45 protein-coding genes, 5 tRNA genes, 1 pseudogene and 1 riboswitch (1 of these 52 running past the window's edge) are annotated in these 57,671 nt (G+C 56.9%); of the genes and pseudogenes, 20 read left to right on the forward strand and 31 right to left on the reverse strand.

Going from position 1 to position 57,671, the window contains the following annotated elements:
* From EQV93_RS12835 to EQV93_RS12850, 4 genes and pseudogenes are all read left to right on the forward strand, one after another.
* On the forward strand, positions 1–1,740 hold a 1,740-nt coding region (locus EQV93_RS12835), incomplete at its 5' end, for an RHS repeat domain-containing protein (protein ID WP_240891697.1).
* A 2-nt stretch (positions 1,741–1,742) separates the two neighbouring features.
* Complete coding sequence (locus tag EQV93_RS12840) at positions 1,743–2,156, forward strand: hypothetical protein (RefSeq protein ID WP_240891698.1); 414 nt, start codon at positions 1,743–1,745, stop codon at positions 2,154–2,156.
* 271 nt (positions 2,157–2,427) lie between these two features.
* Positions 2,428–2,583: pseudogene (locus EQV93_RS22515) on the forward strand (IS5/IS1182 family transposase); the annotation flags it as partial.
* A gap of 727 nt (positions 2,584–3,310) precedes the next feature.
* Positions 3,311–4,282: a hypothetical protein gene (locus EQV93_RS12850; protein ID WP_240891699.1), complete on the forward strand. Its 972-nt coding sequence runs from the start codon at positions 3,311–3,313 to the stop codon at positions 4,280–4,282.
* 249 nt (positions 4,283–4,531) lie between these two features.
* Here EQV93_RS12850 and EQV93_RS12855 read toward each other — a convergent pair whose 3' ends face one another.
* Positions 4,532–5,875, reverse strand: coding sequence for an MFS transporter (locus EQV93_RS12855; protein WP_122783368.1), 1,344 nt, complete (start codon positions 5,873–5,875; stop codon positions 4,532–4,534).
* A 21-nt stretch (positions 5,876–5,896) separates the two neighbouring features.
* On the reverse strand, positions 5,897–7,138 hold the full coding sequence (locus EQV93_RS12860; protein ID WP_240891792.1) for a glutamine synthetase family protein: 1,242 nt from the start codon (positions 7,136–7,138) through the stop codon (positions 5,897–5,899).
* A 328-nt stretch (positions 7,139–7,466) separates the two neighbouring features.
* On the opposite strand from EQV93_RS12860, the gene EQV93_RS12865 reads away from it, so the two are divergent.
* Together EQV93_RS12865 and EQV93_RS12870 are read left to right on the forward strand one after the other, a co-directional pair.
* The gene (locus EQV93_RS12865; protein WP_146426211.1) at positions 7,467–8,765 is read left to right on the forward strand and encodes a histidine-type phosphatase; all 1,299 of its coding nucleotides are present in this window, start codon (positions 7,467–7,469) and stop codon (positions 8,763–8,765) included.
* Between the two features lie 130 nt (positions 8,766–8,895).
* The gene (locus EQV93_RS12870) at positions 8,896–9,147 is read left to right on the forward strand and encodes a hypothetical protein (protein WP_122783371.1); all 252 of its coding nucleotides are present in this window, start codon (positions 8,896–8,898) and stop codon (positions 9,145–9,147) included.
* 110 nt (positions 9,148–9,257) lie between these two features.
* Here the strand turns inward: EQV93_RS12870 and EQV93_RS12875 are convergent, their stop codons facing one another.
* The 3 genes from EQV93_RS12875 to EQV93_RS12885 all read right to left on the reverse strand — a co-directional run bounded on the left by EQV93_RS12875 (position 9,258) and on the right by EQV93_RS12885 (position 12,197).
* Complete coding sequence (locus EQV93_RS12875) at positions 9,258–9,806, reverse strand: histidine phosphatase family protein (protein ID WP_146426213.1); 549 nt, start codon at positions 9,804–9,806, stop codon at positions 9,258–9,260.
* A 65-nt stretch (positions 9,807–9,871) separates the two neighbouring features.
* Positions 9,872–11,143 carry an MFS transporter gene (locus EQV93_RS12880; protein ID WP_122783373.1) on the reverse strand — a complete coding sequence of 424 codons (1,272 nt, stop codon included), beginning with the start codon at positions 11,141–11,143 and terminating at the stop codon, positions 9,872–9,874.
* Between the two features lie 97 nt (positions 11,144–11,240).
* Positions 11,241–12,197: a LysR family transcriptional regulator gene (locus EQV93_RS12885; RefSeq protein ID WP_122783374.1), complete on the reverse strand. Its 957-nt coding sequence runs from the start codon at positions 12,195–12,197 to the stop codon at positions 11,241–11,243.
* 104 nt (positions 12,198–12,301) lie between these two features.
* On the opposite strand from EQV93_RS12885, the gene EQV93_RS12890 reads away from it, so the two are divergent.
* The 8 genes from EQV93_RS12890 to EQV93_RS12925 all read left to right on the forward strand — a co-directional run bounded on the left by EQV93_RS12890 (position 12,302) and on the right by EQV93_RS12925 (position 21,885).
* A complete protein-coding gene (locus tag EQV93_RS12890) occupies positions 12,302–13,042 on the forward strand; it encodes an SDR family oxidoreductase (protein WP_122783375.1) in 741 nt (246 codons plus the stop codon).
* 55 nt (positions 13,043–13,097) lie between these two features.
* Complete coding sequence (locus EQV93_RS12895) at positions 13,098–13,946, forward strand: ureidoglycolate lyase (RefSeq protein ID WP_122783376.1); 849 nt, start codon at positions 13,098–13,100, stop codon at positions 13,944–13,946.
* A gap of 45 nt (positions 13,947–13,991) precedes the next feature.
* Entirely contained in the window at positions 13,992–14,975 is a 984-nt protein-coding gene (gene denD, locus EQV93_RS12900; protein WP_240891700.1) for a D-erythronate dehydrogenase, read from the forward strand.
* Between the two features lie 187 nt (positions 14,976–15,162).
* Complete coding sequence (locus EQV93_RS12905) at positions 15,163–16,536, forward strand: MFS transporter (RefSeq protein ID WP_122783378.1); 1,374 nt, start codon at positions 15,163–15,165, stop codon at positions 16,534–16,536.
* The gene (locus EQV93_RS12910; protein ID WP_122783379.1) at positions 16,533–17,417 is read left to right on the forward strand and encodes an NAD(P)-dependent oxidoreductase; all 885 of its coding nucleotides are present in this window, start codon (positions 16,533–16,535) and stop codon (positions 17,415–17,417) included. The genes EQV93_RS12905 and EQV93_RS12910 overlap by 4 nt, the downstream gene beginning before the upstream one ends.
* Positions 17,418–17,433: 16 nt before the next feature.
* Complete coding sequence (locus tag EQV93_RS12915) at positions 17,434–19,218, forward strand: IlvD/Edd family dehydratase (protein WP_122783380.1); 1,785 nt, start codon at positions 17,434–17,436, stop codon at positions 19,216–19,218.
* A 95-nt stretch (positions 19,219–19,313) separates the two neighbouring features.
* Positions 19,314–20,495: a fumarylacetoacetate hydrolase family protein gene (locus tag EQV93_RS12920; RefSeq protein ID WP_146385111.1), complete on the forward strand. Its 1,182-nt coding sequence runs from the start codon at positions 19,314–19,316 to the stop codon at positions 20,493–20,495.
* Between the two features lie 148 nt (positions 20,496–20,643).
* Positions 20,644–21,885 carry a zinc-dependent alcohol dehydrogenase gene (locus EQV93_RS12925; RefSeq protein ID WP_240891701.1) on the forward strand — a complete coding sequence of 414 codons (1,242 nt, stop codon included), beginning with the start codon at positions 20,644–20,646 and terminating at the stop codon, positions 21,883–21,885.
* Positions 21,886–22,023: 138 nt separating this feature from the next.
* Here EQV93_RS12925 and EQV93_RS12930 read toward each other — a convergent pair whose 3' ends face one another.
* From EQV93_RS12930 to EQV93_RS12970, 9 genes are all read right to left on the reverse strand, one after another.
* Positions 22,024–22,188 carry a hypothetical protein gene (locus EQV93_RS12930; RefSeq protein ID WP_158637857.1) on the reverse strand — a complete coding sequence of 55 codons (165 nt, stop codon included), beginning with the start codon at positions 22,186–22,188 and terminating at the stop codon, positions 22,024–22,026.
* Between the two features lie 317 nt (positions 22,189–22,505).
* Positions 22,506–24,155, reverse strand: coding sequence for a dipeptide ABC transporter ATP-binding protein (locus EQV93_RS12935; RefSeq protein WP_240891702.1), 1,650 nt, complete (start codon positions 24,153–24,155; stop codon positions 22,506–22,508).
* On the reverse strand, positions 24,152–25,045 hold the full coding sequence (locus tag EQV93_RS12940) for an ABC transporter permease (RefSeq protein ID WP_122783383.1): 894 nt from the start codon (positions 25,043–25,045) through the stop codon (positions 24,152–24,154). Before EQV93_RS12940 ends, EQV93_RS12935 begins: the two co-directional genes overlap by 4 nt.
* A gap of 24 nt (positions 25,046–25,069) precedes the next feature.
* Positions 25,070–26,311: an acyl-CoA dehydrogenase family protein gene (locus EQV93_RS12945; RefSeq protein WP_240891703.1), complete on the reverse strand. Its 1,242-nt coding sequence runs from the start codon at positions 26,309–26,311 to the stop codon at positions 25,070–25,072.
* Between the two features lie 24 nt (positions 26,312–26,335).
* Complete coding sequence (locus EQV93_RS12950; RefSeq protein ID WP_122783385.1) at positions 26,336–27,268, reverse strand: ABC transporter permease; 933 nt, start codon at positions 27,266–27,268, stop codon at positions 26,336–26,338.
* Positions 27,265–28,962 (reverse strand): ABC transporter substrate-binding protein, encoded by a 1,698-nt coding sequence (locus EQV93_RS12955; RefSeq protein WP_122783386.1) that lies wholly within the window; start codon positions 28,960–28,962, stop codon positions 27,265–27,267. Before EQV93_RS12955 ends, EQV93_RS12950 begins: the two co-directional genes overlap by 4 nt.
* Before the next feature lie 27 nt (positions 28,963–28,989).
* Complete coding sequence (locus tag EQV93_RS12960; RefSeq protein ID WP_240891704.1) at positions 28,990–31,128, reverse strand: TonB-dependent receptor family protein; 2,139 nt, start codon at positions 31,126–31,128, stop codon at positions 28,990–28,992.
* Between the two features lie 287 nt (positions 31,129–31,415).
* Entirely contained in the window at positions 31,416–32,144 is a 729-nt protein-coding gene (locus tag EQV93_RS12965; RefSeq protein ID WP_442968886.1) for a carboxymuconolactone decarboxylase family protein, read from the reverse strand.
* A 281-nt stretch (positions 32,145–32,425) separates the two neighbouring features.
* A tRNA-Arg gene (locus tag EQV93_RS12970) sits at positions 32,426–32,502 on the reverse strand.
* Between the two features lie 315 nt (positions 32,503–32,817).
* Between EQV93_RS12970 and EQV93_RS12975 the strand changes: the two genes are divergently transcribed.
* Both EQV93_RS12975 and EQV93_RS12980 read left to right on the forward strand, forming a co-directional pair.
* Positions 32,818–33,057 carry a hypothetical protein gene (locus tag EQV93_RS12975; protein WP_122783387.1) on the forward strand — a complete coding sequence of 80 codons (240 nt, stop codon included), beginning with the start codon at positions 32,818–32,820 and terminating at the stop codon, positions 33,055–33,057.
* A 17-nt stretch (positions 33,058–33,074) separates the two neighbouring features.
* A complete protein-coding gene (locus EQV93_RS12980; protein WP_240891705.1) occupies positions 33,075–33,251 on the forward strand; it encodes a PA3371 family protein in 177 nt (58 codons plus the stop codon).
* On the opposite strand, the gene phnN is transcribed toward EQV93_RS12980, so the two are convergent.
* Complete coding sequence (gene phnN, locus EQV93_RS12985; protein ID WP_240891706.1) at positions 33,243–33,818, reverse strand: phosphonate metabolism protein/1,5-bisphosphokinase (PRPP-forming) PhnN; 576 nt, start codon at positions 33,816–33,818, stop codon at positions 33,243–33,245. The two genes, EQV93_RS12980 and phnN, sit on opposite strands and share 9 nt — an antisense overlap.
* 368 nt (positions 33,819–34,186) lie before the next feature.
* Here phnN and EQV93_RS12990 point away from each other — a divergent pair, with 368 nt between their 5' ends.
* Positions 34,187–34,513, forward strand: a complete 327-nt coding sequence (locus EQV93_RS12990; RefSeq protein WP_122783389.1) for an Arc family DNA-binding protein — start codon at positions 34,187–34,189, stop codon at positions 34,511–34,513.
* Between the two features lie 68 nt (positions 34,514–34,581).
* Here the strand turns inward: EQV93_RS12990 and mgtE are convergent, their stop codons facing one another.
* The 9 genes from mgtE to ltaE form a co-directional block, all read right to left on the reverse strand.
* Complete coding sequence (gene mgtE / locus EQV93_RS12995; protein WP_146385162.1) at positions 34,582–36,024, reverse strand: magnesium transporter; 1,443 nt, start codon at positions 36,022–36,024, stop codon at positions 34,582–34,584.
* A 566-nt stretch (positions 36,025–36,590) separates the two neighbouring features.
* Positions 36,591–36,667 (reverse strand) — tRNA-Arg (locus tag EQV93_RS13000).
* A 70-nt stretch (positions 36,668–36,737) separates the two neighbouring features.
* A tRNA-Arg gene (locus tag EQV93_RS13005) sits at positions 36,738–36,814 on the reverse strand.
* Positions 36,815–36,884: 70 nt separating this feature from the next.
* Positions 36,885–36,961: transfer RNA gene (locus EQV93_RS13010), tRNA-Arg, on the reverse strand.
* 108 nt (positions 36,962–37,069) lie between these two features.
* Positions 37,070–37,160 (reverse strand) — tRNA-Ser (locus EQV93_RS13015).
* A gap of 61 nt (positions 37,161–37,221) precedes the next feature.
* Positions 37,222–37,410 carry a carbon storage regulator CsrA gene (csrA, locus tag EQV93_RS13020; protein ID WP_003175645.1) on the reverse strand — a complete coding sequence of 63 codons (189 nt, stop codon included), beginning with the start codon at positions 37,408–37,410 and terminating at the stop codon, positions 37,222–37,224.
* A 174-nt stretch (positions 37,411–37,584) separates the two neighbouring features.
* A complete protein-coding gene (locus tag EQV93_RS13025; protein WP_146426227.1) occupies positions 37,585–38,820 on the reverse strand; it encodes an aspartate kinase in 1,236 nt (411 codons plus the stop codon).
* Positions 38,821–38,903: 83 nt separating this feature from the next.
* Positions 38,904–41,522, reverse strand: coding sequence for an alanine--tRNA ligase (alaS, locus tag EQV93_RS13030; protein ID WP_240891707.1), 2,619 nt, complete (start codon positions 41,520–41,522; stop codon positions 38,904–38,906).
* 146 nt (positions 41,523–41,668) lie between these two features.
* A complete protein-coding gene (gene ltaE / locus EQV93_RS13035; RefSeq protein ID WP_146385168.1) occupies positions 41,669–42,673 on the reverse strand; it encodes a low-specificity L-threonine aldolase in 1,005 nt (334 codons plus the stop codon).
* Between the two features lie 217 nt (positions 42,674–42,890).
* A riboswitch (FMN riboswitch) is annotated at positions 42,891–43,061 on the forward strand.
* Positions 43,062–43,190: 129 nt separating this feature from the next.
* Between ltaE and EQV93_RS13040 the strand changes: the two genes are divergently transcribed.
* Both EQV93_RS13040 and EQV93_RS13045 read left to right on the forward strand, forming a co-directional pair.
* A complete protein-coding gene (locus EQV93_RS13040) occupies positions 43,191–43,685 on the forward strand; it encodes a 6,7-dimethyl-8-ribityllumazine synthase (RefSeq protein ID WP_122783394.1) in 495 nt (164 codons plus the stop codon).
* Positions 43,686–43,833: 148 nt separating this feature from the next.
* Positions 43,834–45,333, forward strand: coding sequence for a M91 family zinc metallopeptidase (locus tag EQV93_RS13045; protein ID WP_240891708.1), 1,500 nt, complete (start codon positions 43,834–43,836; stop codon positions 45,331–45,333).
* Here the strand turns inward: EQV93_RS13045 and astE are convergent.
* The 7 genes from astE to EQV93_RS13080 form a co-directional block, all read right to left on the reverse strand.
* A complete protein-coding gene (gene astE / locus EQV93_RS13050) occupies positions 45,318–46,334 on the reverse strand; it encodes a succinylglutamate desuccinylase (protein WP_122783396.1) in 1,017 nt (338 codons plus the stop codon). The two genes, EQV93_RS13045 and astE, sit on opposite strands and share 16 nt — an antisense overlap.
* Before the next feature lie 13 nt (positions 46,335–46,347).
* The gene (locus EQV93_RS13055) at positions 46,348–46,635 is read right to left on the reverse strand and encodes a topoisomerase II (RefSeq protein WP_122783397.1); all 288 of its coding nucleotides are present in this window, start codon (positions 46,633–46,635) and stop codon (positions 46,348–46,350) included.
* A 63-nt stretch (positions 46,636–46,698) separates the two neighbouring features.
* Complete coding sequence (astB, locus tag EQV93_RS13060) at positions 46,699–48,045, reverse strand: N-succinylarginine dihydrolase (RefSeq protein WP_122783398.1); 1,347 nt, start codon at positions 48,043–48,045, stop codon at positions 46,699–46,701.
* A gap of 149 nt (positions 48,046–48,194) precedes the next feature.
* The gene (astD, locus tag EQV93_RS13065; RefSeq protein WP_199750965.1) at positions 48,195–49,664 is read right to left on the reverse strand and encodes a succinylglutamate-semialdehyde dehydrogenase; all 1,470 of its coding nucleotides are present in this window, start codon (positions 49,662–49,664) and stop codon (positions 48,195–48,197) included.
* On the reverse strand, positions 49,661–50,698 hold the full coding sequence (astA, locus tag EQV93_RS13070; protein WP_122783400.1) for an arginine N-succinyltransferase: 1,038 nt from the start codon (positions 50,696–50,698) through the stop codon (positions 49,661–49,663). Before astA ends, astD begins: the two co-directional genes overlap by 4 nt.
* A gap of 55 nt (positions 50,699–50,753) precedes the next feature.
* Complete coding sequence (gene aruF, locus EQV93_RS13075; protein WP_146385174.1) at positions 50,754–51,773, reverse strand: arginine/ornithine succinyltransferase subunit alpha; 1,020 nt, start codon at positions 51,771–51,773, stop codon at positions 50,754–50,756.
* A gap of 123 nt (positions 51,774–51,896) precedes the next feature.
* Entirely contained in the window at positions 51,897–53,117 is a 1,221-nt protein-coding gene (locus EQV93_RS13080; protein WP_240891709.1) for an aspartate aminotransferase family protein, read from the reverse strand.
* A 468-nt stretch (positions 53,118–53,585) separates the two neighbouring features.
* Here EQV93_RS13080 and EQV93_RS13085 point away from each other — a divergent pair, with 468 nt between their 5' ends.
* Positions 53,586–57,671 carry the 5' portion of a protein phosphatase 1 regulatory subunit 42 gene (locus tag EQV93_RS13085; protein WP_240891710.1) on the forward strand. 15 nt of this gene lie beyond the right edge of the window, so only the first 4,086 of its 4,101 coding nucleotides appear in the window; the start codon lies at positions 53,586–53,588; its stop codon lies beyond the right edge, outside the window.

Below are 57,671 nucleotides of genomic sequence, written 5' to 3' on the forward strand. Positions count from 1 at the left end.
GAAGTCGACGACGGCAAGTGGCCACTCGCCTACGAATACGACCTGCAAGACCGTCTCATTACCGAGCATCAGGGCTGGGCCACCCTGCGCTACCGCTACGACGCCCTCGGCCAACTCAGCCACTGCAAGCTGCCCGACGGCAACGGCCTTGACTACCTCTACCACCCCGGTGGCGCGTTAAAAGCCATCAACCTCAACGGCCAGCGCCTCACCGGCCACCGCTTTGAACACGGGCGCGAGATCATGCGCCAACAAGGCTCGGTGCTCAGCGAATACCACTACGACGAACAACAGCGCCTCAAGGAACACCGCGTCTACCCCCTCGACCGCAACGGAGAAGTCAGCGGCCACTACCACTACCGGCGCAGCTACCAATACGACGCCAACAGCAACCTGAGGCTGCTCACCGACAGCCGCAAAGGCCAAAAAAGCTACGCCTATGATCCGCTTGACCGCCTCACCGAAGTGCTCGGCAACGCCAACAACGTCGAACACTTCGCCCACGACCCGGCGGGCAACCTACTCGCCCAAAGCTACAACGGCCAAGGCCGCAGCTACGGCAAAATCAAAGGCAACCGCCTGCTGATGCAAGGCGACTGCCACTTCGACTACGACGCCTACGGCAACCTCCTGCGCGAACGACGCGGCGCCGGCCAACGTCTTGTGCGCCACTACCGCTACGACAGCCAACACCGCCTGATCGGCATCACCCTGCCCGACGGCAGCGACGTCGCCTACCGCTACGATGCCTTCGGCCGACGTATCGCCAAAGACATGGACGGCAAAACCACCCAATTTATCTGGCAAGGCGACCGCCTGATCGCCGAAAACATCTACCAAAAAGGTGTTAAGGGCTGGCCGCTTTACCGCAGCTACGTGTACGAACCCGACACCTTCAAACCGATGGCGCTGCTAAAAGGCCACGGCACCACCAACGAGGTCTACTACTACCAGCTCGACCACCTAGGCACCCCACAAGAACTCACCGACGTAAGTGGGAAAATCGTCTGGTCGGCGTATTACCGGGCCTACGGCAACATCGTCAAATTCGACATCAACGAAATCAGCAACCCGCTGCGTTTTCAGGGCCAGTATTACGACGAAGAAAGCGGACTACACTACAACCGCCATCGCTACTACAATCCCAACACCGGCCGCTACCTGACCCCCGACCCGATCAAACTGGCGGGCGGACTCAACAGCTACCAGTACGTGCCCAACCCCACGGGGTGGGTGGATCCGTTGGGGTTGATGAGTGTTGAGGGGGAGTGTCCGGGTGGACGAAGTGCCGAAATAGAGGCTCTTTCTGAGGCTAATGCCAAACGTCAGGTTCAGCGCTATGAGCAAAAATATGACATGCATACAATTGGCAAACATAGTCCCGAAATATCTGACACTATTCTTAAACAAAGAGCGATTGACGGCACAAATCCTATTACGGGTATTACACCAAGCAAAAATATAGGAAACCCTAGCTCTCAGTTTAAAGACTGGAAAACTCAAATGCATGCAATCAATGAAGCAACTACAAGAATAGTCCGCGGACTACCGAGGGAAACAGGTATAGACAAGAAGGGCAATCCCGTAGTAAGACTTCAGCTTAAAAATTCAGGCAGGGGCTACAAACCAAACAAAACAGACCCTAAAAACCCGAAAATCAATGAACAAATGAGCGGTGTTGAAATAAAATTTGATCCAAATAATCCAGATCGTCCTTTCACTGCTTTCCCGGTAGATTAAATATGCTTACTCATCCAAACACAAATCGCCCCTACAATCCTACTTTAGATTATTTCTTAGGAGGAATTGAAATATATGACCAAGAGGAAACTCTCGGAGAACAGCTGTGGAAGCTGAACCCCAACAACGAACAAAGAAACACAATAATAAAGGAGCATATCATTCCACACCTGCAGAATCTTTCTTATAGACACAAATTCATCCTCACAGAAAAACTAGAACAAGCTTTAAAAGATACCAATCACGACTTCGAAAATTACTTTGAAAACAATCCGAATGAGAATTATCAAATAGCTTGGGAGGCACACGAGATAAATACGCCGCGCACATTCTTCGAAGATATATTCCACATCATCCAAGATAGGTGGAAACATGAACTATACAAAGCCGCAAAAGAAGATCAGTCAACATGGTAACCAACCATCATTCCACGGCGCTGCAGCACTGCGTATAGATAACGACAAATGGTAATTTTCCTAAAACCCAGTAATCTTTCGCTAGGAATATCTGTCAAGGGGTTATCTAGCAATGCTGATAACGAATTGAGATATGAAAAGGTAACTTCTAACGGCTCAGGTGGGCATTAAAAAAAAGGCGCTCTGATAGCTGACCTCCTACAAACAGGACTTGGCTCTGACTATATAGCAACCAGCCAAATATAGACTACAAACCGAACCCGTGCGCTTGAAGAGCTTGGTTACATCGATCGAGCCATATTATCCAAACGGCGAAGGGGGCCGTCCGGCGTACCCGTCGATGGCCATGTTGCGCGTTCGTTTGAAGCAAAATTGGTTCTGCTACAGCAATCTGGCGCTGGAAGTATCACTCTATGAAACGACAATATACACGGGCGTCGAAAAGCGTTCTGAGCATCAGGATCGCAAGATGTCGGGTCGATTGCGGCGAGTCCGAGCCTCTATAAAACGCCTATAAGAGTTTGATCGGTCGTATGGGAAGTAAGATCGAATACGCGAAAGCGCAGGTGCGGGCCAAGCTTGAGCACCCGCTTCCCATGATCAAGCGCTAGTTTGGTTATACGAATGTACCTTTGAACAGTTGGCGGGTATGGGGGGGGGGGAAGTGCGTCTGTAATGCGGGTCAAGTGTCCTGAAACAGCGCGATCATAGGACAAAACCGTAACCAAGGACACCAAGGTCTGATTTTCTACCGACTTATTATTTTTTAGCCTCAAGTAGTGAGGGCATAAAAAAATCGCGGGGGTACTTCAGACCTCCCTAGGGACGAGCTCTAAAATTCGCCAACACATGGCAAACTTGACATGTTGCGCAGCGAGCTGATCACACATGAACATCAAGAGCTTAGCGCACCTGCCTTATATGAAATACCTAATCGCAAAATAATGAACTTAACATTCAGACATACTTAATAAGTAAGCAATGCAAATTTGCGGCTAGCTAGACATACCAGATATGGTTAAGTATTAAGCCTTCTAAAAACAGGAAAACCAATCATGCTATGTAAAATATTGCTAGCCTGCTGCATTCTTACATCTTCTATAACTGCACACTCTGCCACCACTCTCACATCTTCAATACCTGCACGCCCTGCCATGACTCATTTAAAAGAAACAATAAACGCAGACGGCAGTGTAAGCTTAGTACTTCTTCCAGGCCCAGGACCCAAAAAAAACAGGCCAGAAAAACTCAGTGAAAATCGTGAAATACGCAAGGCCGTTGTCGATTTTTTTGGCTATCAGGAAGGCGGGTATATAAAAGACAGTACTGCAGGAACACTTATATCCGAACAAGTACTTACTTCTCTTAATTCTCAAGCCACCCCAAACGAGTACGCCATCCCCAAGAACCTGAAAATGATATCAGGTATAAATGAAGGCACCCGAGGAGAGTCTCGTGCGGCGCTTTTATTTGATGATTCCAATAAATTATTGGCTGTCGCATTGGTGAGTCGAGATTGCCACAGAAATTTAGACAGGGAGGTTTTTTGCAATGACGACAAGGGCCACATCCTAAACATATTTCTTCCAAAGGGGGCACATGAAAACATTGCAGACCCCTTAATTCCGTGGAGCAAAAAGATACCCACAGAGCAGACCATTTTTATGGCTTATGTAGATCCTGACAGGACAGACTGGGTCCAAAAAATAGCAAAAACCCTTTATATAACAACACAACCAAACATCCGATCATGGACACCCAATGTCTTGCCCGCTGAGCTGCCTAAAGAATTTATCCCCCTCCTACTGACTCAATCACAACTCGTTGGCGCAGGCGTTAACGGAAAATACACTGTGGGAGAGGCCAAAGGATGGCCCTTTTCTAAAGATTTTATTTACTCACTAGGCGCACCCACGCAAGACTTTGAAGTCCACTTACGAACCTATACTCCGATCGATGAAATCCAGGCTTTCTACACTTATCTGGCAACAACTTCTTCGATTACCAGAAATGAACAAGATATCACTATACTTGGAACAATTAATAACAAAAAATACGCCATCGAACTGAGATCCCAACACTACCCTCACGCCATCAACTACATCAACTTTAAAGCATGGAAATAATTACCGTACCTAAAACTGCATGGCAGGGAGTACTACCAGCCATGCCAACTTTTTCAATTCAAAATAGGGTAGATGCGCCCCTACCGCTACAACAGCCTACACCGCCTGATGGGCGTATTCCCGCGCGTACGGCAACATCGTCAAATTCACGGATGGACTCAACCGTTAACACCCAGTCCCCGACTGCCACTTGGGCGCCTCTCGCCCAACAGAACAAAGCGCCTTAAAGGCGCTTCGACCACAGGACACTCACTCCTTACGCTCAGTCTCTTGGGTAACGTCTTGCGGGTGAACTTCAGGCTGCGGCTCCGGTTCATCGTGCGGTTCCACGTTATCCACCATTTGATCCTGTACCACTTGTTCATCAACCCGTGGGTCAAGCGCAGCCACCAGAGGGGAGCTGGACATGCTGTCCGGCATGGCAACGTGTTGCAGCGGTGCGTCGTCGACCTGGTGCAGGTTGGTCACGGCATTCGGACGGATGCGCCACACCAGCAGTAGACCCGCCACGCTGAAGAAGGCGTAGAGCATTTGGCTGCCCATGACTTTCATCAGTACACCCGCCAGCAGCGGCCCGATGCTGGCACCGATGCCGTAGGTCACCAGCAGCATCGCGGTCAAAGACACGCGCCGCTCAGGTTCGATGTGGTCATTGGCAAACGCGACGGCCAGCGGGTAGATGCAGAACTGCAACAGCGCGCTGACAAAACCTGCGGCAAACAACACCTCAACGGGCACCGACGGTAAAAGCGCCAGCGGCAATGACGCCAGGGCCAGCAAGAACGCCAGGATGCGGATCAGCAGCGGCCGGTCGTAGCGATCAGACAACCATCCCAGCGGCCATTGCACCAACAGACCGGCGAAGATGCAGCAACCCATGTACAGGCCGACCAGTTCGGTGGACAGCCCTTGTTGAGATGCGTACAGCGGCGCCAAGCCGTAGAACGAACCGACCAGACAGCCCGCACCCAGTACGGCGATCAATGATTGCGGTACGCGCTGGATAAAGAACTTGGGGTCCATCGGTGCCGGGTGCAAGGGCGCCGGGTGAATGCGTCGGGTCATGGCCACGGGCACCAGGCACAGGGCAAAACACATGGCGACCAGCATCAGCAATTCAAGACCGAGCTGGGGGTGGATGACCAGTATCAGTTGACCCAGTACCAGCCCCAGGTAGGAGGCGATCATGTACAGGCTAAAGACCACGCCACGCTGTTTGGCCTCGGCCTGCTCGTTCAGCCAGCTTTCGATCACCATGTATTGGCACATCATGCCCAGGCCAACGATGACCCGTAGCAGCAGCCACATGGGCAGCCAGTCGGTCAGGCCGTGGCACAGCACCGCAGCGCCGACAATGCCGGCACAGGTGGCGTATGCGCGGATATGCCCCACTCGGGCAATCAACCGGTGACCGATTTTGCCGCCCAGTACCAGACCAAAATAGTTGGCGGCCATCAAGGCGCCGACCCACAAGCCGTCGACATTATCGGCAGCCAAACGCAGCGCCAGGTAGGTGCTTAACAGGCCTGAGCCAATCAACATCATCAGCGAAGCAAAATACAACGCGCGAAAAGATTTCCAGATTTGATGCATGGCGTTCCCTGCGACTCCTGCTTAAGCCTGAGCCGCCAATACACGGCGCTCCCAGGGAGTGATTTCATCGTAGAAGCTGGTGAGCTCCAGAGTCTTGGACGCGATGTAGCCTTCGATGAACTCAGTGCCGAACAGTTCAATCGCCAGACCACTGCGCTTGAGCCGCTCTAGAGCGGCATGCAAGGTACAGGGCAATAACAAGGCATCCGGCACCTCGAATTGGCCCTGGATGGCAGGTGTCGGCGCAAGCTTATGTTCGATGCCATGCAAACCGGCAGCCAGACTGGCGGCAATGGCCAGATAAGGGTTCGCATCTGCCCCCGGCAAGCGGTTTTCGACGCGCCGTGCCACGGGTGCACTGGCCGGAATGCGCAACCCGGCGGAGCGGTTATCCAGCGACCAGCAGGCATTGTTCGGCGATGCATACGGGTGACACAAACGCTGATACGAGTTGACGTTCGGCGCAAACAGCGCCGTGAAGTCGGCCATGCACGCTTGCTGCCCGCCGATAAAGTGGCGAAACATCGCGGTGGGTTGCCCCGCCTCATCGCTGAACACATTATGCCCGCTGCCCTGCTCCACCACGCTTTGGTGAATATGCATCGAGCTGCCTGCCGTGTGCGCCAGCGGCTTGGCCATGCACACCACGTTCAGGCCGTGCTTGAGGGCGACTTCCTTGAGCAGGTGCTTGAATAAAAAAGTCTGATCGGCCAGCAGCAGCGGATCTCCGTGCAGCAGGTTGATCTCAAACTGACTGACGCCCATCTCATGCATAACGGTGTCACGTGGCAACCCCAGCGCTGCCATGCTCGCATACACCTCGCTGAAGAAGGGCCGCAGGCCGTTGTTGGAACTGACGCTGAACGCAGAGCTGCCGTCTTCGCGGCGGCCATCCAGGCCAACGGGCGGACGAAAGGGTTGAGTCGGGTCGGGATTGGGCGCAAAGACAAAAAACTCCAGTTCTGTCGCCACCACCGGCGCCAGCCCAAACGCTGCGTAACGGGCAATCACCGCCTTGAGCTGAGAACGGGTCGACAGGGATGAAGGGCCACCCGAGAGTTCATTCGCATCGCAAATGGCCAATGCTCGTGGCTGCGCACTCCAGGGCAAACGATGAATGTGCGCTGGGTCTGGCACCAGCGCCAGATCACCGTCTTCGCCGCCATAAAAACGGGCTTCAGGGTAGCCGCCCATGATGCATTGCAGCAGCACGCCTCGGGCCATTTGCAGACGCCGCCCTTCAAGGAACCCTGCCCCGGTCATGACTTTGCCACGCGGGACGCCGTTAAGGTCGGGAGTCACACATTCAACTTCGTCAATGCCAGCCAATGGCTGCATGAGTGGAGCCTGACAACGGGTGGTCATGACGCTTTCCTTGTTGAACACGCCACGAGGGGCAATGGGCACAAAATACGCAGCAGTGACTGGGGATTTCAAGCAATGGCCGCTGGATTCCGGGAATTGGCCTCTGCGCCGTCGTTGACTCACCGAAAAACACAGATCAGTAGCGGCAAAGGTTTTGCGTTACGTGATCCGTTTGCCGTCTAGACTCACCGCGCAATGCTGTCCAGGATGACCAAAAGGAAAACCGATGAAAACGTTTCTCCCTCTCTGCACAGGCCTGTTGCTGGCCAGTACGCTCAGCCCGGCAGCCGTTGCTCAGACCCCGACCAGTGATGGTTATGTACTGGATAAAGTCGTTCAGATCAGCCGTCATGGCGTTCGCCCGCCTACAGCCTCCAATGAAAAACTGCTGACCAAGGTCACAGAGCGCCACTGGCCCGTGTGGCTGGTGCCTTTTGGCAACCTGACAGGCCACGGCTATACCGGCGCCGTCGAAATGGGCCGCTACCGCGCCGAGGTGTTGCGCAGTGCAGGTCTGATCCCCAAAGGCTGCCCAGACGCCAAGCAATTGCTGACCCATGCAAGCCCCATGCAGCGCACCAAAGCCACCGCACAAGCCTTGCTCGACGGGATGTTTCCCGGCTGCGGCTTTCAACCCACCTACGTCAGCGGCAGTCAGGACCCGTTGTTCCAGGCCAATGAAATGCCCTTTGCGGCCCTCGACCCCGAGAAAGCCCGCGCGCAAATCCTGCAAGCATTGGGCGGCAGCGTTGAAGCCGCTCAAGCACGCTTCAAACCCTACGAAGAACAGCTCAAGGAAGTCGCCTGCCTGCCCGGAGCCGACTGCCCCTACGGTAAAGAAAAGTGGACGCTGGAGCAAAATGCCAAAGGCCGCTTTGCTATCAAGGGCCTGAGCGCCGGCGCCAATATGGGTGAAGTGTTCCGTCTGGAATACAGCCAGGGCCTGCCGCTGGATAAAGTCGCATTCGGCCATGCGCGCACCGCAGCTGAAGTTTCCAGCCTGATGGTGCTGACTAAGGCCAAATACGATTTTCTCAATGACATCCCCTACATCGCCAGTCGCGGCGCCTCCGAGCTGATGAACCAGATTTCTCTGGAACTCAAGCAAGGCACCTCACTGGCTGGCAAAGCCGACGAAAGCACTCCGCCTGATGTCCCGCTGATGCTACTGGTGGCCCACGACACCAACATTTCCTACCTGCGCACCATGCTGGGCTTTGGCTGGAAGCTCGGTGACTACATTGAAAACAACATCCCGCCCGTGGGCACGTTGCAGTTTGAACGCTACAAGGAAGTCAAAACCGGCGAGTACTTTCTGCGTATAGCCTTTGAAGCGCAGTCAATGGATCAAATTCGCAGCCTGACCCAATTGACCGGCACCGTAAAACCCCTCAAGGCCGATTTCGAAAGCGCCAAAGACTGCCGAACAACCAGTGTCGGCCTGCTTTGCCCCCTCAAAGAAGCCATGAGTAAAGTCGATCAAAATATCGACCCGACGGCGCTGACGCCTTACACCTTTGAATAGGAAAAACCTTCGCGGTACTGGCCGACGGGGTGCCCTATAGGCGTTTAGCCATAAACCCTGGGTAGAAACCCCCGGTGCACGTGAGCTACATTGGGGGCAGCCTCAAATAACAACATGCACAGGGGGAACCGTGAATACACATCAAAAAATGCGAACCTTCGACCGGATTCGCGATGCCGTACTGCCGGAATATCGAGAGCGGGTTGCTGAATACTTGGTGCTTTACGAGGACGTTCTAAACGACCCGGCCGCCAGCCAGGAAGACGTGCGCTCTACTGCTCTTCAGCTACGCGGCTATCTGCGCGGCTTGAACACAACGCGGGTATTGGGCATGGCCGATCTCGAAGACTTGGACAGCCGCATTATTGAAACCTGGCTTTAGGCGTGTCGAGTCACCCTCACCCCAACCCTCTCCCAGAGGGAGAGGGGGCTGAATTGTGGTGTTGCGCAGATCTGCACTTGCTTTTAGTCCCCTCTCCCTCTGGGAGAGGGTCAGGGTGAGGGCGATACCCGCATCCGCCACTTTCCGTTGTGGCGCAAATCAATCATCGATAACGGTTCGATATCAATCGCGTGAAACGCCGACGGCGGGCATTGCAATACGTTCATCAGTGCCGCACGCATAACCAACGGATGTGTCACTGCAACGATATGGCCCCTCCCCGTCAGCGCTGCCATCCACTCCCCCGTGCGCTGACACAGTTGCTCTACAGACTCACCGCCGTGCGGTGTCGCCTGCCAGTCCGCCATCCACACACCCAGCGCCTCGGGCTCAATGTCATCGAGCAAACACCCCTTCCAGCGGCCAAAATCACAATCGCGCAAGCCGTGATCTAGCTGTGCATCCGCTGAAAAGAGCGCCGCTGTCTCTCTCGTCCGCGCTTCCGGCCCACACAGGTAACGTGTCGTGCGGGATGAAAATAAATTGCGCGAATGAGCCAGTGCCTGCCCGTCCATTTCCACGGATTCGTCTGCGGCGAAACGCGCTTTTTTCTGCGCAATCGTGCGGGCATGGGCGATCAACGTTAAGCGTAAAGCCATTAAGTAATTCCAGATCCTGAGACACGCACTGGTGAACTGACTGGCTATGTTACAAGGAAAAGCGCCTAGACCACCGCCGGCACGGCCTCCAGACGCATCACCGGGGCTGCAGGTTCTTTCAGCAGTGCAAAGTACGCAAATGCCGAGCACGCAGCGACCACAGCACTGATCACAAAGGCTGAGGAGAACGAGCCACTCTGCTGCACGCTGAAGCCGGTCAGAATCGGGGCAATAGAACCTGCCAGATAACCGCCAAAGTTCTGGATCGAGCCGAAGGATGCCACCCGCTCCGACGGTACGATGGTGTTGACGATCATCCAGGCCGTGGCACTGGAGATATTGATAAAGAACATGGTCAGGCACAGCAACACGACACACACCACGACGTTGGTGGTAAAGGCCACGATCAAGGTAAACAGCGCCCCACCGAGCAAGCCCAGAATGACCATCAGTTTGCGGCTGGCCAGCACTCGCATGCCACGCGCCACCAGACGGTCACAGCATTTACCCGCAACGATGGTGCCCAAGGCGCCAAACAGATACGCCAGCGATACCACCCACGCAGTGCGATACAGATCAAGGCCGTGCTCGCGTTCGAAGTAGCCGGGCAGCCAAGTGAGGTTGAGCCAGATCATGTAGATCACGCCCATAAACCCGAGAAACGCCCCCCAGGTATTGCGGTCTTTGAACAGTGAAGTCCAGGGCACTTTAGGCCCCTTGGCGTGCTGAACAGGTACCGGTTCAGCACGGCCGGTTTCAGCCATGTATTGCGCTTTGCTTTTGTAGAACTTGAACCAGCACACCGCCAGCAACAAGCCCAATACACCGGTCAGGATAAACATCCCGCGCCAGCCCAGATGCACCATAAATACAGTCAACAAAGGGGGCGCCAGACACGGTCCGATACAGGTCGATGACCACACCCAGCCGGTGGCGGTGCCCCGCTCCTGCGTGTCGAACCACTCGGACAAGGCCTTGGCCGCCGAGGGGAAAACCGGCGCCTCACCAATCCCCAGCAACACCCGCAACCCCACCAGATGGCCGTAGCTGCTGAACAGCCCGAAGGCTGCTTGCGCCACTGACCACACCACCAGTGAACCGCCCAGCGCCAGTTTGCTCCCCAGTTTGTCGATCAAGGCGCCAAGGGGGAGTTGCGAGAACGCATAGGCAATGGAAAAAGCCGACAGCATCACCCCCATTTGCATCGGGCTGATGGCCAAGTCGGTTTGGATCGTGGTGTTGGCGATGGACAGGGCACTGCGGTCCAGGTAGTTGACCACACCAATCAGGAACAGAAAGAAGATGGTCAGCGTCTTGTAGTTTTTTATTGTTTTCATGCGCGCCTCTAATGAGCGGTTTTTATCCATCCCTTTATAGTTGCCCGCACGCACACTGCCCAATCACAAGATGCCATCGATTGATAACTCGACGTTATCAAGGCGTCTGTTGAGCACCGCGCATGGCATCAGGTCCGGTTAACAACGCCTCGATAAAGGCTTTTGCCGACCACTGCGGCGGTTCATTGCGCCGGGTGATCACTCCGTAGTCCGCCAGCACTAGCGGAAACGGTAACGCCAGGCGCACCAGCCGCCCCGCCTGAATTTCCGGTTCGACCATGGACTCGGCCAGCATCGCCACCACCGGCGTGGTTTGCAGCAATTGCATGGTGGTTTGCAGGGAAACCGTTTCAACGGTGTTTTCCGGGGTCTGCATGCCCGCCTCGACAAAGGCCTTTTCGACCCGTGCGCGCATCGGTGTGCCGGTCGGGTAAATCACCCACGGCCAACTGCCCAACTCACTCAACGGTACTTCGCTGGCCCCAGCCAACGGGTGCTGGCTGCCTGTAACCAGACACAGCGGCTCCGGCGCCAGGGCTTGAAAATCGAACAATTCACGATGACGGTCGAGGGTGAAACGGGCGACCACCAGATCCAGTTCTTTATGCTCAAGCAGGGTCAGCATGTTGGCGCTGGTGCCTTCCAGCACTTGCACCGTCAACAGAGGCCAGTCCTGCTTGACCCGCACAATCGCCGCGGGCACCGCCACCGCCGTGGCTGCGTAGATGGTGCCGACTTTGAGCAAGCCATGCCCGCCCTGACGCAGATGGTTGATCTGGCCGACAAACTGCTGGGTATCGTTCAGGGCGATCTGGGCGAAACGGGCCACGTGGTTGCCCAAATCCGTGAGAGTCATGCTGCGCGGCAAACGGGCGAACACCTCAAAGCCCAATTGATGCTCTATCTCGCGCAGCATCTTGCTCACGGCGGGTTGGCTGATGCTCATTTCCTGTGCAGTGGCGTGCATATTTTGCGTACGCGCCAGCGTGTTGATCAGCACCAAATGGCGAAACCGCAGCCAGTTGCACAGTTGATTAAACGCGACATCGGCCATTCGATAACCTCCGGTTATTAAGGCTTGAGAATATCTCATTGGCGATTATCGCCACGCAACATTAGGGTGGGTTTATTGAGCCCAATAACAATAAGGGACTGCCCATGAACCTCGCCCACAAACGCGTTTTGATCACTGCCGCGGCCCAAGGCATTGGTCGAGCGTCGGTACTGGCTCTGCGCGATGCCGGCGCCCAAGTGATCGCCACTGACCTGCATATTGAAGCGCTACAGGACATCCCCGGCATTCAAGCCCTGGCACTGGACGTGACACGGGCAGCCGACATCAACGCCCTGAGCCGCCAAGTGGGCGCCATCGACGTGCTGTTCAATTGCGCAGGCTACGTGCACAGCGGCGCGTTGCTGGACTGCGACGAGCAAGCCTGGCAGTTCTCCTTCGACCTCAATGTCACCGCCATGTACCGGATGATCCGTGCGTTTCTGCCGGGCATGCTCGCGGCCGGCGGTGGCAGCATCATCAACATGGCTTCGGTGGCTTCCAGCATCAAAGGCGTGCCCAACCGATTTGCCTACACCGCCAGCAAAGCCGCCGTCATCGGCCTGACCAAATCCGTGGCCGCCGACTATGTGGGTCAGGGTATTCGCTGCAACGCGATTTGCCCCGGCACCGTTGACTCCCCCTCGCTGCGCCAGCGCATCGCCGAACAGGCCCGTGAACAAGGGCGCAGCGAAGCCGAGGTGTATCAGGCGTTTGTCGACCGTCAGCCGATGGGCCGCATCGGCATGCCTGAAGAAATCGCCGGGCTGGTGCTGTACCTGGCCAGCGACGCCAGTGCCTACACCACCGGTACTGCCCAGATCATTGATGGCGGAATGAGTAATTGACTCGCTTGCAGCCTCACCCAGCGGCTTCGCAATCATTCACCCCTAAGGAGCTTTTATGAAACTGTTGCGCTACGGCGAAAAAGGCCAGGAAAAACCCGGACTGCTCGACGCCCAAGGCCATATCCGTGATTTGTCCGGGCATATCCATGATGTCGCAGGCCTTGCACTCGACCCCGCCCGTCTCGCCACGCTGAGCAACATCGACCCCTCAAGCCTGCCCTTGGTCAGCGGCTCGCCGCGTCTGGGCGCGTGTGTCGGCCAGGTCGGCAAATTTATCTGCATCGGCCTCAATTACGCCGACCACGCCGCCGAGTCAGGCATGGCCGTGCCAACTGAGCCGGTGCTGTTCAACAAATGGACCAGCGCCATCTGCGGCCCCAATGACGACGTTGAAATCCCTCGCCATTCGACCAAGACCGACTGGGAAGTCGAACTGGGCGTGGTGATCGGCAAGGGCGGTCGCTATATCGATGAAAGCAACGCCATGGAGCACGTGGCCGGTTATTGCGTGATCAACGATGTGTCCGAGCGCGAATGGCAACTGGAGCGCGGCGGCACCTGGGACAAGGGCAAAGGGTTCGACACCTTCGGCCCCCTCGGCCCGTGGCTGGTCACCCGCGACGAAATCCCCGACCCGCACCAACTCAACCTATGGCTTGAAGTCGATGGGCAGCGCTACCAGAACGGCAATACCCGCACCATGGTCTTCCAGATCCCGGCCTTGATTGCTTACCTGAGCCGCTGTATGTCGCTGCAACCGGGCGACGTCATTTCCACAGGCACACCGCCGGGCGTGGGTCTGGGCATCAAGCCGGAACCGGTATTTTTGCGAGCGGGTCAAGTCATGCGTTTGGGCATTGAAGGCCTTGGCGAACAGTGCCAACGCACCGTGCAAGCCGACTAAGCTCACTCGACTCAACAAATAACGATAAGAAACAGGAGTACCCTCATGCGCATTTTGATCACTGGCGGCACTGGCTTTATCGGCAAGCAACTGGCCCAGCGCCTGCTGGACTTGAACACCCTGACCTTCGAAGGCCAGGCGCCCCGCCCGATTGAGCGCATCGTGTTGTTTGACGCCTTCGCGGGCGAAGACGTGCCCAACGACCCGCGTATTGAGTTGGTGACTGGTGACGTCGCCGACCCTGACGTCATTGCCCGCGTGACCGATGGCGTGGATGTGGTCTGGCATTTGGCTGCCGTGGTCAGCTCGGCTGCGGAGGCCGATTTTGATCTGGGCATGCAGGTTAATTTGCACGGTTTGATGCTGCTGCTCGAAACCCTGCGCAAACAAGGTAATGCGCCGCGCTTTGTCTACGCCAGCGGCTTTGCCGTGTTTGGCGGCGCACTGCCAGATGTTGTCAATGACGAGACCGCCCTCACCCCGCAATCGTCCTACGGCATGCAAAAAGCCGTGGGCGAATTGCTGGTCGCTGACTATGCGCGCAAAGGCTTTGTCGATGGTCGCGTGCTGCGTCTGCCGACCGTGGCGGTGCGCCCTGGCAAACCGAACAAGGCCGCCTCAACCTTCTTCAGCTCGATCATCCGCGAACCGCTGGTGGGCCTGCCGGCTGTGTGCCCGGTGCGTCCGGACACGCAGGTGTACCTCACTTCGCCGCGCCGCATCATTGAATCGATGCTGCTGGGCATGACCCTGTCACCGCAGACACTGGGCAGCCAAAGAGTCATCCCGCTGCCGGGCGTGACCACCACCGTGGCTGACATGGTCTCGGCGCTGCAGCGAGTGGCGGGTGATGACGTGGTCAACCTGATTCGCTGGGAACCGGACGCGACCATCCAGCGCATCGTTGAAAGCTGGCCGAGCACCGTTGAAGCCCCCCGCGCCCGCGCACTGGGCTTCACCGCCGACCCCGACTTCGACGCCATTGTGCGCGCCCACATTGAGGATACCGCCCCACGCCGTAGCAGCTGAGGAGCGCAGCGAGGCTGCGTCCGGCTGCGAAGCGGCCGTAAATTCTGGAAACCAGGTTTTACTGACACTCTGCAGGTCAATGGTTTAGCGACTGCTTCGCAGCCGGACGCAGCCTCGCTGAGCTCGTCAGCTGCTACGAGCAGTATTTGAAGTCCTTAATAACAATAAAAAACTGAGGTCGTGCGACATGACTATCCCGCTTACGGATGTCTCGAACATCGAACAACAAACCATCAAGCGTGTGACAAAACGCATGATCCCCTTTCTGGTCCTGCTGTTCGTCGTCGCTTTTCTGGACCGTAATAACGTCGGTTTTGCGGCCCTGCGCATGAACGCCGACATCGGTATCAGCCAGACCATTTATGGCCTCGGCGCGGGGATTTTCTTCCTCGGCTATTTCATGTTTGAAGTGCCAAGCAACATTCTGCTGCACCGCTACGGCGCGCGTGTGTGGATCGCCCGCATCATGGTGACGTGGGGCATCATCGCCGGGGCCATGGGCTTTTTGCAGACTCCGGTGCACTTCATCTCCCTGCGCGTTCTGCTGGGCATTGCCGAAGCCGGGTTCTTCCCGGGGGTCATCTACCTGCTGTCGCTGTGGTTCCCGAGCCGTTACCGCGCCCGCATGATCGCGACCTTTTACCTCGGTGTGCCCATCGCTCAAATCGTCGGCGCGCCGTTGTCGGTGGGCCTGATGGAGCTGGGCGACGCATGGGGTTTTGTTGGCTGGCGCCTGATGTACATCGTCGAAGCCGTGCCTGCGGTCATCCTCGGCGTGGTCTGTTTCTTCTACCTGACCGATCGCCCCGCCGACGCCCATTGGCTAACCGATGAACAACGCAACTGGCTGATCAACACCCTCGAACAGGAAGAGCGCAGCAAACCGCTGGTGGTGGGTGTGCAGCCGACCAAAGGGCAAATGATTCGCAAGGCCTTGGCCAACCGCCAAGTGTGGTTGCTGGCGCTGGTGTACTTCGGCATCACTTCCGGCTCCAACGCAATGAACTTCTTTATGCCCACCGTGCTGGCCTCGTTCCGGGAGTCGTTCGGGCTGGAAATCGGCCTGATGCAAAACGGCCTGATCACCGCCGTGCCTTATGCGGTCGCCGCCGTGGCAATGATCTGGTGGAGCCGTCGCTCAGATCGCCTGCAAGAACGCCACTGGCATGCCGGCGGCGCTGCCATGCTGGCGGCTATCGCCATCGCGCTGGCCCTGCTGATCAACCAACCGTGGATTATCGTGCTGGGCTTTATCTTCCTGGCGATGGGCGTTTACAGCGCCATCAACGTGTTCTGGGCAGTGCCCGGCCAAGTGCTGACCGGTGTCGGCGCAGCTGCGGGGATTGGCCTGATCAACTCAATCGGCAACCTCAGCGGGTTTGTCGGCCCCTACCTGACGGGCTTTCTGTTCAACGTGACCGGCAGTTACACGCCGGGCTTTCTGGTGATTGCAGCACTGGTCGGGCTGGGCGGCCTGGGCATGGTCTTGATGCCGCGCAACAAAGTCTCGTCCCTTGATGCAGAGCTGCCACCGACAGTCGTGATTGGAGGTAAAGCATGAACTTGCCCACTGTCGCCTTTATAGGCACTGGGATCATGGGCCAGCCAATGGCCCGCAACCTGTTGCACGCCGGTTTCCCGGTGCGGGCATGGAACCGTTCTGCGGCCAAAGCTCAGGAACTCTCAGCGCACGGCGCCGACATCGCGAGCAGCCCGGCGCAGGCCGCAAGCGGTGCTCAGGTGCTGATTTGCATGCTCAGTGACGGCCCCACCTGCGACGCCGTGCTGTTTGGCGAAGACGGTGCGGCGCTGGCGCTGACGCCGGGATCGCTGGTCATCGTGATGAGTTCAATCCCGGTCGACACCGCGGTGGAGCAGGCACGGTTGTGCGCAGAGCACGGTCTGCGCTACCTCGACGCCCCGGTGTCGGGGGGCGAACGCGGGGCGCGGGAAGCCAGCCTGGCAATCATGGTCGGCGGTGAAGCCGCGGCCTTTGAGCAAGGCCGCGAGGTACTGAGCGCGATGGGCCGCCCGGTGCATGTCGGCCCGGCGGGCACCGGCGAGCTGGCCAAGCTGGTCAATCAACTGATCGTCGCCAGCACCATCGCCACCGTCGCTGAAGGTCTGTTACTGGCCGAACGCGGCGGTGCCGATCCGGCCAAAGTCCACGAAGCACTGCTGGGCGGCTTTGTTGATTCGCCCATCTGGCGCCAGCACGGCCAACGCATGCTCAACAACGACTTCACCCCCGGTGGCCCGGCCAAGTGGCAACTCAAAGACACCCGCACCGCCCTCGCCCACGCCCAACAACTCGGCCTGTCGCTGCCGGTCGGCAGTCTGGTCGACAGCCTGTTTGCCGCGATGGTTGAGGCCGGTGACGGCGAACTCGATCACGCGGGGCTGATTCGTCAGTTGCGCCGCAACAACCCATTACCCGAATAATTTGCTGGAGCCTGCCATGACCGATTCAACCCCACGCCGCCTGCGCAGCCAGCTGTGGTTTGACGACCCGAGCCACGCTGACCTTACCGCGCTCTACGTGGAACGCTACATGAATCAGGGCCTGACCCGGGCCGAACTGCAATCCGGGCGGCCGATTATCGGCATCGCCCAGACCGGCAGCGACCTCACGCCCTGTAACCGCCATCACATCGAACTGGCCAAACGGGTCAAGGACGGCATTCGCGATGCGGGCGGTATTCCGATGGAGTTTCCAGTGCACCCGATTGCCGAGCAATCACGCCGCCCCACCGCGGCACTGGATCGCAACCTGGCCTATCTGGGCCTGGTTGAAGTGCTGCACGGCTACCCCCTCGACGGCGTGGTACTGACCACCGGTTGCGACAAGACCACCCCGGCCTGTTTGATGGCGGCGGCCACCACCGACCTGCCCTCCATCGTGCTGTCGGGCGGGCCGATGCTCGACGGCTGGCACAAAGGTCAGCGCATCGGCTCCGGCACGGTGCTGTGGCATGCACGCAACCTGCTCAGCGCAGGCGAGATTGATTACGAAGGGTTTATGACCCTGACGACCGCGTCATCGCCGTCAGTGGGCCACTGCAACACCATGGGTACCGCGCTGTCGATGAACGCGCTGGCCGAAGCCCTGGGCATGTCGTTGCCCGGTTGCGCCAGCATTCCCGCGCCGTACCGCGAGCGTGGGCAAATGGCTTATGCAACGGGTATGCGGATTGTCGATCTGGTGCGCGAAGACGTGCGCCCGTCACAGATCATGACCCACGCGGCGTTTGAAAATGCCATCGCCGTTGCCTCGGCACTCGGCGCTTCAACCAACTGCCCGCCGCACCTGATTGCCATCGCTCGGCACAGCGGCATCGACCTGTCGCTTGAAGACTGGCAGCGTGTCGGCGAGGACGTGCCTTTGCTGGTCAACTGCATGCCGGCCGGTGAATACCTGGGCGAAAGTTTCCACCGCGCAGGCGGCGTACCGGCCGTGATGCATGAGCTGGACAAAGTCGGCCTGCTGCACCGCGATTGCCGCACCGTCAGTGGTCGCAGCATCGGCGAGGTGGTCGCCGACTGCGTGACCGGCGACCGCGACGTGATTCGACCGTTCGAAGACCCGCTGATGCACCGCGCCGGGTTTATCGTGCTCAGCGGCAACTTCTTCGACAGCGCCATCATGAAAATGTCGGTGGTGGGCGAAGCCTTCCGCAGCACTTACCTCAGCGACCCGCTGCAACCCAACAGCTTCGAAGCCCGGGCGATTGTGTTTGAAGGGCCGGAAGACTATCAGGCGCGCATCAATGACCCTTCACTGGACATCGACGAGCGTTGCATCCTGGTGATTCGCGGCTGCGGCACTGTGGGTTTCCCCGGCAGTGGCGAGGTGGTCAACATGACCCCGCCCTCGGCCATGATCAAAGCCGGCATCGATTCGCTGCCGTGCATGGGCGACGGCCGCCAAAGCGGCACCTCGGCCAGCCCGTCCATTCTCAATATGTCCCCGGAATCGGCCGTCGGTGGCGGCCTGTCGCTGCTGCGCACAGGTGACCGCCTGCGTGTGGACCTCAACGCGCGCAGCGTGAACTTGCTGGTGGATGACAGCGTACTCAATGAGCGCCGTCAGGAACCGCTGCCCCCGCTGGCCCCGTCACAAACCCCGTGGCAGGAGTTGTATCGCCAACTGGTCGGCCAACTGTCCACCGGCGGCTGCCTGGAACCGGCGACCCTGTACTGGCGCGTAATCCCGGAAAACGGCCCGCCCCGCCACTCTCACTAAGCCATTGAGGAGCCGCTGGCCGGGGCCGCTTCGCCGCCCATCGCAGCCTCGTCCCTCGTCAGCGGCTACACGTGAATCGATATAAGGATGGCTCTATGCAAACGCTGAATCTGAATGCTGAAAACTCTCTGCCCAACGACTGGCAGCGCGCCACACTGATCGGGCGCGTCTGGTTGCCGGGCGAGCAGGGTGGCCCGGCCGTGGTGGTGATTCGAGACGGCGACGTGATCGACTGCACCGCTCACTTCCCGACCCTGAGCCTGTTGCTCGACAGCGACAACCCGCTGCAAGCCGTGCGCGAAATCAGGGGTACGTCCCTGGGTTCGATCCACACGCTGCTGGCCAACAGTGGCGAACAGCGCGATATGAATAAACCTTACCTGCTGGCCCCTGCTGACCTGCACGTGATCAAGGCCGCAGGTGTAACGTTTGCCGCCAGCATGATCGAACGGGTCATTGAAGAAAAAGCCGGGGGCGATGCCCTGCGCGCTCAAGAAATTCGTGCGCTGGTGCAGGAGGTGATTGGCGACAACTTGCGTGATCTTCGTCCCGGCTCGTCTGAGGCCTTGCGCCTCAAGCAGGTACTGATCGAACAGAACATGTGGTCGCAATACCTCGAAGTCGGCATTGGCCCAGATGCGGAAATCTTCACCAAGGCACCGGTCCTCGCTGCCGTTGGCAGTGGCAACGCCATTGGCGTGCACCCCGGTTCGAGCTGGAACAATCCCGAGCCGGAAGTGGTGTTGGCGGTGGACAGCCAGGGCCGAATCCACGGTGCCACCCTGGGTAATGACGTCAACTTGCGCGACTTTGAAGGGCGCAGTGCTTTGCTGCTGAGCAAAGCCAAAGACAACAACGCATCCTGCGCGCTGGGGCCGTTTATTCGTTTGTTTGACGAACACTTCAGCCTCGACCATGTGCGTGAATGCGAAGTGACCTTGCGGGTCGAGGGCGTGGACGGCTATGTGCTGAACGGCAAAAGCTCGATGAATCAGATCAGCCGCGATCCGGCGGATCTGGCGCGGCAGACCCTCAATGAAAATCACCAGTACCCAGACGGCTTTGTGCTGTTTCTCGGCACCCTGTTCGCCCCCACCGACGACCGTGATCAGCCGGGACAAGGGTTCACCCACAAGGCCGATGATGTGGTGAGCATTTCATCGCCCACATTGGGCGCCTTGCATAACCGGGTCACAGGCAGTGATCAGGCGCCGCAATGGGCATTTGGGGTAGGCGCGTTGATGAAGAATCTGGCAATGCGCGGGCTGCTGGCTTAGGGCCTTGCAGGATGTCAGGCGCAAGGCCCTCTGTGGGCCGTGCGCCTGACACGACCACTGGTCACGCGAGCGTTCAAAAAGGTTGAACTTCATTACTCAAACCTCTCTCTGCTGTTAACACAGGCCAACCAGTCAGAGGAGTACACGCATGAGAGCACTCACTTATCACGGCGCCCATAACGTCAAAGTCGATACTGTGCCGGACCCGGTCATTGAAGAAAATGACGACCTCATTCTGAGGGTGACTGCCACGGCCATTTGTGGCTCTGACTTGCACCTGTATCGCGGCAAAATTCCCAAGACCGAACAGGGTGACATTTTCGGCCACGAATTCATGGGCATCGTAGAGGAAACCGGCTCGGCCGTGACGGCGGTACAACCCGGTGACCGCGTGGTGATCCCGTTCGTGATTGCGTGCGGCAGCTGCTTTTTCTGCAACCTGGATCTGTTTGCTGCCTGTGAAACCACCAACACTGGCCGTGGCGCAATCATCAACAAAAAAGCCATCCCCTCGGGGGCGGCCTTGTTTGGTTTCAGCCATCTGTATGGCGGAATACCGGGCGGACAAGCCGAATATGTGCGCGTGCCCAAAGCCAACACCGGGCCTTTCAAAGTACCGGGAACCCTGGCTGACGAGAAAGTGTTGTTTCTGTCAGACATTCTGCCCACGGCTTATCAGGCCGTGACCAATGCCGGTATTGGTCAAGGTTCCAGCGTGGCCATTTATGGCGCAGGCCCCGTGGGCTTGATGAGCGCAGCCTGCGCCCGGATGCTGGGTGCCGATCAAATCTTCATGGTGGATCACCATCAGTACCGCCTGGACTTCGCGCAAAAAACCTATGGCGTCATCCCCATCAACTTCGATGACGACAATGATCCGGCCGACACCATCATTCGCCAGACCAAAGGCATGCGCGGTGTTGACGGTGTGGTCGATGCGGTGGGATTCGAGGCCAAGGGCAGCACCACTGAAACGGTACTGGCCACCCTCAAGCTCGAAGGCAGCAGCGGCAAAGCGTTGCGACAGTGCATTGCCGCGGTTCGTCGTGGCGGCGTGGTGAGCGTGCCTGGGGTCTATTCCGGATTCATTCACGGCTTCATGTTTGGCGATGCTTTCGACAAGGGGCTGACGTTCAAAATGGGCCAGACCCATGTGCAGCGTTTTCTACCAGAGCTTTTGGGCCATATCGAGACCGGTCGTCTTGCCCCCGAAGTGATCATTAGCCACCGCATGAACCTGGAACAGGCCGCCGAAGGCTATAAGATGTTCGATAAAAAAGAAGATAAATGCCGCAAGGTTATTCTGACGCCGGGTAATAACAAGACGGGTATGACAGAGCCTTTGGTTGAACCCGAAGGCGCTTTTAATCCACGGCCTTTGGCAGAATAAATAACCTATCGGCGAACTGCGGGGTCATGCCGTTCGCCGGTTGTACCGTTATCCCAGCCTGCTTATTTCTTTTACACACGTACTTATATAACCGACATAAATAACCCCGGCCGGAGCCGGGGTTATTTTTTTCACGATTTACTTCTTGCCCGTATGACTTTTGTCATCGGCCTTTTTCCCTGAATCGTGCGCTTTGTCTTTATCGTGGGCACCTTGGGTGGTTTTTTTATCGTCCGAATGCGTGCCTTTTTTATCCGTGGCTTTATCGGAAGAATGGTCTGATTTATTTCCGCCAGTCGTCATTGTGTATACCTTCCTGTGGTTAACATTTACGAACTCCAGGGCTCGTAATATTCCGATACTTCGCCCTTCAGAAAGTTTTAATTATTGTTGTATATCGGACGAGTGGGTAAAACATTATTAATGTCGACCGCTGACCAGTCCCCTCTCCCCTGCAACTGCTGGATAAGTTCACGATATAAACAGGGAGAGGGTTAGGGTGAGGGAAAGGTTTTATTCGATTTTAACTGTGTACCTATCCATTCGACCTGCCGAAGGGTCGGCAGATCAAGTTCAAAAACCAAATCAAAAACCAGATCAAAACCGGGGCGAAGGCCAGATCATATCGCCAACTTAAGAAAGTCAAAGGCCACCCGGCGGCCACTCTCCAAATGCGGTATCGCTTCCAGCAAGGCCACCGTATACGGATGCTGCGGGTGATCAAACACCTCGCGTACCGGGCCACTTTCCACCGCCACGCCGTCTTTCATCACCAGCACGTCGTCGCTGACGTGGTTGATCACGCCCAGGTCGTGGGAGATAAACAAGCACGCCAGGCCCAGTCGCCGCTTGAGGTCGTCCAGCAGTTCAAGAATCTGCGCTTGTACCGAAACGTCCAGCGCGGAAACGGGTTCATCACACACCAGAATCTTCGGTCCCGCCGCCAATGCACGGGCTATCGCAATGCGCTGGCGCTGACCGCCCGAGAGTTCGATGGGGCGGCGCTCCAGCAAGTCGGCATCGAGGTGCACCAGCTTAAGCAGTTCTTCTGCACGTCGTGGCCATTCGCCGCGCTGATGACCGGCTACCTGCAGGGCTTCAAACAGCACCTTGCGTACGTTGTAACGCGGGTCAAAGGAGCTGAGCGGGTCCTGAAACACCACTTGGATGCTGCGCCGCACTTGACGTTTTTGCGCCGGTGACAAGGTTAGCCACGGCTGGCCATTGATCTGAATGTCGCCACTGTCGGGGGTTTCCAAGCCGAGGATCATGCGCGTCAAGGTGGTTTTACCGGAGCCGGATTCGCCCACGATGCCCAGAGTCTTGCCACGGCGCAGTTGCAAGGACACTTGATTGACCACGGTGCGCAGTTGCCCGTCAGGGCCTTTGAAGGCTTTGCTCAGCGCGTTCACGTGCAACAGCGGCGCGTCTTGCTGGGTCGGCACAAGGGCCAACGGTGGCCGCGCAGCGCTTGGCGTTCGACGAAAGTGCACCGCCCTGCCCGCGCGCAACAGGTATTGGGTATAGGGATGTTGCGGGTCGAGCAGCACTTGGTCGACGCTGCCTTGTTCGACGATCACACCGTTGTGCATGACGGCCACCCGATTGGCCAGACGCGAGACCACGGCCAAATCATGGCTGACGATCAGCATCGCGGTACTGTCGCCCCGCAGTGATTCAAGCAAGGCCAGAACCTGCGCTTGCACCGTGGTGTCGAGCGCAGTGGTCGGTTCGTCGGCGATCAGCAAGCGCGGGTTGCAGGCAATCGCCGAGGCGATCAAGGCCCTTTGGCGCAAACCGCCCGAGAGTTGATGCGGGTATTGACGGGCGCGCAACTCGGGCTCCGGCACGCCCACGGCGCGCAGCAGTTCAATCACCTTCGCCTCGCGCTGCGCCCGATTCAGTTCGGTATGCAAGAGCAAAGGCTCGGCAATTTCCTTACCGACCGGGCGCAAGGGGTCGAGCGAACCCAGTGCGTCCTGCATCACAAAGCCTATCTGCGCGCCACGCACCTGACGCCAGCTGCGTTCATCGAAGTGACGCAGATCGCGCCCGGCAAACGCCAGTCGCCGAGCCTGGATGATGGCGTTCGCACCGGTCAGCCCCGCCAGGGTGCGCGAGGTCACGCTTTTGCCCGAGCCGGACTCGCCCACCAGTGCCAGGCACTCACCCGCCTGTAGCTCAAAACTGATGCCTTTGAGGGTCGGTGCGGTCTGTGCACCAAAGCGAACGTGCAGGTCTTGCACCTCGATCAGGGGGACGTTGCTCATGGGCGTTTTCCTTCGCTGCGGCGCAACAGCTCACGGCCGATCGCGCTGATTGAAACCACGGTCAAGGTGATGGCTAACGCGGGCCATGCCACTAGCCACCCGGCGTTCGCCAAATAGTTGCGGCCCATCGCGAGCATGCCGCCCCACTCCGGCGCTGGCGGCGGCGCGCCAAAGCCCAGAAAACTCAGCGCGGCACCGTTGACGATGTTGCCGCCGATGCCGATGGTGGCCAATATCAGCACCGGCTTGATCGCATTGGGCAGGATGTGCCGAACAATCACTGCCGCTCGGCTCAAGCCCAAGGTAGTGGCCGCTTCAACATACCCGGCACTGCGTACCCCCAAGGTTTGCGCACGCACCAGACGGGCGTAACGCGGCACGCTGGCGATGCCCACGGCCAGAATCAGGTTGAGCTGGCCTTGGCCGAAGAAGGTGATGATCACCAGTGCCAGCAACAGGTCAGGAAAGGCCAGCAACACATCAACCGTGCGCATGACGGCGCCGTCCAGCCAGCGCGGCCCCAACCCCGCCGCCAACCCGAACACGGTGCCCACCAGCAAACCGATGGCCGTGGCGCTCACGCCCAGCACCAGTGACGGGCGAACCGCGTACACCAGCCGGGTAAGGATGTCTCGACCATTTTCGTCAGTGCCCAGCCAATACACGCTGTCAGGGGCACGAAAGGCCTCTCGGGCGCTGGCCTGCAATGGATCGCCGCTCACCAGCCAAGCGGGCTGGAGCGCGGCAATCAGCAAAAACAGTACGAACAATCCGGCCAACGCCAGCCCCGGACGCACCGTCCAGCGCCGCGAGCGTACCCCATGGGCCGCGAACACGGGCGCGACGTCGATCAGGCCTAAGCGTGCGGTGTGATTGACGGGCGGGTTCATGGCTACAACTCCTGAGGGGTGGGATCAAACCGCGCTGGCTTCATCACGGGTGGCAGTGTTTGCGCCGTCCTGCTCATGCAGTGCACGCCACGCAGCGCCGGGGCTGATGCCGTTGAGGTAGTAATTGCCCAGCGCCCGCTCGCGGTAGATCGCCGGGTTGTGCGAGGCCAGTGTGCGGGCGTTGCGCCAATGACGATCAAGGCGCCGCGCCTGACTGGTGGCAGAAGCACCGCCCACTTCGAACAGCAGCGTGGTGGCTTCCAGCACCTGTTCAAGCACCACCTGCTGGGCCTGGAAGGTACGGATGTCGGCTTCGACGTAATCCGCCTCCTCTGCACGGCCCTCAAGTTCGTGCTGGTGGACTGCCTCAAGGACTTCGGCAGTCGCCAACACCAGTGTTTCGCTGGCGTAGGCCAGGCTCGACAGGCGACCGATCACCCGTTGCACCAGCGGATCATCCTTGGGGCTGGATTGACCCGGCACGCCGAAGGCGCGGGTGCGTCCTTGCACAAACGCAGTGGCGTCACGCAGGGCCGCACGGGCGATACCGGCCAGCGTGGCGAGGTGGAACAGTTGGTAGAACGATGAAAGATACGACTCGGCCCGCAGTTCACCGGGTTTGAAACGCCGTAAGATGTGCGCGTGCGGTACGTCTACCTGATCAAAACGGGTGGTGCCGCTGCCGCTCAGACGCTGACCAAAGCCGTCCCAGTCGTCTTCGCGGGTGACGCCGGGGGCGTCCACTGCCACGACCACGCTGACAAAGTCCTCGTCGTGCATGGCCACCGCGGCCACCCAATCGGCATAAATCGTGCCGGTGCAGTAATACTTTTCACCGTTCAAACGCCAGCCATTGCCCTGCGCGTGAAGACTGACCGAGTTGGTGCTGCTGTCGCTGCGCTCCGCCATCGCCGCGCCCCACAACTGCCCCGCCACCACTTTGGCAAACCAATAATCCTGCGAGGCCGCATCGCCGCTGGACAAGCGACCTTCGACAAAGCCGAAATGCGCCCGCACGATCTGCGGCAGGTTCGAGTCGGCTTCAGCCAGATCAATCAACAGGCCAAACAGCACCGGCAGGCTGACACCGGCACCGCCGTGCGCCTGGGGCACACGCAGGGCGCTGAAGCCGCTGGTGCGTAATACGTTGACCGCCTCGAAGGCCAGTTGGCGATGCTGTTCACGCTCGACGGCGCCCGCGCCAATCTGCTCGAACAGCGGCTGGAAACGCGCCTTGAGCGCGCGGTAGGAAGTGAGATCAGTCATGGCAGTTCCTTGCTTGGATTGGCATTACACGGCGGTGGCTCGCGGGTCCACCCAATGGTTGATCAGGTCGACGAACAGGTTCACGACCGCGTAAATGGTTGCCGCCAGCAAGGTTATCCCCAGCAGCAGCGGCACATCCTTGGACACGGCCGAGTCAAGCATCAGACGGCCAATGCCCTGGCGGGAAAACAGCAATTCGATCACCACGGCACCGCCCAGCAAGCTGGCGAATACGAAGCCGGACAACGTGACCAACGGCACCAGCGCATGGCGCAACGCATGCTTGAGGCGCACGCCGGTTTCGGACATGCCACGCGCACGCGCCATTGCGATAAAGGGTTGTTCGAGGATGTCTTCAAGGGCCTGGCGCAGTACTTGGCTCAACACGGCCGCCACCGGCAAGGCCAGCGCCACGCTGGGCAGGATCAACGCCTGCCAGCCGTTGGAGCCGGACGGCGGCAACAGGTGCCAGCCGAAGGCAAATACCAATAGCAGGCCCAGCCCGATCACAAAGGACGGTGCCGAGGCCACCACCAGTTCGGTGCCCGACACCAGCGAGCGAATCCACGGCGCCCGATGGGCACTCAGCACCGCGACCAGCACGGCCAGCAGCACAGCCAAGGCTGCGGCGCTGAGCGAGAGTTGCACAGTGGCGCCCAATTGCCCGGCAATCACGTTGCCGACCGGCGTGCCCAGACGGTAGGAGTCGCCCAAATCACCCTGAACCAGACGCCCCAGATAATGGCCGTATTGCACGATCAGTGATTGATCCAGGCCATATTCAGCGCGCACCTTGGCAATCAGTTCAGCCGTGGGCATGGCACCGGGGCCGCCCAGGATGGCCAGCGCCGGGTCGCCGGCACTCAGGTTCATGGCCAAAAACGTGAGGGTGGCAGCGCCCCATAACACCCCTATGCCGGACAACACCCGACGCATGACCAAACGCAACAGATTCATGGGGCCTCCTGATCGAGCCAGACGGTGGTAAACACCGGGGTGTTGTGCGAAGTATCGAAGATCAATCCCTTGACCGCTTTGCGGTAGGCCACCAGCACATAACTCTCGAACACCGGCACCGCTGGGACGTTCTCCACCAGTTGCTGCTGGGCAATCCGATACAGCCCGCTCAGCGCTACCGGATCGCTGGTCTGGCGCGCCGCCGTCAAGGCCGCGTCCAGCGTGGCATCCCGAAAACCACCGACGTTTTGCCCAATAAATGTGGGGGTGCTGACAGCATTGCTGTGATAGAGGATGTAAAGCCCGTCCGGGGTGTTGGTGTGCCAATAACCACCGCCCAAGAGCTGGAAATTACCGGCGTATCGCCGTTCAGTCAGCTGCGCCAGTGGCAGCATGTCGATGGTCAGTTCGAAGCCGACTTTTTTCAGGTCGGCCTGTATGGCTACCGCCACGCTGCTGGGGTAAGCACCGGACTCGTAAGTCGCCAACCGCGCCGCCAGACGCTGGCCGTCCTTGACCCGATAACCTTCGCCATCACGCTGCTGCCAACCGGCGCTGTCGAGCAGACGATTGGCTTCGCTCACGTCGTAGGCCAGTACGTCTTTGAAGTCCGGGGTGTAGTAACGGGTGTTGGCGGCCAGAAAATCGCCCTTGGGCTGGTATTCACCAAACCCGGTGATCCAGGCCAGCCCATCACGATCAATCGCCTTGGCCACCGCCCGGCGCACCACCACGTCTTGAAACGGAAATTTCTCTACGTTGTACGTCAGGCTGCGAAACGGATTGCCCTTGCGAATGCGGGTGAGCATCTGCAACTGCGGGTTGTTGCGAATGGCCTGCGCATTTTGGGTGGGGGCATCGACGGTAAAGTCCGACTGCCCCGATTCCAGGGCGCTGAAGCGGATCATCGGCTCGGGAACAATGCTCACCTCCAGACGATCAAGGTAGGCCTCACCTTGATGCCGGGTGACCGCAGGCGCCCAGTGATAGCCCTTGCGCTTGACGAAGGTGAGGCCTTGATCGCGGGTGTAACTTTCGAGCACAAACGGCCCCGTACCGATGGCATGCTCGGCAATGGATTTAGGCGCTTGAGTAATCTGGCGCGGCGACAACATGCTCAGGTAAGACTGCGCCAGCACGTCGAGAAAAGGTGAATAGGGTTCGCGCAGATGGGCTTCAAAGGTGTAGTCATCGACGATTCGCCCGTCTACATAAGGCGCGATATAGGCAGCCGCCAACGGCGACTTGGTCGCCGGGTCGCGCATGTGTTCAAGGTTGACTTGCACCGCACGAGCGTCGAATTTCTCGCCGTCGCTGAAGGTCACGTCGTCGCGCAAGTGGAAGGTGTAGGTCTTGCCGTCGGGCGAGATGTCCCAGGACTTGGCCAGCCAGGGCGAAATATTCCCGTGCTCGTCCTGGTACACCAGACAGTCGAACAGAATGCGCCCCAGCCACTGCGTGTTGCCGTGTGAAATGGAGTGAACGTCCAGGGTGGTGGTGTCAGACGAGGTCGACAGCCGCAGCGTTCCGCCCGGCTTGCCGGGGCTGACTTCGCGATAATCATCAGGCGCGTCGCTGATGCTGGCGGCGTTCGCAACCCCTGCACGCGGCGCTTCGTTGGCCGGTTTGCAAGCACCCAGCGCCAGCACACTGGCGAGTGCCGTTAGCTGTGCGAGCCGTGTAATCAGGATCATCTAGGTTCTCCACCCGCGCCGCATGGCTTAGAAGTTGTAAGTGATGCCGGTGAAGGCACCAAAGCCATCGCCCGGATACAGCGCCGCAACGTCCTTGCCCTGCGCGTTGTAGACCGGCGATACGGCGGTGACGTAATCCTTGTCGGTGAGGTTTTTCAGGTCCAGGTACACCTGCCAGGTTTTACCCGGATCGTCATAGCCCATGCGCGCGCCCCACAAGGTGTAGGACGGTGCGTAGAAGGTGTTGGCGTAATCGACGGCCGTACTCGACACCGAGCGCACGTTGACCCCGGCATAGAAGCCGCTGGCAAACTGGTACTGCAACTCGCCTTGATACACGTGCTTGGGCAAGCCGGGCAGTTCGTTCTTGTTGAACAGCGGGTCGTTTTCGTAATGGAAGTCATTGAGGGTGTAAGCCTGACGCCACGTCAGGGTGTCGCCATTGCTGCCCTCCCACAGTCGCGTGCTCAAACCCGCTTCAATGCCTTGGTGAATGGTCGGCGTGGCATTGGAGGTGGAGACCACCGCCGCCGAGGTGGTTGTGGCCGGTAGCACTTCAACGCTCAGCAGCTCGTTTTTAATCCACGATTTATAGAACGCCAGACTGCCGTCGAAAATCCCCGACTTGCCTTTGATGCCGAACTCCACGGTGTTGGCCGCTTGCGGCACCAGCGGCTTGGCGTAGTTGCTGGTGATCCCGGAACCGGAGATGGACCACGAGCTGGGTGGGTCGATGGAGCGACTGACGTTACCGAACAGTTGCACGTCCGGGGCTATGTAGTAACGCAGGCCGATGCGCGGCGCGAGCTTCCATTCGTCATAGTCGTAATGGTTAGGCAAGCCGCTGGTGTTGGCGCGGTCGCTGTAGGTCACGTTGACATCGCGCTTGATCTGGATCGCCGACACACCGGTGGCCAGGTACAGGTTATCGGTCAGGCCCAAGTCATTGCCGAGGCTGAACACGTGGTCGAAAGAACCGTCGTACTTGACCTGCTTTTGCAGGATATCGAGGTCTTTACTGCCCTGATACGTGCGCACTCCGGCACGAACGTGCTCGGTACTGCTCCAGCCTGCCGTGCTGGTGCTGGACAGGCCGAACACTTCGTCATTGCGGGTGTATTTGAGCGAGTAGTTGATGTCACGCCAGTCCCAATAGTTGGGGTTGACCGTGCTTTTGCGGCTGAGAACCTGCGGGTAATTGTGGTAGACCAGCCCGGCTTCCAGCGTGGCGTCATCGTCAAAGGTGTAGGTGGTTTTGCTGCCCACCCAGGTTGAGCCGGGCTTGGTCGAGTCGCCACGGGTGTCGCGGGTGGCGATGTTGGTCTGGCGCGAGTTCTTTTTCAACTGCTCCAGTGTCAGCAAACCGGCGTTTTCGTGATATTCCTCGCGGTAGCGAATGATCAGGCGGGTCTCCAGCTTGGGGTTGAAGCGGTAGCCGAAGTTACCGACCACACCTTGGGCCTTGGCCAAGGTGAAATCCTGATAACCGTCGCGACGTGAGTTATCGACACTGACAAAATAATCGCCGTCCCCCACTACCCCGCCGGTGCTCAGCGTCTGCTTCTGCCAGCCAAAACTGCCGCCTTCAAGCTTGACCCGATTGCCCGGCGCGGTCAGCCCGGACTGGGTGACAAAGTTGATCGCCCCACCCAACGACAAGGCGCCGTACTCAAAAGCATTGGCGCCGCGCAGAACTTCGGTGTAGTTCAGGCCTTGGGTATCGAGCAGCTCATAAGGTGTGCCGCCCGCACCAGTCAGCGCGAGCCCGTCGAAGAGAAATTTGGTGCCTTCACGAAAATAACCGGGCGAAGTATTGGCCCCGGAACCGCGGATCGAAATCTTGATCGCGTCGTTACCGCCAGCCGCCTGTGCATAGACACCCGGCTGATAGGCCAGCGTATCTTCAAGGGTGGCCGAGCGACCTTTTTCGACCTCAGCCTGAGTCACCAGACTGGTGCCACCGGCGACTTCGTCGAGCTTGGCCTGAGCGGCCTGCACTTCACTCTGTTTAGCGGCCTGTACGGTGACCGTACTTAAGCGCTTTTCGGCATTGGGGTTTGCATCATCGGCCGAGACAAAGGGGGCCAAGGTTAATAAAGCGCTGCTGACAGCGAATAAGGATGAATGTCGGAATACAGTCGAAGTTACCAATTGCGCACGCTTCAAAGTCTTGCTCCCCACCTGAATTAAGAGATAGGCGAGTTTCTATGGGCATAGTCAATCTCACGATGACAGAGCCATTGCAGCGAGCGTGCCAACTGGCCAAGTGCCTGTTTTCAGGAGGGTTAAGGGCAAGTTACAAGACGTGGTTGTGTTGCAATGGCCGTCGAATGTTCAGCCAGTGTTGGCTGAGCAACAGTGCTGAAATGCAAAAAGGCCTCGCCTGATGATTTCAGTACGAGGCCATTGAGGCAGTGCGCAGACTGCCGTGAATGCTCATCAACCGTCGACGATTATGGCCGGGTTGTTTTCTCCGACGCCAAGGCTTGAGTCATTGCTTCATTCGCGCGATCCGCTACAGCCTTATCCACACGCTCAGAGAGCACATGGGTGACCTGGCGCAATTGTTCAGCCGTCAAACCGACCCGCAGACTGGCCAGCATATGGGCAAGCAGTTGAGGCTCGGCACCGGGTGTCGCGGCCAAGGCACCTACGGTAGCCAGCTCACGGCTTTGCCAGTCAAGGTTGTCGCGCTCAAAAATGTCGCCGAACAAATGGGTTTGCAGGTATTGATTGATGACCGGCGCGAACTCGAACAGCGGCCCCTTCACCACACCCCCCGAAATGCGGGTTTGATTGGCAATCCCTGCCTCAAGCAAGGCATCACCGGTGGGGATCTCCCGTACCGGGTCACGCCCCTGTGCGTCCTCGATACCGCGCTGTTTGCGCGCCTCCAGCACCTTCATCAGCTCGCCGAGTGCGTTGAGGCTGCGCGGAAACCCAGCATAGGCATACAACTGCACCAGAATTTCCTTGGTTTCACTGACGGTCAGCCCCGCGTCCAACCCTTGGTTCAAGGCCTGATTAAGCCGCGGAAGGTCACTGGACGCCATAAACGCGGCGATCACAGGAATGGCCAACTGTTTGTTCGACAGCGTGCCGCTGGCAGACGTTGTACTCATTGAAGTGGAAGATGCCGCCATCAGTGTCAAGGCCACCAGTGGTGCGATAAAAGGTCTCATCAACGCGACTCCTGTCAAAAAACATCCAGCGACTGCGGGGGGTGCAATCGCGTACCGGCTGAAATATCGACGCGTGTGCGTAACCTATCGCCCTGTCAGGCTCATAGGCACCCAGCGGATAGCCGAACGCTGCAACGTCGCAAAGAACGTTAGACGATAAAGTGAGTTGAGAGTAGGCGGGAAAAAGGCAAGGCCTTGTGAGAAAGGCTCATCAATACTGCGAGGTTCAAGCAACCTCGTTTACGGCTAAAAGAGGATTAAAACCGGCAAGCGAGAAAATATGGTGTCCCAGGCGGGGTTCGAACCTGCAACCTTCCCCTTAGGAGGGGGATGCTCTATCCAATTGAGCTACTGAGACAAATAACGGCGTGCATGGTAACGGGCATCCCTTAATTTGTCATGTCGTCCTTGGGCTTTTTAACTGTCAGGCGCTGCGCGACAGGGTCCCCTGCCTGAACACTCTGCAGCCAATATCGATACGAACAATAAATCACGCACCACTCACATCGTGCAATTTGCACTACAGCCAAATGCCATCATTGCAATTTGCAATCCAAGACCCCCTAAAAATTACCGTAACACGCTGTATTTAAAGGGTTTTATCGAACATTCAAGTTGGCACGAAGACTGCTCTATTAACAGTATTCCGTCCATGCCCTCAGAGGTGGCAGCCATGAATAGCACCCTGATTCTATTAAACGCCGTCGCTCTAGTCGTGCTGGTGGTTTTTCACTTTCAACCCGTGGCGACCCAGACCGAGCAGACAGCCGATGTGGCTGGCACTTACGAAAAACCTCTGAAGGTCCTGCCCCAACGCGCCGTTATGTCAGGCAATACCCAGATATCGCCGCAACTGGCCGCCGAACAGGCTGCTGCCATTCAGAACAGCCAAGACGAGCGCTGGGCATTTTAAAAAGAGCGTAAATACTCATGTCAAAAATTGCTTTTGGATTGTTGATGATGGCGTTGTTCAGCCTGGCCCTTGATGTGGTCTCTCAGGGAGCGTTTGGCAATGCGCCTTTAATCGCGGCAGTGGTATTTTTTGCAAGCTGGCTGGTGGCACGAATCATCGGGCGCAGGATCAAGTTCGACCCGCAGTTACGCTGAGCCTGTTTTTATGCCCTCATCGATGATGGCCAGGAGTTGTTGCACCGCACTCGACAAGGCTGCCGAGTTGTCCAGCAGGTGAATACGCTCACCGTGCATCGCCTGCGTAGTCTCAAGAAATGATCGATTTCGCTCAAGCCGGGCGAAGATTTCTTCTCTCGTCTCACGACCACGCGCCAATAAGCGCTGCTGCAAGACCGGGGTTTCAACTCGCAACATAATGGGCATCAAGTCAGGGTAACGTTCCCGCGCATGCTTTAAGTGCCCCCGAGACCCGTTGACCAGTACATGGCGACCCGCTCTCAACCACTCATCAATCTGCACGGGAATGCCATATTCCAGCCCATTGGCTTGCCAATGCAGGGCAAAGGCACCCTGAGCCTTGAGCACCTGAAACTCTTCGGCAGAGACACCACGCGCCTCCTCCCCCAAAGCTTCCGGGGAGCGGGTGATGACACGTTGAATGACTTCACATCCGCGGCGCGCCAGATAAGGCCGAACCGCGTCAATCAGGCTATCCTTGCCGGAGCCCGAGGGGCCCATCAAATAAATAAGTTTGCCTGACATGCTTTGGATCTCCGGGGGCTTGACCGCCCGTATAACTGCGCCCAACCTCATTGATGTCTACAGGTAAGGGGCCGACTACTGACTTTCAAGCACATGATGTCGTGCAAATCTATCCGAACGGATATTTTTTAAAGAAAAATGTAGCGGTATGCCTCAATTCAGCGCACATTTTGATCATGGCTACTGGCATAAAGCCTGTATCCGGTTCAATATTTGTCACAGAATTGACGCCAGGGAAGTGGCGGATTTGAGGCATGATGCGCGCCTCTTAACAATTCAGGTTGAACATTTGGTCAAAAGGATGGTCATAAGTGCCATCCCGCGGCCAATTCCGAGAACCGCTCCCCTGAACTAACCGGTTAACTATAATGCGCCCATTGAAACAGGCAATTTACTCAAGCCGTACGGCTGACAAGTTCGTCGTACGCCTGCCAGACGGAATGCGCGAGCGTATTGCTGAAGTGGCTCGCGAACATCACCGCAGCATGAACTCAGAAATCATTGCTCGACTGGAGCAAAGTCTTATTCAGGAAGGATCCCTGGGTGATGATCTGAGCATGCGCCTGGACAGCCCAGAGCTTTCCCTGCATGAACGCGAATTGCTGCAACGCTTTCGCCAGCTTTCGCACCGTCAACAAAATGCACTGGTAGCTCTGATCGCTCACGATGCTGAAGCAGCCGCCAAAGCATCCTGATCTACCTGCCATAAAAAAAGCCAGCTCAGCTGGCTTTTTTTATGGACGTCATTTACGCCTGGGGCGGATCAAAGCAGGAAGATCGTTGCCAACCCAAGGAAGATAAAGAACCCGCCACTGTCTGTCATGGCGGTAATCATGACACTGGCGCCCATGGCCGGGTCACGCCCCAATTTGGCCAGCGTCATGGGGATCAGTACACCCATAAGCGCAGCCAGCAACAGGTTAAGGGTCATTGCTGCCGTCATCACGATCCCAAGCGACCAACTGCCATACAGCATATAGGCCACTACGCCAATCACACCGCCCCACACCAGACCGTTAATCAGGCCCACGGCCAGCTCCTTGCGCATCAAACGCGAAGTGCTGCCGGTGTTGACCTGATCAAGCGCCATGGCCCGTACGATCATGGTGATGGTCTGGTTGCCGGAGTTGCCGCCAATACCCGCCACAATGGGCATCAGCGCGGCCAGCGCCACCAGCTTTTCAATGGAACCTTCAAACAGCCCGATAACGCGCGAGGCGATGAACGCCGTCACCAGATTGACCGCCAACCAGGCCCAACGGTTACGCAGCGACTTCCAGACTGACGCGAAAATGTCTTCTTCTTCGCGCAAACCCGCCATATTGAGGACTTCGCTTTCGCTTTCCTCACGAATCAAATCGACCATTTCATCGATGGTCAGACGGCCGATCAGCTTGCCGTTCTTGTCGACCACCGGGGCAGAGATCAAGTCATAACGCTCGAAGGCTTGCGCAGCATCGTAGGCGTCTTCATCTGGCTGGAAACTGACCGGGTCGCTGGCCATGACATCGACCACTTGCTTTTCGGGATCATTAACCAGCAAACGCTTGATCGGCAGCACGCCTTTGAGCACGCCGTCATAATCGACCACAAACAGCTTATCGGTATGGCCCGGCAACTCTTTGAGCCGGCGCAGGTAGCGCAATACCACTTCAAGGCTGACATCCTCGCGGATTGTCACCATCTCGAAGTCCATTAAGGCGCCGACCTGGTTCTCGTTATACGACAGCGCGGAGCGAACACGCTCACGCTGCTGGGCATCGAGGGTCTCCATCAGCTCATGGACAACGTCTCGCGGCAGCTCGGGGGCCAGGTCAGCGAGTTCGTCAGCGTCCATCTCCTTGGCTGCTGCCAGGAGCTCGTGATCGTCCATGTCGGCGATCAGGGTTTCACGTACGGAGTCAGAAACTTCAAGCAGGATGTCGCCATCACGGTCAGCCTTGACCAGCTGCCAGACCGTTAAACGGTCGTCCAGGGGCAAAGCTTCCAGGATGTAGGCAACGTCCGCGGAGTGCAGGTCTTCGAGCTTGCGCTGAAGTTCAACAAGATTTTGCCGATGAACCAGGTTTTCAACCCGGTCATGGTGATGGCCTTCCTGACGATGAGTCAGATCTTCGACCACACGCTGGCGGTTGAGCAGTTCAATTACTTGAGCAAGACGACTTTGCAGGCTGTCTTGGGTTTTCTTTACTTCAACTTCGGTCATAGGCGAGCTCCACTCCCAGCAGCAGGGCACGCCGGAAGGATCAATCAGTCAATTCATGATTGGAAAAACAGGATGCTAAGTAACTACTGGGTAAGTCCATGGAGGTATTCCACAAGCCCCGGCGGGGCTGACGGGCGCAATCATACACGGCTTAAAAATTAAAGACGCTAAAAATCTCGGCGTTAACAGATGCTTGCGAGGCGTTTTTAGTATTTACCTTGAAAGCTCACATTGCGACGAACAGCAAACCCGGCAGAGCACATACCCAGGGTCTCGCCGGTGGCCTGAGATACGGGCAACCCATCGCGAACGCTCAATTTGTAACGGTTCTGAGGGCGAATGCCCCTACATGGTCGCCGATAAAGAGGAAGGTTGGGTGAAGCCGGCTTAAGCCCGACGAAGGTTAACCGCATTTTGCGAACGCTCGGTACTCAGTCGCAGCTCTCACGCCTGTGTATCTATCCGACATCGCCTTGGCAGGTTAATTCAAGAGCAGTTGCTGCTCACGAAATTTCTTAAATCGCAGACAGCAAAAAGCCCGCACAATGTGCAGGCTTTTTGGTGTTTGGTGCACTCGACAGGATTCGAACCTGTGACCGCTCGGTTCGTAGCCGAGTACTCTATCCAGCTGAGCTACGAGTGCAAGTTGTGTTTGTTAGACCAGACCACCCTGGTTGAAGCAAAGTTAACCGCCGAAGCAACTAACTCTTAATTGGTGCACTCGACAGGATTCGAACCTGTGACCGCTCGGTTCGTAGCCGAGTACTCTATCCAGCTGAGCTACGAGTGCAAGTTGTGTTTGTTAGACCAGACCACCCTGGTTGAAGCAAAGTTAACTACCGAAGCAACTAACTCTTAAATGGTGCACTCGACAGGATTCGAACCTGTGACCGCTCGGTTCGTAGCCGAGTACTCTATCCAGCTGAGCTACGAGTGCATTTGAAGCTGCGTATTATAGACCGTTAAATCTCTCTGCCAAGCTTTTTTTTCAATAATTTCAACAACTTACTGAAACCGGCTAGATTTGAACGTGCTACATAAATAATGGCGGAGAAGGGGGGATTCGAACCCCCGACACCCTTTTGAGATGTACTCCCTTAGCAGGGGAGCGCCTTCGGCCACTCGGCCACCTCTCCGCAACACGGGGCGTATAATAACCAGCCTTTTCCCCGTATGCAACTAAAAACTTAAATAAAATTAAAGACTTGGTTCTTCGTCCTTTTCCTTCTTGATCCTCAGGTAGATTTCCTCACGGTGTACAGCCACTTCCTTGGGGGCATTCACACCTATACGCACTTGGTTTCCTTTAACCCCAAGCACGGTCACCGTAATCTCACCATCGCCTATGATCAGGCTTTCCGCGCATCGGCGAGTCAAAATCAGCATACGTTTCTCCTCACGCTATTCAATTCAGGGACAACAGTCTGCAAAAAAAAGGGGCTTGGGACTACTAGCTAAATAGCTATAGCCCGCTGCCCCAAGTATTGACCAACATGACGGAGTGCGTTCATGCAGATCAAAAAAACAAAGGGCGCGGATCAACCTCGCCCTTGGCAACACTTACTCGCCCTGACGGGCCGGTGCATCCAATTCAAAAGCGGTGTGCAGGGAACGCACGGCCAGCTCCAGGTACTTCTCTTCGATCACCACTGACACTTTGATCTCGGACGTCGAGATCATCAGGATATTGATGTTCTCTTTGGCCAACGATTCAAACATGCGACTGGCAACACCCGCGTGAGAGCGCATGCCCACGCCGACGATCGAAACCTTGGCAATGTTGGTGTCACCCACCACTTCACGCGCACCGATCTCTTTAGCGGTGTTTTCGAGCACCTGGTAAGCCGCCTGGTAGTCATTGCGGTGCACGGTAAAGGTGAAGTCGGTGGTGTTATCGTGCGCAACGTTCTGCACGATCATGTCGACTTCAATGTTGGCCGCGCTGATAGGCCCCAGAATCTTGAACGCCACGCCCGGAGTGTCTGGCACACCACGGATGGTCAGCTTGGCTTCGTCGCGGTTGAAAGCGATGCCAGAAATGATCGGCTGTTCCATGGATTCCTCTTCATCAATAGTAATGAGGGTGCCCGGCCCCTCTTTGAAGCTGTGCAATACGCGCAGCGGAACGTTGTACTTGCCTGCGAACTCGACAGCGCGAATCTGCAACACCTTGGAGCCAAGGCTGGCCATTTCGAGCATTTCTTCGAAGGTGATCTTTTCCAGACGCTGAGCCTTGGCCACAACCCGTGGGTCCGTGGTGTAGACGCCATCAACATCGGTGTAGATCTGGCATTCATCAGCTTTCAAAGCTGCCGCCAAGGCCACACCGGTGGTGTCAGAGCCGCCACGCCCCAAGGTCGTGATGTTGCCGTGCTCATCAACCCCCTGGAAGCCCGCCACGACGACAACGCGCCCGGCGCTGAGGTCGGAGCGAATCTTTTCATCGTCAATCTTCAGAATGCGGGCTTTGGTGTGCGAACTGTCGGTGAGGATACGCACCTGGCTGCCGGTGTAAGACACCGCGGGCACGCCACGCTTGTTCAGCGCCATCGCCAGCAAGCCAATCGTCACCTGCTCGCCAGTGGACACAATCACATCCAGTTCACGAGGCAACGGCTGATCGCTGATCTGTTTGGCCAGTTCGATCAGGCGATTGGTCTCGCCACTCATCGCAGAAAGCACAATCACCAGATCGTTGCCGGCTTCGCGAAACTTCTTAACTTTATCGGCGACCTGCTCGATTCTCTCGACAGTGCCGACCGAGGTGCCTCCAAATTTTTGTACGATCAAAGCCATTTCAAAGCAGCCTCAGCCCATAAAGGGCGCCCATTTATCATTCAAACGACGCGCGGCCACTAGACGACCGCGCGTACTGGACCTCAGATACCCTGTTCGACAAATGGCGCAGTCAGGGCCAGCGCGGCATCCAGAGCGGCGGCATCAACACCACCACCCTGCGCCATGTCAGGACGACCACCGCCCTTCCCGCCCACTGCCGCAGCGGCCTGTTTCATCAAATCACCGGCTTTGAGTTGGCCAGTCAGGTCTTTGGTTACGCCTGCAACCAGTACAACCTTGTCTTCATGAACACTGCCCAGCAGGATCACTGCACGGCCGAGTTTGTTCTTCAGTTGATCAACCAGCGCCAGTAGCGCCTTGCCGTCTTGACCGTCCAGGCGGGCAGCCAACACTTTTACGCCTTTTACATCCACCGCAGACGATGACAGATCATCGCCCGCCGCGCTTGCGGCCTTGGCCTGCAATTGTTCGAGTTGTTTTTCCAGCTGGCGATTACGCTCGAGCACGGCCGACAGTTTGTCGATCAAGTTCTCGCGCGAACCTTTGATCAGGCTTGCGGCTTCCTTTAGCTGCTCTTCAGCGGCGTTCAGATACGCCAGAGCGGCTGCACCGGTCACCGCTTCAATACGACGAATGCCCGAGGCTACGCCGCTTTCGCTGGTGATTTTGAACAGGCCGATATCGCCGGTACGGCTGGCATGAATGCCACCGCACAACTCAACCGAGAAATCCCCGCCCATGCTCAGTACGCGAACGCTGTCGCCGTACTTCTCGCCAAACAGTGCCATGGCACCTTTTTGCTTGGCGGTTTCGATGTCGGTTTCCTGCATCTCAACCGGTGTGTTCTTGCGAATCTCGGTGTTGACGATGTCTTCCAGCGCCTTGATTTGCTCAGGCTTGATGGATTCGAAGTGGCTGAAGTCAAAACGCAGGCGCTGACTGTCGACCAACGAACCTTTCTGCTGCACGTGCTCACCCAGCACCTGGCGCAAAGCCGCGTGCAACAAGTGAGTGGCGGAGTGATTCAATGCCGTGGCGTGACGCACATCCGCATCAACCTGAGTCGTAACGGTTTCGCCGACCTTCAAGGCACCGGCTACCACAGCGCCGTGATGCAGGAATGCGCCACCCGTTTTAGTGGTGTCGCGCACATCAAAGCGGGCTGCGCCGGCTTGCAGGTAACCGCAGTCACCGACCTGCCCGCCCGACTCGGCGTAGAACGGCGTCTGATCGAGAACCACCACGCCTTCGTCGCCTTCATTAAGGAAGTCGACCGATTTGCCTTCTTTATAGAGAGCAATCACTTTGGCCGAACCTTCTGTGGCGCTGTAACCGATGAACTCGGTTGGCACGTCCACTTTGACCAATGTGTTGTAGTCCAGACCGAACGAGCTGGCCGAACGCGCGCGCACTCGCTGGGCTTCCATCTCGCGTTCAAAACCGGCTTCATCTACGGTCAGATTACGTTCGCGGGCAATGTCAGCCGTCAGGTCCATCGGGAAACCGTAGGTGTCGTACAACTTGAACACCACGTCGCCCGGCACAACCGTGCCTTTGAGCTCAGCCAGATCCTGTTCAAGGATCTTCAGGCCCTGCTCCAGGGTCTTGGAGAATTGTTCTTCTTCGGCTTTAAGCACGCGCTCGATGTTGGCTTGCTCGCGCACCAGTTCCGGAAAGCTGGCACCCATCTCGGCCACCAGGGCCGCAACGATCTTGTAGAAGAAGTTGCCGGTTGCGCCCAGTTTGTTGCCATGACGGCACGCACGACGAATGATGCGTCGCAGCACATAGCCACGGCCTTCGTTGGAAGGCAGCACGCCGTCAGCAATCAGGAAGCTGCACGAACGAATGTGGTCGGCCACGACTTTAAGCGAGGCTTGACCTTCGTTGGCGCAACCAATCGCTTCGGCAGCGGCTTTCAACAGGCTCTGGAACAGGTCGATGTCGTAGTTGGAGTTAACGTGCTGCATCACCGCACTGATCCGCTCCAGGCCCATGCCGGTGTCTACCGACGGCGCTGGCAACGGATGCAACACACCATCGGCGGTGCGGTTGAACTGCATGAATACGTTGTTCCAGATTTCGATGTAACGGTCACCGTCTTCATCTGGCGAGCCCGGTGGGCCACCCCAGATTTCAGGGCCATGATCGTAAAAAATCTCGGTGCACGGGCCGCACGGGCCGGTATCGCCCATGGTCCAGAAGTTATCGGACGCGTACGGAGCACCCTTGTTGTCGCCGATGCGGATCATGCGCTCAGGCGGCACGCCCACATCTTTGGTCCAGATGTCGTAGGCCTCGTCATCGCTGGCGTAGACCGTCACCCACAGCTTGTCTTGAGGCAGTTTCAAAGCGCCGGTCAGGAACGTCCAGGCGAAGTTGATCGCATCTTTCTTGAAATAGTCGCCAAAGCTGAAGTTGCCGAGCATTTCGAAAAAAGTGTGGTGACGAGCGGTGTAACCGACGTTTTCCAGATCGCTGTTCTTGCCACCGGCACGCACGCACTTCTGGCTGCTGGTTGCACGGGTGTAGGCTCGTTTTTCCTGACCCAGGAAGCAGTCCTTGAACTGATTCATCCCCGCGTTGGTGAACAGCAGGGTCGGGTCGTTATTCGGCACCAAGGAGCTGGAAGGGACACGGGTGTGACCTTGCTCCTCGAAGAAGCGAAGGAAGGCTTCACGGATTTCTGCGCTTTTCATAGGTTCTTCCACGGAGGCTGCGGCCAGAGGCAAGTCAATCATGTCCAACGACAATGCGACTCGCAAAGGGCCGCATTATATCGGCCCTTCGCCTTGGGTACAGCGTGTTTATACGATAGGCGCAAGCAATTGGACGGCCTGCGCACTCATAGACGGTTAAATTGAGTGAAAACGTCGATCACTTGCTCAATTTGCCCGCGACTGACGTCCATATGCGTCACCATACGCAAGCGCGGTGCGGCCGTCAGCTTGATGCTGTGTTCGCCAGCCAGGGCCTTCAAGGCTTGCGACCGGTCGCCCAACTGCACGTACACCATATTGGTCTGTACCGGCTCAACCTCGTAACCCGCCGCCCGCAACCCTTCGGCCAGCAGTTGAGCATTATCGTGGTCATGCGCCAGGCGTTCGACCTGGTTGTCCAGCGCATACAGGCCCGCAGCCGCTAACTGGCCAGCTTGACGCATGCCGCCGCCAACCATCTTGCGCAACCGTCGTGCCTTACCGATCAGCTCGCCCGTTCCACACAGCACTGACCCCACCGGCGCGCCCAGCCCTTTGGACAGGCACACCGAGACCGAATCAAAATGGCGCGTTATATCGGCGGCGTCGACGCCCAATTTAATGGCCGCGTTGTACAGCCGCGCACCATCCAGATGTAGCGCAAGGCCATGTTCGCGGGTCAGACGGCTTGCCGCGGCCAGATACTCAACAGGCAAGACCTTGCCCTGCATGGTGTTTTCCAGCGCCAGCAGGCGCGTGCGGGCGAAGTGAAAATCGTCCGGTTTGATCGCCGCCGCCACATGATTCAGATCCAGACTGCCATCTGCCTGGTTCTCCAGCGGCTGGGGCTGGATTGAGCCCAGTACCGCGGCCCCGCCCCCTTCATATTTATAGGTATGAGCCTGCTGCCCCACGATGTACTCGTCGCCCCGCCCACAATGCGCCATCAGCGCCAACAAGTTACTCATAGTGCCCGAGGGGACAAAAAGAGCCTGAGCGAACCCAAGCCGCGAGGCCAGTTCGGTCTCAAGCGTGTTAACCGCCGGGTCTTCGCCATAGACATCGTCCCCCAGCGGCGCCCTCGCCATGGCTTCGCGCATGCCGGCACTGGGTTGGGTCACGGTGTCACTACGAAGATCGATAACAGTCATTGAACAAGCCTCGGCAATGTGAGATCAGCACAGGGTGCCAATCGGAGAATTCCATTTCGGATAAGGGTACGGTCGGTACGAATAAGCGCACTCAAGCACTAATATTAGGAATAGCCGGATAAAACAATCAGGAATTTTGATGGCTATTAGCAAAAAGCATCAATGCATCCTTGAAACAGATGTGATACAAAATGTCCGCTGCCAGAAAGGCTGGCGGCAACGTTCTCAGGGCGGGGTGCGACTCCCCACCGGCGGTAATTGCGCGCAATGCGCATAGCCCGCGAGCGCTTGGCAGCCCCCACAGCTTTGGCTACGGGACGGTCAAGGTCAGCAGACCCGGTGTGATCCCGGGGCCGACGGTCATAGTCCGGATGAAGAGAGAACGGGATTGGCGCCAAAGGGCCGTCAACCAGACGGGTTTGCACAGTGCTTATTGCGCACGGCAACCCGTCTGAACGTACCCTTTAATCCCATTCGATTCATATGCCCTGTTTTTCACACAAACAGGAATCTGAACATGCAACCCACAGCAATTCACCACAACGAGCGTGTCGCGTTTATCCAGGCTTCCTGGCACAAAGAGATTGTCGACCAGAGCCGTAAAGGCTTTTTGGCCGAAATGCTGGTGCAGGGTTATCAGGAAAGCGACATCGATTTCTTTGAAGTCGGTGGCGCGTTTGAAATTCCGCTGCACGCCAAACTACTGGCCAAGACCGGTCGTTACGCCGGGATTGTCGGCGCAGCTCTGGTTGTCGACGGTGGCATCTATCGCCACGATTTCGTTGCCCAGTCTGTTGTCAGTGGCCTGATGCAAGTGCAGCTGGAAACCGAAGTACCAGTGTTCTCGGTCAGCCTGACCCCTCACCACTTCCACGCGGGCGAAGAACATCAGAAATTCTTCTTCGACCATTTCGTGCACAAAGGTCAGGAAGCAGCCAAAACCTGCGTAGATACCCTGCAAAAAATCCGTGCCATCAAGCGCCTGGATACCCAGCAAAAACGCGCGATGTAAGGGTTCAGATCTCGACTGGCCCATCCTCGGGCCAGTCGAGGTGGACTGCATAGCTATATAGCGCACACATAAAAGTACAAAGGGTTTCAATCGCCATTCATGAGCCAACGCTCGCGATTGTTGAAAACCACTCTTTGGAATTAAGTGTATGTGCCCAACGCCCCCCTCTCTTTCGCCTTCCCCTGCCCCTCATCATTTTGAGTTCGATGGCAGCGCCAGCGCTGCGCCTGAACGAACGTCTGTTGAAGTGTCCAGAGTTGTGCCCGGTGTCTCAGAGACCACCACACGCAGCATCCTTCATATTGGCGACAACGCCATAATCGTGCGCCACGTGATGCAAAGCGCGCTTTATCCCATACCGATTGATCGACTTGTTTTCACGGCCACAACGTCGCGTGCGTCCATTTTCGTGACAAAAGGCGATCAAGACACGCTTGTGATCGACCTGAACCACGAGCGTTATCAAATAAAACCGGCCAGCGTTAAACAAATTATTGAGATACACACCGGCCATGAGGACGACACGGTATATGTCGTCGATAGCTTTAAAAATCCGTTCCATATTGAAACCGGCGCCGGTAATGACTCGGTCGTCAGCAACGCCGAGGAAACCACCGTCATCACCGGCCAAGGCAATGACATGGTGATGACGGGCGCAGGGAACGCCTATGTCAATACAGGAGACGGCAACGACATTGTCAACGCCAACGGCTCCGGCACAACGGTTGCTTATACCGGCAAAGGGGCAGACTTCATTCGAGCTGGAACTGGCAGGGCTTTTATCGATGCTGGCGAAGGCAATGATGTGGCGGTCGGCGGCCAGGGTCACAATGTCTTGTGGGGTAATGAGGGCGAGGACTTACTCACCGCAGGCTCCGGGTCTAACGTTATCTATGCGGGCAAAGGCCAAGACATTCTTGATGGCGTGAAGGGTAGCGACAAGATTTATACGGGCAGTGATCCTGCCTTTATTACAGACGGCAAGATCGACCTTGGCGAAACGATGAGTCCCCCATCAAGCCGGCCGAACCCAAACATTATAAAAGTCAGCTCAACCCCCCTGTCTGAGTCAGGTTTTATCGTCTTGGGCAGCGAGTCGTTCATTGAACGGGTGCAGGATGATTTAAGGCTGCTGCTGAGTTCTGACGCGGGCCACCGACTGATCTCAGAATTGACCAAGAGCATCCGCAAAAGCAACAAGCCCATCACCATCGCCGAACTCAAACATGTAAAGAATGGCCTTTACATACCGAACATTGGAGACGGGAGGTCTTTTATTCAGGTTGGGAAATCGGGTATTCCAGATTTTGGCGGCACGGTCTATTACAACCCGACATTTTCGAGCAAAGACTCGTTGCCGATTGCAGCCCTCTACCATGAACTGTGTCACGCCTATAACCACGTGACGGGCACCCGGTTTTTAGGCGCGAGCCCAGACGGGCCTGCCGGCGTCAAACAAGCCCCGCTGATCAACAATGTTGAGCTGCAAGCCGTAGGCCTTCCTTGCAACGTAGAGCCTTTCGACTTTGATGGTGATCCCACCACCCCTGCCAGCAAAACCAACCCCAAGCCCTATAGTGAAAACGGTATACGCGAGGAGCTTGGACTGCCCCTGCGCACAACCTATATCTATTATTCAGATGTTTGATCGAGGTTTTTCAGGGTGGCAGGCTCAATGATCATCCCGGCGCGCAAACCATTCTTGACCTTAGGGTTGGGAAATATGATTCGCGCCCCCTGCTCTTCAATAACCCAGCACGCATGCCCCGGATCATCGGCCAGCACATAGCCTTTGGGCAATTCATGAAAGTTTTCGACATGAAGCGGCAAATGCAGAATAAATCTGTCGCTGTGCTTGATCACTTCACGGGCGACACTAAACAGCTCCAGACCATCAATTGAATCTTCAGGCTGTTCAGTGCCCTCAATGATGTGCTTCAAGCGCCGTTCAAGGGGCTGCAGGTTCACACCCTCGTTTTGACCAAACGGCCGCGCCTTACCCAGTTCGAGGGTAAACGCCTCAACTTCGAGTTGCTCGTAGGTAAACGCACTGAATACGATGGATGGCTTGTTTTGCAGCAAAACAGCCTGCATACCGGCCGCACGTAGCCTTCCAAGCTCACGACGGGAATGCGCTCGGCCTTCTTTAAAGGGGTACAGCGCGAATTGTTCGATCCTGGATCCACGAATAGCGGTGTGCAGGTCGTAATGCAGTCGGGTACGGTGCGCCACACTGAAAAATGTTGTGGCCAACCGTTCCAGTTCGTGGGCACGCATGGCCTCATAACCGCTGCTGCTTTCGTGACGACCGTTGAACAGTCGGTTGAGATCTTCTTCAACGAACCGCAGGCCCGTGCGCATGGCGGCCGGGTTACCAAACAAAAACAGAATGCGGGCACGAGGTTTTATAACGCCCCGCGCGATGTCGTGTAACAAACGATCAAGCAATTCAATGGGCGCTGTTTCGTTGCCGTGGATGCCCGCAGACAGCAGCAGGTCCATGCCACTGTCCTGCGCTTCAGGAGGGCGCACTTCAAGTGCCCCCTCAGCCAGCCAGCGCATCCGCACGCCATCGACAGTCAGTTGAGTTTTCTCGGCCGGTTCACGTCCGGCCAGGGTCAGATCAAGCAGCTTGCCGAGAGCGAGCATAAAGCACCTTTAATCAGTGATTGCAGTCAGGGCCGTGCACGTGACCTTCTTCGTCATCGCTCGGATCGGCCGGTTCCATTTCGAGTTGAAGGCTGACCAGGTTAGTGGCCAACGGACGTAGCAACAGGTTGGCGTATTCAGCATCGCCTTCTTCCACATCAACACCGATCAGCAACTGGCCACGGCCGTCTTGTTGAATCCAGACTTCCTTGCCCTGCCAGATGATCGCCACGCGCGTGCATGAGGTTTCAAGCTGTGTGCCGTCAGTGTCTTCAAGAATCAGTTGCAGGGAATCGCTCATAATTTCGCTCTCATCTTTAGTAAAGTCGCATGCCTGCGGTCTAAGCCGCGAGCACGCGTTTGATCAATTGATCTGAAATGGATAAACCGAACCCAGGTTAAGGATATGCGTCAGTTCATCCAGCGCCGTACGGCATTCGATCAACAACTGCGGGTCGGCCAAATCGTTTTCGCGCAAGGCGTCACGGTAATGCTTGCTCACCCACTGAGTCAGTGTTTCGTACAGCGCTGGCGTCATGATAACGCCCGGATTGACCGCCGACAGTTCCTTTTCATTTAACGCTACCCGCAGACGCAGGCAGGCTGGACCACCGCCGTTCTGCATGCTCTGCTTGAGGTCAAATACCTTGACCTCGGCAATCGGCCCCGCCGACGCGATCAGTCCTTGCAGATACTGCCAGACACGCGGGTTGGCACGACACTCTTCAGGAACAATCAGTAACATTGAGCCGTTAGCACGGGTCAGTAGCTGACTATTGAACAAGTAGGAGCGCACCGCATCCTCAACCGCGACTTGGTCACGAGGCACGCTGATTGACTGGAAGTTCGCGCCACGTGCCGCCAATTTGCCGTGCAGTTCAGCGAGCGTTTGCTCGGTATTCAAAAAAGCATCCTGGTGATGAAACAACAACTCACCATTGCCCACCGCGATCACGTCGTTATGGAACACGCCCTGATCGATCACCGCCGGGTTTTGCTGGGCAAATACTACGCCCTCGTCACTCAGGCCATGCAGCCGTGCCACTGCTTGAGACGCCTCAAGTGTTTGGCGCGCCGGATACTTCTGGGGAGCCGGGTAGCGACTGTCGAACGCGCTGCGCCCGTATACAAAAAACTCAACGCCTGCCTCACCATAATCACGACAGAAACGCGTGTGGTTGGCAGCCCCCTCATCGCCAAACTGAGCCACCGCCGGTAAAGCGGCGTGGTGGGCAAAATGGTCTTGATCGGCAAACATCGCGCCGAGCACACGGCTGGTGGTCGGGTGCTCGATGCTGCGGTGAAACTTGCAGTTCAAGTTGGCCGCTGTGAAATGCACGCGACCATCGGCCGTGTCTGCACTGGGGCTGACCGTCGCCGCATTGGCTACCCACATGCTGGATGCCGAGCAACTGGCGACCAGCAAGGGCATGGCCTCTTTGGCCGCCCGCTCAATTACCTGAGCATCGGAACCGCCAAAACCCACACTGCGCAAAGCTGCCACATCCGGCCTTTCCTGGGGTGCCAATACCCCCTGAACAAACCCCATGTCCATCAGCGCTTTCATCTTTTCCAGGCCTTGCAGCGCGGCTTCCTTGGGGTTCGAAGCCTGCTGACTGTTGCTCTGGGACGCGACGTTGCCGAACGACAAGCCACCATAGTTATGGGTCGGCCCCACTAAACCGTCAAAATTGACTTCAAAGGACTTCATCAGCGAGGCTCCAACAAACTGTTGTAAAAAAAGACGCTACAAGAATATTTCTGTAGTCGCTGCCGAAGGCTGCCAAGAGGCTTGCGCGGCTCCCAAAACGGGTGGCTTCGCCGCCCTCGCAGCCTTCGGCAGCGGCTACATAGCTCTTGTCAGGACAGTCGCACGCCGGGCGTCAACGCCGCGGGCAATGCCAAGGTCGCGGTTTCAAGCGACGCCACCGGATACGCGCAATAGTCAGCTGCGTAATACGCACTGGCGCGGTGATTACCCGACGCGCCAATACCGCCAAAGGGTGCAGTACTGGCCGCCCCCGTCAGTTGCTTGTTCCAGTTGACGATGCCTGCCCGGCTCTCCAGCCAGAATTGCTGGTAGCGTGCACGGGAATCAGACAACAGGCCCGCAGCAAGACCAAAGGCGGTGTTGTTAGCCTCGGCAATCGCCGCATCAAAGTCCGGGTAACGAATTACCTGCAACAACGGGCCGAACAGCTCTTCGTCCGAACGCTCACTGACTTCGGTTACATCAATGATGCCGGGGGTCAACAGGGCCGACGTGGTGGTGGGTTGCGTCATGCGCAGCAGGACCTTCGCCCCACTGTCGATCAACAGCGTTTGCGCAGACATCAGGTCACGCGCCGCTGAAAGGGAAATGACCGAGCCCATGAACGGTGCGGGTTGCTGGTCAAAAGCTCCGACCTCAATGCTTTTACTGACCTCAACCAGACGTGCCAGCAGGCTGTCACCCCATGCGCCTTGAGGCACGAGCAGTCGACGCGCACAGGTGCAACGTTGCCCCGCCGAAATAAAAGCGGACTGAATAATGGTGTAAACGGCTGCTTCCAGATCAGCCACCTGATCGACCACCAGCGGGTTGTTACCGCCCATTTCAAGCGCCAGGATCTTGTCCGGGCGACCGGCAAACTGCTGGTGCAGGCTGTTACCGGTACGGCTGGAGCCGGTAAAAAACAAGCCGTCGATACCTGCGTGAGCCGCCAAAGCCACACCGGTCTTGCGTGCACCTTGCAGCAGGTTCAACACACCGGCTGGCAGCCCTGCTTCGACCCAGCACTTGAGCGTCAGCTCAGCGACTTTCGGGGTCAGTTCGCTCGGTTTGAATACAACGCAGTTGCCCGCCAACAACGCCGGAACAATGTGCCCATTAGGCAAATGGCCCGGGAAGTTATAAGGCCCGAATACGGCAACCACCCCGTGTGGCTTGTGGCGCAGAACGGCAGTGGCATCGCCCAGCGGTGCGCTTTTTTCACCGGTGCGCTCGCGGTAGCTTTGTACTGAAATCCCCACCTTGTTGATCATGCTGCTGACTTCGGTGGCCGACTCCCACAACGGTTTACCGGTTTCTTCGCCGATGCAATGAGCCAGCTCATCGGCGTGGTTTTTCAGGCACGCGGCGAAGGCTTCAAGGACCGTCAGACGCTCTTCAACTGTTCGCCCGGCCCATGCAGGAAAGGCCTGACGTGCAGCCTTGACCGCTTCACTCACTTGTTCGGCATTGGCACTGTTGCCTGTCCACACCACCTGTTGAGTCACCGGGTTCAGCGACTCAATGGCTTCGCCCAGACCGTTCTGCCACGCGCCTGCAATATACAACGTGCTCATTATTTCGACTCCCTGTGGGCTACTGGCTGTGCCGACAACGCCACAGCGCGCACTTGATCGCCCGCCGTCAGTTGCAGGCGTCTGGCCGTCAGCGGATCGACCACCAGCGTGCCCGCCGCCAAGCGTGCCGGGGCAGCTGTGATCCGGCAATCCTCACGCTTGCGGTTGTGAATCAGATAAGGCGTGGCATCGTCACCCGGTGTGCCAATAGCCAGTACCAACGCTTCGCTATCACGCACCGCGCGGATTTTGCTGGTTTCGCACTCGACAGCCGGGCCTGCATCAAAAATATCGACGTAACCCTGATAGCTGAAGCCTTCGCTTTTGAGCATGTTCAAGGCTGGCTCAGTGTCGGTGTGCACCTTGCCGATGACTGCACGAGCCCCCTCTGACAGGAAGCACGTATACACCGGGAACTTGGGCATCAACTCAGCGATGAACGCCTTGTTGCCCACGCCGGTCAGGTAATCGGCCTGACTGAACTCCATCTTGAAGAAATGCCGCCCCAAACTTTCCCAGAAGGGTGAACGCCCGGAGTCATCAGACATACCGCGCATCTCAGCAATGATCTTGTTGCCAAACAGCTCCGGGAACTCGGCAATAAAGAGCATCCGAGCCTTGGCCAACAAACGACCATTAAGACCCGTACGGTAATCGGCGCTGAGGAACAACGAGCACAGTTCTGAGTTGCCGGTCAGGTCATTGGCCAGAAACAGCGTCGGAATTTCCCGATAGATGTTCAGTTCCTGAGAGGCACTGACGGTCAGCCCCACGCGAAAGTTGTACCACGGTTCACGCAGGCCAACGGCACCGGCGATGGCGGAAATACCGACCACCTTGCCTTCATCGTTTTCAAGCACAAACAGGTAGTCGGCGTCGCCACGGGTGGCTTCGCCACGAAAGGTTTTTTCTGCCCAGGTCACCCGGTGCAATAAGCGCTCTTCGTTGGCGGGCAGCGTCGTCAAGCCAGTGCCGGTGCTGCGGGCCAGTTCAATCAGGGCCGGTAAATCGCTGTTACGTACAGGACGAACGATCATGCTATCTCCTCAAACAGGGTCCGCTGACGAACCCCGTGAAAATCGCTCAAAGGCTTTAAACGGCGACGACTCGTACGCTGGCGCCTTCACCAACGCCCAACGCTTCGGCCGCTTCCAGATCTAGCGTGACCGGCTTGCCCGGTGCCCAATCAAGTTCCAGCAACACCGCGCGGTAATCCTGCAACTGGGCATTGGCGACCAGATACTGGCGCCCTCCCCCAGTGCTCAGCTCACCGATTCTGACAGGCACTACACGGCTTTGAGCGATCGAACGAATACCCGACACCCGCGCATGCAAAGTGGGGCCGCCGTCAAAGATATCGATGTAGTGATCTGTCTCGAAGCCTTCACGCATCAGGATGTCGAAGGTGATCTGCGCACGCGGATGAACCTGACCCATTGCCTCTTGGGCAGTGTCGGGCAATAACGGCACATAGATCGGGTAGTGGGGCATCAGCTCAGCGAGGAACGTGCGGCTCTTCAGCCCACACAGGCGCTCGGCGGCTGCGTAATTCAAATCGAAAAAGTTGCGCCCAATGGCGTCCCAGAACGGTGAGTCACCGTTTTCATCGCTGTAACCGACTATCTCGGTCACCACCGAATCGGCAAAACGCTCAGGATGATTAGCGACAAACAACAGTCGGCCACGGGAGTTAAGTTCAGCCCACGCAGACCCCACCAATTCAGGCACGACATAAAAACTGGTCAACAGACTATTGCCTGTCAGGTCATGGCACTGGGACAAGACATGAATCTTGTTGTGAATTTTCAACTCGCGGGAGGCATGCACGAAGGTTTCGTTGCGAAAACTGTAGAACGGCTCCGAATACCCCGCCGACGCAACGATGGCCGAACACCCCGCCAACTTTCCGGTGGCGCTGTCTTCAAGCACAAAAAAGTAACTCTCTTCGCCGTTAAAGCTGACTTCAGCGGCAAACGAGGTTTCGGACGCGGCGATCTTGTCGCGCAAGCGGCCTACATCGTCGGGCAATGAAGTGACACCAATCGGGCTGTCCGCAGCCAGACGCTGTACTTCGTCCAGGTCAGCCATTTGCGCGGGGCGCATCACCAGCATGGTGTCACTCCTTAATCAAAAAAATAAAAGGGGGGGAAAGTTGAGCCTGCGTACGCAGAGCACGGCGCACAGGCTCGTCACATAAAAAATCGACGCCCGATCTCTCAAGCGTCGAGGTCACACTCAGGCTTGCGCCAGTGTTTTCACCGCGCGCTCGAAGCGGTTCAAGCCCTCTTCGATATCAGCCTCTTCAACCACCAGGCTTGGCGCGAAGCGCACCACATCCGGGCCAGCCTGCAGAATCATCAAGTTTTCTTTTTCGCAAGCGTTGAAAATGTCTTTCGCTTTACCCTTCCAGGCATCGTTCAACACACAGCCGATCAACAGGCCCAAACCACGCACTTCAGTAAACAGGCCGTATTGCTGGCCGATGCTTTCGAGGCGGGTCTTGAACAGGTCGTGCTTGGCTTTCACGCCATTCAATACCTCAGGGGTATTGACCACATCGATCACGGCATTGCCGACCGCGCACGCCAGCGGGTTACCGCCGTACGTAGTGCCGTGTGTACCCACAACCAAATGTTTGGCCAGGGCTTCAGTGGTCAACATGGCGGCGATCGGGAAACCACCGCCCAGACTTTTAGCGCTGGTCAGAATGTCGGGCGTGACGCCGTAATGCTGATAGGCAAACAGGTGACCGGTACGGCCCATACCGGTTTGCACTTCGTCAAACACCAGCAACGCATCATGTTGATTGCACAGCTCGCGGGCACCTTGCAGGTAGTCCAGCTCACCGGGCAGCACGCCACCTTCACCTTGGATCGGCTCCAGCACCACGGCACAGGTCTTGTCCGAAATAGCTGCTTTCAAGGCTTCAAGATCGTTGAATGGCACATGGGTGATGCCGGTGATCTTCGGACCGAAACCATCGGAGTACTTCGATTGCCCGCCTACGTTCACGGTAAACAGCGTGCGGCCGTGAAAGCTGTTGAGTGCGGCAATGATCTCGTATTTTTCTTCACCGAACCGATCGAACGCAACGCGGCGGGCCAACTTGAAGGCAGCCTCGTTGGCTTCAGCACCCGAGTTACAAAAGAACACGCGGTCCGCAAACGTGGCGTCAACCAACTTCTTAGCCAGACGCAAGGCCGGCTCGTTGGTGAACACGTTAGACACGTGCCACAGGGTGTTCGCTTGCTCAGTCAACGCACCGACCAGCGCCGGATGCGCGTGGCCCAGCACATTTACGGCAATACCACCCGCGAAATCGATCAGCTCTCGGCCTGACTGGTCCCACACGCGGGAGCCGGCACCCCGCACAGGAATAAAGGCCGCAGGGGCATAGTTGGGAACCATGACCTGATCGAAATCGGCGCGTTGCACCGCAGCTTGCTCAACGGACATCGGAGTCTCCTGAAGAGGAACGCCTACCTAAACTGGTGAGCGTTGGGGGGATTGTAAGGACACATGAGGGTCGAGCCTTGCCGCCAAGCGACAACTTCTTATAACGCGCAACCCATTTTTCGAAGGTTTTCGACAATGCGACATATTCCGTCACAAAGGCGCAGTTTAAACGCTGCGCCTCTTGTTCGGCAGTGTAAAACCAAATTGATTTTCCCCAAGACAACCCGCTACTGCCCATGCGCGCTCGTCATTGAGGTTGCCCTACCGCTCACAAGCACTGATTCAGGACCCACTGCGCTCGCAAGGCAGCGGTTTACTTAGCGGGAATTGCCCCCGCACTTGTTGTAACCAATGAATATATTTAACCAATTAAACTACATATGTATATAAACCCAATTACACATTCAACTTATCAAGACGACCCTCTACTCTAAACTTACAACACCTTTATCTCTGTAGAACATCATCATGAACACGCCACACTCTGTCATTGCCAACCCGGCCAACCCTATCCAAAAATTTGCCCACTTCAACCTTATTAAAAATGCGCTCCCCTCCTGGGCACTATCATTACCCTCACACACTTTAAGCGATTTAAAAAAAACCAACCCAACACTCCACACCTCATTAAAAAATATTACTTCCACGCAAAATAACGATTTCAAAAAAGTACTGCATCAGCGCCAGATTGCCCATCAGAACCTCGAAGCAGAACTGACCAACAGCCTGGACGTACTCGCGTTTGCCGAACCTTTGCTCAAGCAATATATCCAGGCTGACTACGGACTTGATTTGAATGTGAATGATATTTTTATCAACCTGTATGTGGCCCCTACCCTGCCCATCATTGGTGTTCCCGACAGCGGCGCCCACACTTGGCGGGTCTCGCTACTTCAAGCGGCCCTGCACAATTTCGAACTCGCTGAAAGCTTGCCCAATGCCTACCTACCCGAATCAGGGTTTATCAGCCGTCCGGATGAGCTGGGGCGCTTTGCGGCACGCGATGATATAACCCAAAAAATGCCCGTCTCCGGGTTTATCCTTTTATGCCGCACACTCGACCTTGGGGCACGTTACAAGGCTTACCTCAAAGAACTGTTAGGGCTTAATGATCGAGCTAAACAATTACGGCTTAAACAAAAAATACGCGATAGCCATATTGCAAACCTGAAGGCCGATTTGGCGCATGGATTTCTAACACAGCAGACTGCGACTACCACCCATGCCTCCCTAACGGCTTTTATTTCGAACCTGAACCAGGACTGGAAAACCTATACTTTTTCTTTATTTTCGATGGCTGTAGACGGGGTACTTATTTTTATACCCGACCATCAGCGGTCCATTGTGGTGTCGATACCCAATGACCCCCTGCATCCGATCAAGGAGTATGTGTCGATTGGCAGTTTTATCGAGCACCTGACAACTCGCTTGAAGTCTATGGCCTACCAGCAATTTATTAGCCGACTCGTGGATCACGCTCAATTGGCTGCGTTTTTTTCGGCACTCAAACACACCTACTTCAACGTGATCACTGACAAACCGAACGCCCCTGATGTTGCGCTACGAGATTTTGGCTTCGTCGAAGAGCTCGTCCCGATCAGTGATCCATCACTGGCGTATTCAACGTCCCGCGTGGTGGACGATGTATGGGAAACCCTTTACAGCAAAAAGCTGGCGAAAATATTCACGGATGCCAAAACACTGGCCGTTTCGACTGACGCCGAAGACCGCAAAACCCGGCAAGACCGATGGGACCGCATTAAACGGATTGGCACGGCGCTGTTCAATGCTGCCCTGTTTGTGGTCGCACCTTTTGTCCCCGTTATTGGCGAAATAATGCTGCTGCAAATGGCTTATCAATTACTGGATGACGTTTATGAAGGCGTTCACGACTGGGTAGAGGGCAAAGCGCTCGAAGCCTATGAACATATGTTTTCAATACTGGAAAGCGCGGTCCAAATTGGGCTGTTCGCGGTGGGCGCTAAAATAATCGGCGACCTGCTGCCCAAATCCTCCACGTTCGTGCAACACCTGAAACCTGTTCAAAGCAACGACGGCGTTACCCGCTTATGGCATGCGGATCTCAAACCTTATGAACATCCCACCCGACCTCCCGCCACTCTGCAACCCAACAGCAAGGGGCTGCATCGTTACAACGATTCAGAGTTCTTAACCGTCGACAACACCACCTATCAAGTGCAAGAAGGTGGCCGCCCTCCCCAGTACCGAATAAAACATCCTGTACGACCCCAGACTTACTCCCCACGGCTGAGGCATAACGGTAGCGGAGCGTGGCTGAGAGAAACGGAAACGCCTCTGCAGTGGACTGATGCGCAACTTTTCAGACGCCTTGGCCCGTCATATGCCGAGTTTTCCGAAGAAGAAGCTGCCAATATATTAGCCATTTCCCGTACGGATACTGCCGTCTTGCGCAGCATCCACGACAATGCCCTTCCTGCTCCGGCCCAATTGGCCGATACCGTGCAGCGCTTCAAAATCGATAAAGACATTGAACAGTTTATTGCCCAAATGGAAAGCCCGGACCGGGCCGTACGCCTTAATGCTGACCCCTACACTCAATTACAACTGCTCATCGACAATGAGCACTGGTCAGCATCCAAAGGTTTAAGGGTACTGGATCAAGAGGGGTGGGTGATTGTTCAATACCCTCCGGATACTGCAAGCGCCTCTTACGTCCACATCTTTGAATCGCAAATCAAGGAAGGCGAATTACTGAGCACCGTGCTTGAGGAGTTGAACGAATCAGAGAGCCGTCTATTACTGGGAGAAAGCCCAGCTTTCGGTGATGAGCTGCCCAACCTTCAGGTCAAAATTGACAAGCTCTGCAGCAACTTGGCGCGTGAGGCTCGCCGCAAGCGGGTACAGCTGTTCAATTCGCGCTACACCACTGTGCAGTTGCGCGGCACTGCGCAATCAGCGCTATTGCAAAAAGCCTTCCCCGGTCTTTCCAGTACTGCGGCACACGAACTGATCTGGCACGCCCGGGGCGATGAGGTATTGGAACTGCTCAATCACAAAACCATTCCCATACGCCTGCAAGAAGAGGCGCGATGGCAGGTCATGGAGTCCAGAGTCTGCCGGGCCTATGAAGGTTTGTACCTGGATTGCGTCAACGATCCTGACAGTGAGTGGCTGACCCTTAAAACCATTGAGACCCTGCCCGGCTGGTCCAAAGCCGTGCGCCTTGAGATCCGCGACGAGGACTTTGAAGGCCCGTTGCTTAATAGCCTTGGCGACGAAGCCGCGCCGATTCGCAAGGTGTTGATCAAGTCCGGAAACCTTTACCGCGCGCGTGACAATCTCAACCTTGAACTGCACGGCCCGGACGATTTATACAGCGCCCTGCTGCACGCCTTGCCCGACCAGGAACGCAATGAACTGGGCTTTCCCCATGTAGGTCTTGGCAGCGAGCTAAAAAGCGCAGTACGCAAGCAGCCCTTATTGCCACGCCTGCCCGTCAGGCTGTATCTGGAGCAGCCGCCGGTTGCGCAAGACTTCAAATCGGCGATGCAACTGGCACATGGCCGTGCCAGTTTTCCTCTGCTGGGGGCTGATGTGCCGCAACGTCCCTTTTCAAACATAGAGCGCCAAGTGCAACAGCTCTACCCCAGCCTCAACGCTCGAGAAAGAGCACGCGTCATGGCGAGCTTTCCCGCTACTGAAGAACTGGCCCAACCGGTGCTTGACGGTTTACGTACTGAGCTGCAAGCGCTGCGCGATGATCTGGAACTCTGGACCCTCAATGCCCCTTCAGTGAACCAGCGAACAGGCGAGATGATCTCGCCCAATTCAAGAGTGGCAAGCGTTCAAGACCGGCGGGCATTTAGCAGGGAGCTAGAAAGATGCTGGCGCCGGCAAACGGCCTTTGACAACCATTACGCAGACCCGAACCGCGATGGTTTCGAACTCACGGTTGTACGGACGATCGTGGAAGACATGCCGCAGATCAGTGCCGACTTCAATCACGTCACTTATCTGTCTTTAAGCGGGTTGGGGCCCGTGGTCGGGGTAAACGAGTTTCTTCTACGCTTCCCCAGATTGCGTGTGTTGCAGCTTCAGGGCTTTGAACTCGATCTTCTGCCTGAGGCTATTTTTTCGATGCCGAACCTGACGGAGTTACGCCTGGAGGGCAGCGCGATTACCTTGACGCCCGAAAGCGCAGCAGGCCTGGCCGGGCTTGAGCACCTGGAATACATCGATCTGGACCATAACCCACTCATTATCACGCCTGACTTCAGCAACATGCCCAACCTGAGCACGCTGCATTTACGCAATACGGAGATAAGCGAGTTCCCGAGCTCGCTGCTTGGCCTGTCCGAGCTGGAAGTCATCGACTTGAGCGAGAACCTGATCAGAGAGTTGCCGGACGATCTTTTCATTGCCCCGACCTACATTACCGAGGCGCTCGATTTGGAAGACAACCCCCTCTCACATGAGAGCCTGGGTCGTGTTCGCGACTACTTCAATCAAACCGGCATTGACATGAGTGTCGAGCTTGAGGCTCCGCCTGGTGAAGAGCCTGTCGTCATTAGC

The sequence above is a fragment of the Pseudomonas sp. TMW22091 genome, from assembly GCF_022496705.1.
In the GTDB taxonomy this organism is placed as follows: domain Bacteria; phylum Pseudomonadota; class Gammaproteobacteria; order Pseudomonadales; family Pseudomonadaceae; genus Aquipseudomonas; species Aquipseudomonas saxonica.

Excerpts from the sequence above, each read along its gene's own strand:
- EQV93_RS12840 (WP_240891698.1), top strand. The coding sequence starts at position 1,743 with ATGCTTACTCATCCAAACACAAATCGCCCCTACAATCCTACTTTAGAT.
- EQV93_RS12850 (WP_240891699.1), top strand. The coding sequence starts at position 3,311 with ATGACTCATTTAAAAGAAACAATAAACGCAGACGGCAGTGTAAGCTTA.
- EQV93_RS12855 (WP_122783368.1), bottom strand. The coding sequence starts at position 5,875 with ATGCATCAAATCTGGAAATCTTTTCGCGCGTTGTATTTTGCTTCGCTG.
- EQV93_RS12860 (WP_240891792.1), bottom strand. The coding sequence starts at position 7,138 with ATGACCGGGGCAGGGTTCCTTGAAGGGCGGCGTCTGCAAATGGCCCGA.
- EQV93_RS12865 (WP_146426211.1), top strand. The coding sequence starts at position 7,467 with ATGAAAACGTTTCTCCCTCTCTGCACAGGCCTGTTGCTGGCCAGTACG.
- EQV93_RS12875 (WP_146426213.1), bottom strand. The coding sequence starts at position 9,806 with ATGGCTTTACGCTTAACGTTGATCGCCCATGCCCGCACGATTGCGCAG.
- EQV93_RS12880 (WP_122783373.1), bottom strand. The coding sequence starts at position 11,143 with ATGAAAACAATAAAAAACTACAAGACGCTGACCATCTTCTTTCTGTTC.
- EQV93_RS12885 (WP_122783374.1), bottom strand. The coding sequence starts at position 12,197 with ATGGCCGATGTCGCGTTTAATCAACTGTGCAACTGGCTGCGGTTTCGC.
- EQV93_RS12890 (WP_122783375.1), top strand. The coding sequence starts at position 12,302 with ATGAACCTCGCCCACAAACGCGTTTTGATCACTGCCGCGGCCCAAGGC.
- EQV93_RS12895 (WP_122783376.1), top strand. The coding sequence starts at position 13,098 with ATGAAACTGTTGCGCTACGGCGAAAAAGGCCAGGAAAAACCCGGACTG.
- denD (WP_240891700.1), top strand. The coding sequence starts at position 13,992 with ATGCGCATTTTGATCACTGGCGGCACTGGCTTTATCGGCAAGCAACTG.
- EQV93_RS12905 (WP_122783378.1), top strand. The coding sequence starts at position 15,163 with ATGACTATCCCGCTTACGGATGTCTCGAACATCGAACAACAAACCATC.
- EQV93_RS12910 (WP_122783379.1), top strand. The coding sequence starts at position 16,533 with ATGAACTTGCCCACTGTCGCCTTTATAGGCACTGGGATCATGGGCCAG.
- EQV93_RS12915 (WP_122783380.1), top strand. The coding sequence starts at position 17,434 with ATGACCGATTCAACCCCACGCCGCCTGCGCAGCCAGCTGTGGTTTGAC.
- EQV93_RS12920 (WP_146385111.1), top strand. The coding sequence starts at position 19,314 with ATGCAAACGCTGAATCTGAATGCTGAAAACTCTCTGCCCAACGACTGG.
- EQV93_RS12925 (WP_240891701.1), top strand. The coding sequence starts at position 20,644 with ATGAGAGCACTCACTTATCACGGCGCCCATAACGTCAAAGTCGATACT.
- EQV93_RS12930 (WP_158637857.1), bottom strand. The coding sequence starts at position 22,188 with ATGACGACTGGCGGAAATAAATCAGACCATTCTTCCGATAAAGCCACG.
- EQV93_RS12935 (WP_240891702.1), bottom strand. The coding sequence starts at position 24,155 with ATGAGCAACGTCCCCCTGATCGAGGTGCAAGACCTGCACGTTCGCTTT.
- EQV93_RS12940 (WP_122783383.1), bottom strand. The coding sequence starts at position 25,045 with ATGAACCCGCCCGTCAATCACACCGCACGCTTAGGCCTGATCGACGTC.
- EQV93_RS12945 (WP_240891703.1), bottom strand. The coding sequence starts at position 26,311 with ATGACTGATCTCACTTCCTACCGCGCGCTCAAGGCGCGTTTCCAGCCG.
- EQV93_RS12950 (WP_122783385.1), bottom strand. The coding sequence starts at position 27,268 with ATGAATCTGTTGCGTTTGGTCATGCGTCGGGTGTTGTCCGGCATAGGG.
- EQV93_RS12955 (WP_122783386.1), bottom strand. The coding sequence starts at position 28,962 with ATGATCCTGATTACACGGCTCGCACAGCTAACGGCACTCGCCAGTGTG.
- EQV93_RS12965 (WP_442968886.1), bottom strand. The coding sequence starts at position 32,144 with ATGAGACCTTTTATCGCACCACTGGTGGCCTTGACACTGATGGCGGCA.
- EQV93_RS12975 (WP_122783387.1), top strand. The coding sequence starts at position 32,818 with ATGAATAGCACCCTGATTCTATTAAACGCCGTCGCTCTAGTCGTGCTG.
- EQV93_RS12980 (WP_240891705.1), top strand. The coding sequence starts at position 33,075 with ATGTCAAAAATTGCTTTTGGATTGTTGATGATGGCGTTGTTCAGCCTG.
- phnN (WP_240891706.1), bottom strand. The coding sequence starts at position 33,818 with ATGTCAGGCAAACTTATTTATTTGATGGGCCCCTCGGGCTCCGGCAAG.
- EQV93_RS12990 (WP_122783389.1), top strand. The coding sequence starts at position 34,187 with ATGCGCCCATTGAAACAGGCAATTTACTCAAGCCGTACGGCTGACAAG.
- mgtE (WP_146385162.1), bottom strand. The coding sequence starts at position 36,024 with ATGACCGAAGTTGAAGTAAAGAAAACCCAAGACAGCCTGCAAAGTCGT.
- csrA (WP_003175645.1), bottom strand. The coding sequence starts at position 37,410 with ATGCTGATTTTGACTCGCCGATGCGCGGAAAGCCTGATCATAGGCGAT.
- EQV93_RS13025 (WP_146426227.1), bottom strand. The coding sequence starts at position 38,820 with ATGGCTTTGATCGTACAAAAATTTGGAGGCACCTCGGTCGGCACTGTC.
- alaS (WP_240891707.1), bottom strand. The coding sequence starts at position 41,522 with ATGAAAAGCGCAGAAATCCGTGAAGCCTTCCTTCGCTTCTTCGAGGAG.
- ltaE (WP_146385168.1), bottom strand. The coding sequence starts at position 42,673 with ATGACTGTTATCGATCTTCGTAGTGACACCGTGACCCAACCCAGTGCC.
- EQV93_RS13040 (WP_122783394.1), top strand. The coding sequence starts at position 43,191 with ATGCAACCCACAGCAATTCACCACAACGAGCGTGTCGCGTTTATCCAG.
- EQV93_RS13045 (WP_240891708.1), top strand. The coding sequence starts at position 43,834 with ATGTGCCCAACGCCCCCCTCTCTTTCGCCTTCCCCTGCCCCTCATCAT.
- astE (WP_122783396.1), bottom strand. The coding sequence starts at position 46,334 with ATGCTCGCTCTCGGCAAGCTGCTTGATCTGACCCTGGCCGGACGTGAA.
- EQV93_RS13055 (WP_122783397.1), bottom strand. The coding sequence starts at position 46,635 with ATGAGCGATTCCCTGCAACTGATTCTTGAAGACACTGACGGCACACAG.
- astB (WP_122783398.1), bottom strand. The coding sequence starts at position 48,045 with ATGAAGTCCTTTGAAGTCAATTTTGACGGTTTAGTGGGGCCGACCCAT.
- astA (WP_122783400.1), bottom strand. The coding sequence starts at position 50,698 with ATGATCGTTCGTCCTGTACGTAACAGCGATTTACCGGCCCTGATTGAA.
- aruF (WP_146385174.1), bottom strand. The coding sequence starts at position 51,773 with ATGCTGGTGATGCGCCCCGCGCAAATGGCTGACCTGGACGAAGTACAG.
- EQV93_RS13080 (WP_240891709.1), bottom strand. The coding sequence starts at position 53,117 with ATGTCCGTTGAGCAAGCTGCGGTGCAACGCGCCGATTTCGATCAGGTC.